Source organism: Methylotuvimicrobium sp. KM1 (genome assembly GCF_044788715.1).
Taxonomy (GTDB): Bacteria; Pseudomonadota; Gammaproteobacteria; order Methylococcales; family Methylomonadaceae; genus Methylotuvimicrobium.
Window position 1 is genome coordinate 2,709,837 of the sequence record NZ_CP173170.1, and the last position, 57,671, is coordinate 2,767,507.

General features: G+C 50.3%; 42 protein-coding genes and 1 riboswitch (2 of these 43 cut by a window edge). Of the genes, 18 read left to right on the plus strand and 24 right to left on the minus strand.

Annotation, left to right across the window (positions count from 1 at the left end):
- The 5 genes from ACINK7_RS11605 to ACINK7_RS11625 all read left to right on the plus strand — a co-directional run.
- Positions 1–1,432, plus strand: partial view of a 2-oxoglutarate dehydrogenase E1 component gene (locus ACINK7_RS11605; RefSeq protein WP_404355291.1) — the 3' portion only. The gene continues 1,394 nt to the left of window position 1, outside the view; the window shows 1,432 of its 2,826 coding nt (coding positions 1,395–2,826); its start codon lies off the left edge, out of view; its stop codon occupies positions 1,430–1,432.
- Between the two features lies 1 nt (position 1,433).
- On the plus strand, positions 1,434–2,681 hold the full coding sequence (gene odhB / locus ACINK7_RS11610; protein WP_404355293.1) for a 2-oxoglutarate dehydrogenase complex dihydrolipoyllysine-residue succinyltransferase: 1,248 nt from the start codon (positions 1,434–1,436) through the stop codon (positions 2,679–2,681).
- 13 nt (positions 2,682–2,694) lie between these two features.
- Positions 2,695–4,131 carry a dihydrolipoyl dehydrogenase gene (gene lpdA, locus ACINK7_RS11615; RefSeq protein ID WP_404355295.1) on the plus strand — a complete coding sequence of 479 codons (1,437 nt, stop codon included), beginning with the start codon at positions 2,695–2,697 and terminating at the stop codon, positions 4,129–4,131.
- Between the two features lie 160 nt (positions 4,132–4,291).
- Positions 4,292–4,681 (plus strand): hypothetical protein, encoded by a 390-nt coding sequence (locus ACINK7_RS11620; protein WP_125219367.1) that lies wholly within the window; start codon positions 4,292–4,294, stop codon positions 4,679–4,681.
- A 753-nt stretch (positions 4,682–5,434) separates the two neighbouring features.
- Positions 5,435–6,799, plus strand: coding sequence for an NAD-dependent succinate-semialdehyde dehydrogenase (locus ACINK7_RS11625; RefSeq protein ID WP_404355297.1), 1,365 nt, complete (start codon positions 5,435–5,437; stop codon positions 6,797–6,799).
- Positions 6,800–7,124: 325 nt separating this feature from the next.
- On the opposite strand, the gene ACINK7_RS11630 is transcribed toward ACINK7_RS11625, so the two are convergent.
- A complete protein-coding gene (locus ACINK7_RS11630) occupies positions 7,125–7,685 on the minus strand; it encodes an IMPACT family protein (protein ID WP_404355299.1) in 561 nt (186 codons plus the stop codon).
- A 104-nt stretch (positions 7,686–7,789) separates the two neighbouring features.
- Between ACINK7_RS11630 and ACINK7_RS11635 the strand changes: the two genes are divergently transcribed.
- Entirely contained in the window at positions 7,790–8,497 is a 708-nt protein-coding gene (locus tag ACINK7_RS11635) for a DUF6655 family protein (protein WP_404355301.1), read from the plus strand.
- A 782-nt stretch (positions 8,498–9,279) separates the two neighbouring features.
- Here the strand turns inward: ACINK7_RS11635 and ylqF are convergent.
- From ylqF to prmB, 20 genes are all read right to left on the minus strand, one after another.
- Positions 9,280–10,200, minus strand: coding sequence for a ribosome biogenesis GTPase YlqF (gene ylqF, locus ACINK7_RS11640; RefSeq protein WP_404355303.1), 921 nt, complete (start codon positions 10,198–10,200; stop codon positions 9,280–9,282).
- 249 nt (positions 10,201–10,449) lie between these two features.
- A complete protein-coding gene (locus ACINK7_RS11645) occupies positions 10,450–11,220 on the minus strand; it encodes a DUF2272 domain-containing protein (protein ID WP_404355305.1) in 771 nt (256 codons plus the stop codon).
- A 246-nt stretch (positions 11,221–11,466) separates the two neighbouring features.
- Positions 11,467–12,426 carry a tRNA (adenosine(37)-N6)-dimethylallyltransferase MiaA gene (gene miaA / locus ACINK7_RS11650; protein ID WP_404355307.1) on the minus strand — a complete coding sequence of 320 codons (960 nt, stop codon included), beginning with the start codon at positions 12,424–12,426 and terminating at the stop codon, positions 11,467–11,469.
- Positions 12,427–12,695: 269 nt separating this feature from the next.
- Positions 12,696–14,513 (minus strand): DNA mismatch repair endonuclease MutL, encoded by a 1,818-nt coding sequence (gene mutL, locus ACINK7_RS11655; protein ID WP_404355309.1) that lies wholly within the window; start codon positions 14,511–14,513, stop codon positions 12,696–12,698.
- A 127-nt stretch (positions 14,514–14,640) separates the two neighbouring features.
- A complete protein-coding gene (locus ACINK7_RS11660) occupies positions 14,641–16,059 on the minus strand; it encodes an N-acetylmuramoyl-L-alanine amidase (RefSeq protein ID WP_404355311.1) in 1,419 nt (472 codons plus the stop codon).
- A gap of 303 nt (positions 16,060–16,362) precedes the next feature.
- Positions 16,363–16,836 (minus strand): tRNA (adenosine(37)-N6)-threonylcarbamoyltransferase complex ATPase subunit type 1 TsaE, encoded by a 474-nt coding sequence (tsaE, locus tag ACINK7_RS11665; protein WP_404355313.1) that lies wholly within the window; start codon positions 16,834–16,836, stop codon positions 16,363–16,365.
- A complete protein-coding gene (locus ACINK7_RS11670; RefSeq protein WP_404355315.1) occupies positions 16,836–18,305 on the minus strand; it encodes an NAD(P)H-hydrate dehydratase in 1,470 nt (489 codons plus the stop codon). Before ACINK7_RS11670 ends, tsaE begins: the two co-directional genes overlap by 1 nt.
- 34 nt (positions 18,306–18,339) lie before the next feature.
- The gene (locus tag ACINK7_RS11675; RefSeq protein WP_404355317.1) at positions 18,340–19,500 is read right to left on the minus strand and encodes an HD-GYP domain-containing protein; all 1,161 of its coding nucleotides are present in this window, start codon (positions 19,498–19,500) and stop codon (positions 18,340–18,342) included.
- A 797-nt stretch (positions 19,501–20,297) separates the two neighbouring features.
- A complete protein-coding gene (recJ, locus tag ACINK7_RS11680; RefSeq protein ID WP_404355319.1) occupies positions 20,298–22,043 on the minus strand; it encodes a single-stranded-DNA-specific exonuclease RecJ in 1,746 nt (581 codons plus the stop codon).
- A 680-nt stretch (positions 22,044–22,723) separates the two neighbouring features.
- Positions 22,724–23,818: a threonine synthase gene (gene thrC, locus ACINK7_RS11685; protein WP_404355320.1), complete on the minus strand. Its 1,095-nt coding sequence runs from the start codon at positions 23,816–23,818 to the stop codon at positions 22,724–22,726.
- Between the two features lie 6 nt (positions 23,819–23,824).
- The gene (locus ACINK7_RS11690) at positions 23,825–25,135 is read right to left on the minus strand and encodes a homoserine dehydrogenase (RefSeq protein ID WP_404355322.1); all 1,311 of its coding nucleotides are present in this window, start codon (positions 25,133–25,135) and stop codon (positions 23,825–23,827) included.
- A gap of 43 nt (positions 25,136–25,178) precedes the next feature.
- Positions 25,179–26,363: an alanine transaminase gene (gene alaC, locus ACINK7_RS11695; RefSeq protein WP_404355324.1), complete on the minus strand. Its 1,185-nt coding sequence runs from the start codon at positions 26,361–26,363 to the stop codon at positions 25,179–25,181.
- A 445-nt stretch (positions 26,364–26,808) separates the two neighbouring features.
- Positions 26,809–27,594 (minus strand): 3-deoxy-manno-octulosonate cytidylyltransferase, encoded by a 786-nt coding sequence (kdsB, locus tag ACINK7_RS11700; protein WP_404355326.1) that lies wholly within the window; start codon positions 27,592–27,594, stop codon positions 26,809–26,811.
- Positions 27,591–27,782, minus strand: coding sequence for a Trm112 family protein (locus ACINK7_RS11705; RefSeq protein ID WP_125220805.1), 192 nt, complete (start codon positions 27,780–27,782; stop codon positions 27,591–27,593). Before ACINK7_RS11705 ends, kdsB begins: the two co-directional genes overlap by 4 nt.
- Complete coding sequence (gene lpxK / locus ACINK7_RS11710; RefSeq protein WP_404355328.1) at positions 27,763–28,758, minus strand: tetraacyldisaccharide 4'-kinase; 996 nt, start codon at positions 28,756–28,758, stop codon at positions 27,763–27,765. The genes ACINK7_RS11705 and lpxK overlap by 20 nt, the downstream gene beginning before the upstream one ends.
- A complete protein-coding gene (locus ACINK7_RS11715) occupies positions 28,759–29,193 on the minus strand; it encodes a biopolymer transporter ExbD (RefSeq protein WP_125219346.1) in 435 nt (144 codons plus the stop codon).
- Positions 29,193–29,807, minus strand: a complete 615-nt coding sequence (locus ACINK7_RS11720) for a MotA/TolQ/ExbB proton channel family protein (protein WP_125219345.1) — start codon at positions 29,805–29,807, stop codon at positions 29,193–29,195. The genes ACINK7_RS11715 and ACINK7_RS11720 overlap by 1 nt, the downstream gene beginning before the upstream one ends.
- Positions 29,808–30,193: 386 nt before the next feature.
- Positions 30,194–31,354: an MFS transporter gene (locus tag ACINK7_RS11725; RefSeq protein WP_404355331.1), complete on the minus strand. Its 1,161-nt coding sequence runs from the start codon at positions 31,352–31,354 to the stop codon at positions 30,194–30,196.
- Positions 31,355–31,362: 8 nt separating this feature from the next.
- Positions 31,363–32,451 carry a chorismate synthase gene (gene aroC, locus ACINK7_RS11730; protein ID WP_404355333.1) on the minus strand — a complete coding sequence of 363 codons (1,089 nt, stop codon included), beginning with the start codon at positions 32,449–32,451 and terminating at the stop codon, positions 31,363–31,365.
- Position 32,452: 1 nt separating this feature from the next.
- On the minus strand, positions 32,453–33,385 hold the full coding sequence (prmB, locus tag ACINK7_RS11735; protein ID WP_404355335.1) for a 50S ribosomal protein L3 N(5)-glutamine methyltransferase: 933 nt from the start codon (positions 33,383–33,385) through the stop codon (positions 32,453–32,455).
- A gap of 77 nt (positions 33,386–33,462) precedes the next feature.
- On the opposite strand from prmB, the gene ACINK7_RS11740 reads away from it, so the two are divergent.
- A complete protein-coding gene (locus ACINK7_RS11740) occupies positions 33,463–34,344 on the plus strand; it encodes an HDOD domain-containing protein (RefSeq protein WP_404355337.1) in 882 nt (293 codons plus the stop codon).
- A gap of 9 nt (positions 34,345–34,353) precedes the next feature.
- On the opposite strand, the gene ACINK7_RS11745 is transcribed toward ACINK7_RS11740, so the two are convergent.
- Positions 34,354–35,523: an MFS transporter gene (locus ACINK7_RS11745; RefSeq protein WP_404355339.1), complete on the minus strand. Its 1,170-nt coding sequence runs from the start codon at positions 35,521–35,523 to the stop codon at positions 34,354–34,356.
- Between the two features lie 216 nt (positions 35,524–35,739).
- Between ACINK7_RS11745 and ACINK7_RS11750 the strand changes: the two genes are divergently transcribed.
- From ACINK7_RS11750 to ACINK7_RS11790, 9 genes are all read left to right on the plus strand, one after another.
- Positions 35,740–36,168, plus strand: coding sequence for a transposase family protein (locus tag ACINK7_RS11750; RefSeq protein WP_404361443.1), 429 nt, complete (start codon positions 35,740–35,742; stop codon positions 36,166–36,168).
- Entirely contained in the window at positions 36,146–36,883 is a 738-nt protein-coding gene (locus ACINK7_RS11755) for an ISAs1 family transposase (RefSeq protein ID WP_404355340.1), read from the plus strand. Before ACINK7_RS11750 ends, ACINK7_RS11755 begins: the two co-directional genes overlap by 23 nt.
- A gap of 271 nt (positions 36,884–37,154) precedes the next feature.
- The gene (locus ACINK7_RS11760) at positions 37,155–37,460 is read left to right on the plus strand and encodes an RHS repeat domain-containing protein (protein WP_404355342.1); all 306 of its coding nucleotides are present in this window, start codon (positions 37,155–37,157) and stop codon (positions 37,458–37,460) included.
- A 142-nt stretch (positions 37,461–37,602) separates the two neighbouring features.
- Positions 37,603–43,320: an RHS repeat-associated core domain-containing protein gene (locus tag ACINK7_RS11765; protein ID WP_404355344.1), complete on the plus strand. Its 5,718-nt coding sequence runs from the start codon at positions 37,603–37,605 to the stop codon at positions 43,318–43,320.
- Positions 43,301–43,765 carry a hypothetical protein gene (locus tag ACINK7_RS11770; RefSeq protein ID WP_404355345.1) on the plus strand — a complete coding sequence of 155 codons (465 nt, stop codon included), beginning with the start codon at positions 43,301–43,303 and terminating at the stop codon, positions 43,763–43,765. Before ACINK7_RS11765 ends, ACINK7_RS11770 begins: the two co-directional genes overlap by 20 nt.
- Before the next feature lie 44 nt (positions 43,766–43,809).
- Positions 43,810–43,962: a hypothetical protein gene (locus ACINK7_RS11775; RefSeq protein ID WP_404355347.1), complete on the plus strand. Its 153-nt coding sequence runs from the start codon at positions 43,810–43,812 to the stop codon at positions 43,960–43,962.
- Between the two features lie 196 nt (positions 43,963–44,158).
- Complete coding sequence (locus ACINK7_RS11780) at positions 44,159–44,410, plus strand: hypothetical protein (protein ID WP_404361444.1); 252 nt, start codon at positions 44,159–44,161, stop codon at positions 44,408–44,410.
- 104 nt (positions 44,411–44,514) lie between these two features.
- Positions 44,515–44,645, plus strand: a riboswitch (cobalamin riboswitch).
- Between the two features lie 184 nt (positions 44,646–44,829).
- On the plus strand, positions 44,830–46,131 hold the full coding sequence (locus ACINK7_RS11785) for a cobyrinate a,c-diamide synthase (RefSeq protein ID WP_404355349.1): 1,302 nt from the start codon (positions 44,830–44,832) through the stop codon (positions 46,129–46,131).
- Between the two features lie 146 nt (positions 46,132–46,277).
- On the plus strand, positions 46,278–46,412 hold the full coding sequence (locus tag ACINK7_RS11790; RefSeq protein WP_404355351.1) for a hypothetical protein: 135 nt from the start codon (positions 46,278–46,280) through the stop codon (positions 46,410–46,412).
- Between the two features lie 168 nt (positions 46,413–46,580).
- On the opposite strand, the gene ACINK7_RS11795 is transcribed toward ACINK7_RS11790, so the two are convergent.
- On the minus strand, positions 46,581–50,126 hold the full coding sequence (locus tag ACINK7_RS11795; protein WP_404355353.1) for a response regulator: 3,546 nt from the start codon (positions 50,124–50,126) through the stop codon (positions 46,581–46,583).
- 1,205 nt (positions 50,127–51,331) lie between these two features.
- Here ACINK7_RS11795 and ACINK7_RS11800 point away from each other — a divergent pair.
- On the plus strand, positions 51,332–52,873 hold the full coding sequence (locus tag ACINK7_RS11800; protein WP_404355355.1) for an alpha-isopropylmalate synthase regulatory domain-containing protein: 1,542 nt from the start codon (positions 51,332–51,334) through the stop codon (positions 52,871–52,873).
- Positions 52,874–53,004: 131 nt separating this feature from the next.
- Positions 53,005–54,111, plus strand: coding sequence for a 3-isopropylmalate dehydrogenase (gene leuB, locus ACINK7_RS11805; protein WP_404355357.1), 1,107 nt, complete (start codon positions 53,005–53,007; stop codon positions 54,109–54,111).
- Between the two features lie 1,649 nt (positions 54,112–55,760).
- Here the strand turns inward: leuB and ACINK7_RS11810 are convergent.
- Positions 55,761–57,671 carry the 3' portion of an alpha-amylase family glycosyl hydrolase gene (locus ACINK7_RS11810; protein ID WP_404355359.1) on the minus strand. Its footprint extends 276 nt past the window's final position, so 1,911 of the gene's 2,187 nt are visible here — the last part of the coding sequence; its start codon lies beyond the right edge, outside the window; it ends in the stop codon at positions 55,761–55,763.

A 57,671-nucleotide genomic window follows, 5' to 3' on the forward strand; every position in this document is an offset into this window, starting at 1 on the left:
GGATGAACCGGCAACGACCCAGCCATTGATGTATCAAAAAATTCGCAAACATCCGACCACACGCCAAATCTATACCCAAAAACTTATATCCGAAGCATTGATCACACAGGAAGAGGATCAAAATATCGAAAACGACTACGTTTCGATGCTGGAAGCCGGGATGGTAGTCTCCAGGCCGGTTCTCAGTAACAAGGTGTATTCCTACTCGGCGCTATGGGAAAAATACCATCACGCTAAGTGGACGGCTTCTTGTAAAACCTCGGTATCGCTCGATGTACTCCGGTTCTGTAATAAAAGGTCACAGTGCCTGCCGACCGGTTTCGAATTACACCCCAGGGTTGCCAAAATCATGGACAGCCGAAATAAAATGGCCGCCGGCGCTCAACCGCTGGACTGGGGATTTGCCGAAAACATGGCTTATGCAACCTTGCTGCTGGAAAAACGCAATGTCCGCTTGACCGGGCAAGATGTGGGGCGCGGTACTTTTTTTCACAGACATGCCGTTTTACATAACCAGATTGACGGCAAAACCTACCTGCCGATCAATCACCTGGATTCCGAACAAGGCCGAGCTTACATTTACGACTCGTTACTTTCCGAAGCAGGCGTATTGGGTTTTGAATACGGCTACAGTACTACCGCCCCTGAAACTCTGGTAATTTGGGAAGCACAGTTCGGCGATTTCGCCAATGGAGCCCAAGTGGTTATCGATCAATTTATTAGTTCCGGCGAAACCAAATGGGGGCGTTTGAGCGGTCTCGTGATGCTGCTGCCCCACGGTTACGAAGGACAAGGCCCCGAGCATTCCTCCGCCCGACTGGAGCGCTATCTTCAGCTTTGTGCCGAACAAAACATCCAGGTTTGCGTCCCGACGACTCCGGCACAAATCTTTCATCTACTTCGCCGGCAATTACTCCGCCCTTATCGTAAACCGTTAATCGTCATGACTCCAAAAAGCTTATTGCGTCATAAGCTCGCCGTGTCGACACTGGAATGCCTCACTAAAGGGCGATTTCAAACGGTTATCAGCGAAATAGACCTGATTAAACCGGATAAAGTAACCCGTCTGATATTATGTTCAGGCAAAGTATATTATGATCTTTTGGAAGCCAGACGGGAGCACGAACTCGACCATGTTGCCATTGTCAGGATAGAACAGCTGTATCCGTTTCCAAATAATCGGTTTAAACAAGAAATCGATCGTTTCCCGAATTTGGAACATTTGATTTGGTGTCAAGAAGAGCCCAAAAATCAAGGTGCTTGGTATCAGATCCGACACCATTTCGTCGATACGTTGGCAACCGAAATCAATCTGCAATATGCCGGACGCCCGGCATCCGCAGCGCCCGCCGTAGGCAATTTCAAGAAGCATCTTGAACAACAGCAACAAGTTGTTAACACCGCTTTATTTGGAAAACACACAGGAAAATAACATGAGCATTGAAGTCCTCGTTCCTAATCTGCCTGAATCCGTTTCCGATGCCACACTCATTAACTGGCAAAAAAAACCCGGGGATAGAGTCACAAAAAACGAAAATCTAGTCGATCTCGAAACCGATAAAGTCGTGCTCGAAGTGCCTGCGCCCGAATCAGGCGTTTTAACGAAAATCCTGAAAAACGACGGCGACATTGTTGTCGGCAGCGAAGTACTGGCTATCATCGACCCGCAAGCGGCCGCGACTGAAGAAACCGCCGCTACGCCAGCAAGCGATACCGACAATGAACCGCAACAGACCGCCGAAAAAGAACCGGAAGCCGCATCGGCCAACATTCCTTTGAGCCCCGCAGTCCGAAGGCTCGTTGTTGAAAAAAATCTCGACCCCTCGGCCATTAGCGGCTCGGGAAAACATGGCCGTATTACCAAAAACGATATTCTCGAATATTTGCAGGACGAACCGGTTCTCGAAACCTCGTCCCGTACAAAAACACCGCCGGAATCCGTACAAACGGATTCGAAACCGGCCACGATTCCGGCTGCATTGAGACCCGAACAACGAGTCCCAATGACTCGACTTAGAGCAAAGATTGCCGAACGCTTGCTGCAAGCGCAACAAAACGCCGCGATGCTGACGACTTTCAACGAAGTCGACATGCATCATGTGATTGATTTACGAAACCAATATAAAAACCGCTTCGAGCAAACGCACAATATCAAATTGGGCTTCATGTCTTTTTTCGTCAAAGCATCGATCGAGGCCTTGAAAAAATTCCCGACTATTAATGCCTCAATTGACGGTAACGACATTATTTATCACGGCTACTACGATATCGGCATTGCGGTCAGTACACCGCGCGGCTTGATTGTGCCGGTTCTTCGCGATGCCGATCAATTAGACTTTGCCGGCATCGAAAAAAATATCGCCGATTTCGGCAAAAAAGCCAAAGAAGGCAACATTAGTTTTGAAGACCTGACCGGCGGTACGTTTACAATAACCAATGGCGGCATTTTCGGCTCAATGCTATCGACTCCGATTTTAAATCCGCCGCAATGCGCGATCTTAGGCATGCATGCAATCAAGGATCGACCCGTCGTTGAAAATGGACAAATAGTCGTTAGACCAATCATGTATCTTGCTTTATCTTACGATCATCGCTTAGTCGACGGCCGCGAGGCGGTTCAATTTTTGGTCACCATCAAAGAGTGCCTGGAATCTCCAGCGCACTTATTGCTAAACATATAAACGGTTCACTGTCATGTCAAAACCCGAATCAACTTATGATGTTATTGTCGTCGGTGCCGGCCCTGCCGGCTATGTCGCCGCGATCCGCGCCGCCCAATTAGGATTGAAAACAGCCTGTGTTGATCATTGGACCAATATTAATGGCGATCCAAGTCTGGGCGGGACTTATATCAACGCCGGTTGCGTTTCCTCGATGGCGCTGCTCGAGTCGGCCAAGATCTACGATTTAATGCGGCATGGGCTTGCCGATCATGGCATATCGGTCGAGAACATAAAACTGGACTTGCCGAAGATGATAGGCCGCAAAAATGAAAAGATAGCGCGATTAAGCCGGCAGATCCTCAATGTTTTCGCCGAAAAAAAAATTAACTATTATCATGGGCAAGGAAAGCTGCTCAACGCTGACCAAGTCAGCGTGACACCCGCCGACGGTGCCAAACCAATTAAACTCAATGCCCCCAATATAATACTAGCGACCGGCTCCACCTCCATCGATCTACCGTGCGCGCCGATCGACAACGAGTTTATCGTCGATACGACTTATGCGCTGAATATGACCAGCATCCCCAAAAGACTGGGAATCATCGGGTCGGGCGTCATCGGCCTAGAGCTTGCTGGAATATGGAATCGCTTGGGTTCCGAAGTAATTTTGTTAGAAGCGCAAGAATCTTTTTTACCGATCGTCGATCACCAAATTGCTGCGGAAGCCTATAAAATCTATTCCGTTCAAGGACTTGACTTGCGTCTGGGAGCTCGCGTCACCTCGGCTAAAAAAACTAATAACAAAGTCGTCGTCGACTATCAAAACCCGGAAGGCAGCCATACTTTACGACTCGACAAACTGATCGTGGCTACGGGTAGAAAGCCTAATTCGGAAAATATCGCAGCCCCCGAAGCCGAACTGCTTTTGGATGAAAACGGATATATCCATGTCGACGAAAACTGCTGCACGACGGTTCCCGGCGTTTATGCGATCGGCGATTTGACCTTACTCGGGCCGATGCTGGCGCATAAGGGCCTAGAGGAAGGCGTATTCGTCGCCGAGCACATCGCCAACCGACACAATCCGATCAACTATAACATCATGCCGAGCGTCATCTATACAGACCCTGAAATCGCCTGGGTCGGACAAACCGAACAAGCGCTGCAAGCCATTGGACAAAAATATCGGACCGGTACATTCACATTGAAATCCAATGGCCGCGCCGAATCGATCGACAAAACCGAAGGGTTGGTCAAAATCATCACGCATGCGGAAACCGATTTGATTCTAGGCATCCACATCATCGGAGCCAATGCTTCGGAATTAATTGCCGAAGCGGTTCTAGCGATGGAATTCTCGGCGAGTGGCGAAGACCTAGCCAGAACTATACATGCCCACCCGACCATCTCGGAAGTCTTACATGAGGCGGCACTAGCAATAGAGAACAGGTCCTTGCATCTTCCTTGATATGGACTTTTAGCAAAACAATCTAAAAACCGCGAACAAACAGGTAGGTCGCGCTTCTTTAGCTAATCTTTACCAACCCATACCCGCGAAACAGAAGCCGGCCGGATAGCTTCGGCTTCAAAATTGAATTTAACTTAACTTAAAACTAAAGAGCAATAATATGGAAATATTACTTATCGGAGCCGTGTTGATGATTTTCGCGGTATTGGCCTCGGCATGGCTTATGACCTTTGCCAAATGGTTTCCTATCGAAGGCATAGACGGCGGTTTTCTAAAAGACTATAAAACCATGATCAGAGCCCATGTCGATTTTGTCCTGATGGCACTGTTCTGTTTGGCTTTTTATGCGGTAAAAATTCCGCTGCCGGTTTTGGCCTGCTGGCTCGTCGTCATCGGCGGCATGACCAATCCCGGCGTTTTCGTTATCGCAGCTTTCGACCCCAATTTTTGGGATAAAGCTATTTGGAAAGCTTATACGATTGTCAGTTTTGCGATAACAACGATCGGTTTCGTATGGGTCGGACTGACTCTTTTGAATTTCGCCTTGTAATGTTTCGTTTTCCCACGACTCTTAGACTTTGAAAGTATTGGCGAATACATCATAAGATATTTTTTTACCATGAAGAACAAGCGCGCCAAGATTTTTCGCGAAAGCTGAAATGGGGTCCGTCCGATTTCAGCAGCGAAAAATTGCTTGGCGATTATTGCCTTCGGCGGCCCCGATTCGCCCTGCGTCCGTGCCACTACGCCACATCATCGTATACTCGATGCGGCTCCGTAGCACTCCCACAAATGGCTTTACGCCGTGTCGCGATGCCTTGTATTTTGCCTCCACCTGCGCTACTCGCGCAGACTCCGGCAAAACACCCGGCGCTACGGCTATCGGGGACTAAAAATCATCACTTCGCTGACGCTCCGTTTCCATGATTTTCAGCGAATGAAGAAAAGGCTATAAAATCGACGATCTAATTCTTCGTGTCGCGTTAGGATTTGGTCGTAAATAACTTCCCTATTTTACGGAGGGTTCGGTTGCTCGATTGGCAGGTGTCGGCGGCAGGGCAGATTTTTGCTCGTGCAAAATCTGCATTCATGCCATCCTTGGCAATCAGTCACCGTCGTCAAGCCTACACGCACGTATTCACGGCGTCCTGCAAAGCGAGTTACCGACCCCTCAACAAAGCGCATAGTTCCAGGACGTTATTCATCACGAAATCCTTACTCTTCATGGTTATTTCGTAATATTGAATCCAAGTCTATTTAATAATGCAGCATAGCAAACTTTTATTGACTCAGGGAGCAACCAATGGCCTTTCATGCAATCAACCCCGTTGACGGTAGCACTATACTGACCTTGGACAGCTGGGGGGCGTCCCGGTTGTCCAAGGCAATGGATGTTGCCGAACTGGCAGTCGGGACGTGGGCCGACACGCCGATCAAAAAACGTTGTGAGCTGATGTATAAGACAGCGGAGGTCTTGCGGGCACGTCAGGAAGAGTTAGCCACGATCATCACCCAGGAAATGGGTAAGCTGATCAAGGAATCGCGCGGTGAGATCGAGAAGTGTGCTTGGGTATGTGAGTACTATGCCGAACACGGGCCGGGTTTCCTCGAAGATGAATATATCGAAACCGACGCCGCCAAGAGTCTGGTCACTTATCAGCCGTTGGGGATCATCCTAGCGGTGATGCCATGGAACTTCCCATTCTGGCAGGTCTTTCGCTTTGCGGCTCCGGCACTGGTGGCGGGTAATACCGGGTTGTTGAAACACGCCTCGAATGTCCCGCAGTGTGCGCAGGCAATTGAATCTGTGTTTGAGGAGGCCGGCTTTCCCGAGGGGGTCTTCACGACACTGATGATCGGATCAGTTCAGGTACGTGGTGTGATCGATGATCCACGAGTCAAGGCTGTGACCTTGACCGGCAGTGAGCCGGCCGGAAAATCGGTGGCAGAGGCAGCCGGTGCGAATATTAAAAAATCCGTTCTGGAACTGGGCGGGGCGGATGCCTTTATCGTGCTGGACGACGCCGACCTGGAACTGGCGGTAAAGCAGGGTGTGACCTCGCGTTATATGAATGGTGGCCAGAGTTGTATCGCGGCCAAGCGGTTTATCGTGGTGGATGCGATTGCCGATGCCTTTCTGGAAAAATTCAAAGCCGCTGTGGAAGATCTGCGTACGGGTGATCCAATGAGTGTAGATACCACCCTGTCACCGATGGCCCGCCATGACCTGCGCGATGAATTACATAAGCAGGTGATTGAAAGTATCGAGGCGGGCGCGAAGGTTGTCACCGGTTGTGCGCCGGAAGCCGGCAGTGGTGCTTATTACCAAGCCTCCATTATTGATCATGTTAAACCCGGCATGCGTGCCTGGCACGAAGAACTGTTCGGGCCGGTCGCAATCGTGATTCGCGCCAAGAATGAAGATGATGCAGTGTCTATTGCCAACAGCAGCGACTTCGGCCTAGGCGGCAGTGTCTGGACGCAAAGCAACGCGCGCGGTGAACGCGTGGCGCGACAGCTGCAATGCGGTGCGGCGTTTGTGAACGGCTTGGTAAAAAGCGATCCGCGGATGCCGTTTGGTGGTATCAAACGTTCCGGTTATGGGCGTGAATTATCGCATCATGGTATTCGCGAGTTTGTGAATGCCAAGACGATCTGGATTAAATGATTGCTACTGTCATTTCGAGGAGCCTTGGAAAGGCGACGCAAAACGGTACCGGGACTTGCAATCAAGCATCTATACTCAAACTAACAGGCAGCTATCCCGAAACCTTACGCCGGCCGGCGCTTTGTTCCACTTTACCCATTGGCTATGATTAACTATCTAGCATAATTTAGGTGTTGGGTGAACGGCGGTCCTCGATAGACACACCCCATTCCTTTTATTTTTAGACGGTTTTTCAATCAAAAGTACTATTGCCCATTCTCGCGCGAATCCTTACGGTCAATCTATGCCACGCAAAAGCGGTAACTGAGGAAAAAAGCAAACCTAGTCAAGCTAAAAACTTGAACAAAGCCTCTTGATTGGCTGCGGGTAATTCAATCAGCAAATCGATCTTCTCGGAAAAATCCTGCTGTATAATTCGCCCTTCCAACTTTTTGAGTTGATACTCGAACTGCTGCATTTGAGGATAGGCGAGCGTTAATCTGACTCTTGTCAGTTCCACATAATCTATGATTTCCGCCGACTCGATGACATGCTTCGCGGCGTTGCCGTAAGCCCGCGTCAACCCGCCGGCGCCGAGTTTCACGCCACCGAAATAACGAATCACCGCAACTAACACATTGATGAGATCCTTACCCTCCAAGTGCTGAAAAATCGGTTTTCCGGCTGTACCGGACGGCTCGCCGGCATCATGAAAACGGCAAATGAATGCTTGCTCCGTCCGAATTCGATAAGCGAAGGCGATATGACTGGCATCCGGATATTCGACCGCCAACTGCCTGAGATTTTGCAAAGCTTCCTGCTCATCGGCAACCGGTATAATGACTCCGATAAAACGCGATTTTTTGATGATGTCTTCAATCGTATGACGCGACTTGATGAACTGCATTTTTACTTTCAATTTTTAGTGTAATTGTTCAACATGAGTTATGTACAAAAACAAGCTGCCTACATACTCATACTGAATAATTACGATTTATTTAGGATTTAATAATGAATCGCCAGCTGGCAATCAACTATTATTTAATTATGACTAACCCTTTTAATCATTATCTACGCTTTTATTGCATTATCATCGGTATTTTTGCCTTAATTTTAACAGGCTGTTCAACGGTAAAGGAATCGTTGCCGGCGCGAACCGCGACCGAACAACTGTTACTCTCCACCGCGGCCGATCACGCCGCGCAAAAAATGGCGATTAATTTACCGAAACAACATAAAGTTTTCCTGGATGCTAAATATTTCGATACTGAAAGCACCGATGCTAAATATGCCATCGGTGCGATCAAGAACCAATTATTGACTCTTGGATACCCCGTTGTAAGGGATAGAAAAGATGCTGACTTCATCGTCGAAATTCGTTTGGGCGCTTTATCGATCAATCAACACAAAAGCCGCTGGTTAGGACTTCCGCACCTGAACGTCCCCATTCCACTAACGGGGACCCTTGAAATACCTGAAATTATTTTGCTGGGCAACAATAAACTGGAGGGCATCGCGAAAATAGGCTTGTCTGTTTATGATGCTAATGAAGGTAAGCTGGAAAGTGTTATTGAGCCAAGCTATGGTTTTTCCCGATTCGTTGAATGGACGGTGTTATTAATCAGTTGGACCGATTCAGATTTAATACCGAAAAATGCCCGCAACGAACATGAAAGTCCCAGGCTCCATGAACGTTTGTTGATCAATGGCGAATTTTAGACCTTAAGATAGTCAAGGCTTGCTTTAACCTATCAAAAGTATTTTGTCCACGGAACACACAAAAATCACTAAAATATTTAAATAGTTACCTGATTAGCAAGTTTCTTCAGCTAAAGCCCAAAGATCAGCATATCCTTAGCAGGACAGGGTTCGCAAGCCATGCGCGTCAAGCTAAAACGGCCACCCCACATCACGCTCTTTCCCAAGCTCCAGCTTGGGAAAGCCCCCCCCGGAAGCTCCAGCTTCCTGAGACCGACACAACCTCCGCACATTCTCAATCAACCCCGGCTCGCTCGTTCAATCTTTCTTGATTGTCGGGAAGCTAGAGCTTCCTGAACAGGTTACCCAAGCTGGAGCTTGGGTAACAGCATATTTTAGTTTTTGCGACTACGACTAGCCCCTGCTCGGACACTTGGCTTCGGCAAGCTGAAGCATCTTGCTAATCAGGAATAGTTATGCTTTCCAAGTTACTCACCCAAAGGGGTATTTATACCTTTCGCACTTCAAATTTCGGCATTGTCGGAGGAGGCCTTGGGGGGTGCTCGGTAAAGGCTTTGCCAGCATGGAGCTGGCATAGAGCCTACATGGACGTATTTACCCAGCACCTAAATTCCATAACCCATTGGCCATGGTTATTTGTCTTGGTTAATTTAGGTGCTGGGTTTACGGCGTCCTTTGACGGGTACCCCAAGGCCGAATTTTCATCTACGATGGGTATAAGAGATTTCTGTAACCGAATGAATAATTACGTGTATTTCGTGAACTGACTGCGGAATTTAAGTTTAAAGAGCACCTTTACGTTTTTGCTTTCGTGCCAGCTTTTTCGCAGCCTTCTGCTCCCTGATCACGGCCAGCTCGGCCAATTCTTGCTCCATCATCGCCGGCGTTTCCAGCGTGAGTCTGCCCAATATTCCCGAACGAAGTTCCGATAACAAGATCTTCGCAGTCTTGTCGATATCAACCAGGCCGCCTGAGCGCAAACAGCCTCGACTTTTTCCGATGGCAAGCATCAAGTCGTGCTCGTTGTTAGGAAGAGGATCTATTTTGAATCGATCAACTAGACAATCCGGATAAAGTTTAAGCAGAAATTCGGCGGCAAAATACGCAATGTCGTCATGCTTGATCGCAGTATCCTTGATCGCGCCGGTCACCGCGAGCCGGTAGCCGGTGTTTTTATTTTCCAAATTCGGCCAGAGCATGCCTGGCGTATCCAGCAGAATAATATTGTTTCCGATCGAGATGCGCTGTTGGGCTTTAGTAACGGCCGGCTCATTGCCGGTCTTAGCGATGACCCGTCCGGCCAATGCATTGATTAATGTGGATTTTCCGACATTCGGAATCCCCATGATCAACGCATGAATCAAGCGATTATCCGACTCATCGACAGCCAGCAATTTACGGCATAATTCTGTCAACTGCCTGATTTTTTCCGGCTGTTCGATACTCAGCGCGAGCGTTTTCACGCCTTGTTCACGCTCCAAATAACCTTGCCATTGCCGTGTTGCTTCAGGGTCGGCCAAATCGCTTTTATTCAATACCTTGATGCAAGGCTTAGAACCCCGAAGTTGCGCCAATAGCGGATTTTCACTGCTGAACGGAATGCGCGCATCAAGAATTTCAATGAACAAATCGACCTGAGGCGCGATCTCCCTGATTTCCTTCCCTGCCTTGTGCATGTGCCCCGGATACCATTGTATATGCATAATAAATTGTCAAATCCCAATAAAAATCATAAACCAAGCCCACCTTTTACCTTTCAAGCGCCGAACGAAGGGTATAAAACCGTTCGCAAAGTTACTGGACGTTGGAGTGTGGAAACGAGTAATGTCGCGGTACATGCGATGATACACACATAGCCCCCTTCATGCCTCTATATCGCGAAGCTAGAGCTTCGAGTATGGCTTTCCCAAGCAAGGAGCTTGGGAAACAGCGGATCTTTCCCCTTTTCCCTTTCACCTTTTCAAGTCCCTCTGCTCCAAAACAATCAACCAAGGGCGGTCTTTAGTCGGCTTCACGATACCGTTGTCATCCAATGTCACGCGCGTCATCGACACGGCATCGAGCACATTGCCGCCGATCACGTCGAGTGCATCGTTTTTTTTGGCAACGACCAAATCGCAATGATAAGGCCCTCGGCGTAATTGTCTGAATGCCTGGACTTGTTGCGTAAAAATTTCGCTACGCGGCGCGCATAATAAATCGCCGGGGTTAGGACTGAAAAAGTGTGCGTCGCGGGCGATAAACCGAGCATTTTTTCCGGCGAACATCGAATGTTCGATATAGTCCCAATGCAGCACGGTCGAAGGCAAATCCTGTTCCGGCACACCGGCGCTCCGCGCCAACCAAACGATAAAGGCGGCCGACCACGGCCGGACTTCGCCATCGTGATTCAGTAACGGCAAATGCGTCGCGTTGTACCAATAAAGAATGACGCGCGAGAAATAAGGCGCTTGGGTTTCGTGCGTCGGCTCCTTGTCTTCCGGATAGATCAATTCGGATTCCCCGACGCTATAGTCGGCTATGGGGCGTCCGAATAGTGTCCATTCCTGTTGCGCCAAATAAATCATGCGCTCCCGAACCGAAGGAATCATGAAAGCCGGAGCGATACCGCTTTGATGCATGACCCGAAACGTCCCGTCCTTGACCGGTGCGGTGCAAGCGGTTACCGACAATATCGGCACCCAAAATAGCGAGCGTAGAAAAAAAACCGCGCTGTCTTTCATAATTAAGGAACGAGCGCGAAATAACTTTTTCAGATGTCGTAAGAGGGTTCGGTGACTCGATTGACAGGTGTCGGCGTCAGGGAAAGCCGCCGTAAAGTCTACACGGACGTATTTACGGCGTCCTGTCAAGCGAGTTACCGAACCTCCACAAAGCGAATTTATTTTGCGCATATTCCTAACCCTTGCAGCGCAATGCGAATCCTACAGGCTATCGATAGTCTACACATGGCTCTTCCGACAAAAGGCTCAATCCGACTCGGCAATATACCGCAACGCTCGGTCCAACGCTTTAGGATCGCCGCTGATCAAAGCTTGTGCCTCGGTTTCACGACGCAACCAAGTGAACTGCCGCTTCGCCAATTGCCTCGTAGCGACAATGGCTTTTTCGATCATCGCGGCATGACCGTATTCGCCTTGCAAATATGACCACACTTGCCGGTAGCCGACCGCACGTATCGACGGCATTTTTTCCGACAAATCGCCGCGCCGATAAAGTTTTTCCACCTCTTCGATCAAGCCTTGTTCCAACATCTGATGAAACCGTCTTGCGATGATTTCGTGCAGTAGTTTTCGGTCTTGCGGCGCGATGATCAATTTGACCGCGCGAAAAGGAAGCGGCTGCGTCTCGGCTTCGCTGAACAATTCGGTCAAGGTTTTGCCGGTCAATCGATACACCTCGAGCGCCCGTTGCATACGTTGCGGATCGTTCGGATGAATACGCGCGGCGGAGTCCGGATCAATTTGCGCCAATCGCCGATGCATCGCTTCCTTGCCGATGTGTTCGAGCTCTTTATCCAGCTCGGCCCTAAGCGCCGCGTCGGCGGACGGCAATTGTGCCAAGCCGTGATTGAGCGCATTGAAATACAGCATCGTGCCGCCGGTCAGCAACGGCAGTTTACCTCGAGCGGCAATATCCGCGATCAATTTCAGCGCTCGGGATCGAAATTGTCCGGTCGAAAAGACTTCACTCGGATCGAGAATATCGATCAAATGATGCACAATGCCGCCTCTTTCAGCCTCCGTGGGTTTGGCTGTGCCGATATCCATGCCGCGATAGACGAGCGCCGAATCGACACTGATAATCTCGGCATCGAGCGCTTCGGCCAGTTGCACCGATAAAGCAGTCTTGCCGGAAGCGGTCGGCCCCATCAAAAACACTGCCGTGGGCTTGGTTGATTGGGGCACGATACACTTAGGAACGAGCATGAAATAACTTCGACAAATGCTGAAAGGAGGTTCGGTGGATCGATTGACAGGCGTCGGCGGCAGGGCAGATTTTTGCTCCTCGGCAATTGCTCCTGCATTGCCCTAATACACGCCATCCATGGCGTAATGCAAAATCTGCATTCATGCCATCCATGGCAATCTGATAGCCGCGGTCGAGCCTACATGGATGTATTCACGGAGCCCTGTCAAGCGAGTCGCCGAACCACCACGATGCCTAAAACTTGTAGAAGTAAATTTGTGCATATTCCTTACCGTCCGCGCAGGAAAAATTTATCTAACTCTTGAGTCGACAGTTCGACCCAGGTCGGGCGTCCGTGATTACATTGCCCGATGCGTTCGGTCCGCTCCATGTCGCGCAGCAAAGCGTTCATCTCGTCAATCGACAAACGGCGGCGCGCTCGGACCGAGCCATGACAAGCGACCGTCGCGAGAACTTCGTTGGCTTTTTCCTGAATCCGCGTACTCAAGCCGTGCTCGATGATATCGGCCAACACGTCCCGAATCAACGCTTCGCTATCGCCGCCGGCCAACAATACCGGCACCGAACGCAGAACAATCGTTTCGGGCCCCGAACGGTTTAATTCGAATCCGAGCGCATTGAAAAATTCCTGGTGCTGTTCGGCCAAGTCGGCTTCACTATCGCTGACTACGATCTTAATCGGCAACAGCAACGGCTGGCTAGGCACGCTACCGTTGTTGAATTGTTGCTTCAAGCGCTCATAAGTGACGCGTTCATGGGCGGCATGCGTATCGACCAGAATGATGCCTTTCGGTGTTTCGGCAAGAATATAGATATTATGCAGATGCGCGACAGCATACCCCAATGGATAATACGGCTCTTCGCTGGTCGGCCCAGGCTCGGGTCTTTGGCTTTCAGGTTCCGGCTCGGCCACCGGATACAATGATGCGTAAGCGCGAATATCCTCCTCGACATGCAGCGGCAGCGTATTTTGCTTCGGCTTGGCTTGAAATTGGACTTGTGGCTTGAGGGATGGCTGCTCCGGAGATTGCGGCGGCATCGGAACGAATTCTTCGATCGGAACGGACCGTTGTTCTTGACTCCCCGGCCGTAAATCGGCCAACGAACGATGCAGCGCCCGATACAGAAAATCATGGACTAGACGACCTTCCCTGAAACGGACCTCGAGTTTAGCCGGATGCGCGTTGACATCGACCAAGGCCGGATCGAGATTCAAATACAGCACGAATACCGGATGGCGGCCGTGATAAAGCACATCCTGATAAGCCTGTTTAACCGCATGCGAAACCAACTTGTCCTTGATCAAGCGACCGTTGACATAAAAAAACTGCATGTCCTGCTGGCTTCGCGAGAAAGTGGGTAAACCGACCCACCCGGTCAATTGCAAACCCGAAGCCTCGAAATCGATTTTGACCGAATTGTCAATAAACTCCGAACCGCAAATACCGGCGATGCGATGTTCGCGCTGCTCCTCGGTCGTGACCGGTTTCAGATTCAACACTTCGCGTTGATTATGCGTCAAGACAAATCCAATATCGAAACGGCTCAATGCCATGCGTTTAATCAACGTTTCGATATGACCGAATTCGGTTTTTTCGGTTTTGAGAAATTTTCGACGTGCCGGCGTATTATAAAACAAATCGCGCACATCGACTGTCGTGCCTTGAGGATGCGGGTCCGGTTGTGGATCGAAATTTTGCTCGGAACCGTCCGCATCGACTAGCCAGGCGCAATCGGCGCCCTCGGTTCTGGAAATCAACGTCAGCCGGGCGACCGAGCTGATGCTGGGCAAGGCTTCGCCGCGAAAACCCATTGTCGAAACATGCTCTAAATCATCAAGCGTTGCGATTTTGCTGGTGGCATGGCGAGACAAGGCCAGCGGCAAATCATCCTTGTCGATACCGCAGCCGTCGTCTCGGATTTTGATCCGGCGCATGCCGCCCTGCTCGATCTCGATGGCAACAGACGTAGCCCCGGCATCGAAGCAATTTTCGACCAACTCTTTAACGACCGAAGAAGGCCTTTCGACAACCTCGCCTGCGGCGATCTGATTGACGAGTTGAGTCGGAAGAGAATGAATACGCATGGAACAGCCTAAAATCAAATCGGCTATTTTAGCCGATCAGTCAAAGCCATGTCAGTTTGAATTGCACCCGGTTAATAGCGATGGCGGAACTCCATTCATCTTTCATCTTTCATCTTTCCCCTAACCATCACCCATCAACAGGAATACTTAAAACTTGACCGATCCTCACCTGATTATTATTCATTGCATTAGTCGTTTTAATTTTTTGCATGCTGATTCCATATTGCTGCGCTATACCTGACAGAGTCTCGCCACGGCTGATGACGTGTTGTCGACCTTGTTCGGCGATATAAGTTCCGGCTGGAGCCGCCTGCTGAAAGTAACTGTCGATACCATTGAAAATAGCTCGGGCCATTTTGCTCTGATGAGCAACACTGCGCAGTTTACTTTCTTCGTCCGGGTTCGAAATAAACGCGGTTTCGACCAAAATTGCCGGTACATCGGGCGATTTAAGCACCAAAAAACCAGCTTTTTGCACCGACCGAGAATGTAAATGACCAACTTGCTTAAGGCTTCCGAGTATCTTTGACGCTGCATTTTGACTGGCTTCTTGAGTGGCGGTCATCGATAGATCGAGTAGCACGGACGCCAATACATCGTCTTTATCGACTAAGCTGACGCCTCCAACCAGGTCAGCGGAATTTTCATGATTGGCCAACCATCGCGCCATTTCGGTCGTTGCGCCTTTGTTAGATAAGGTAAATACCGACGCACCTTTGACACTTGGGTTATCGTACGCATCGGCATGAATCGATACAAATAAATCGGCTTTTGCTTTCCTGGCAATTTTCATGCGTTTTTTCAGATCAATAAAATAATCGCCCTGCCGAACCAAAACGGCTTTCATTCCGGGCTTTTTATCGATTAAGGCCGCCAGCTTTTTCGCGATCGCAAAAGTCACATCTTTTTCATGAGTGCCATGCGGGCCTTTTGCACCGGGGTCTTGGCCACCATGTCCGGCATCGATCGCTATTACAACGTCTTTGCTGCGTTGCGGCGCTTTTTTCACCAATTTATTATGTGATACAGCTAACGCTTCGGGCCTTGCGGAAGGCCTTTTGGTCCGATTAGGCGAAGGGTTTCGCTTCGAAAGCAATGGATGCGATGCAACCGACCGTGTAACGGGCGGCTTGGCAGCAAGACCATCCTGTTTGGCAAACAAATCAATCATCAATTGATAGCCACCGGATTGATTAGCCGGAATCGTCAAACTCTTAGCTATTCCGTTCTTTTTCAAATCGACGACAACTCGCAAATCTTTATCGTTACGAACCGCACTTCGAATTTTTTTAAACAACGGATGATTGGAAGACGGTTGGTCAAGTTTTCCGTTTAAGCGAGCATCACTGATGTCGATAACTAAACGCGGGGGATTATCCAGTTGAAATACTTTGTGTGAAAATTGCGCCGACAGATCGAAAATCAACCGGGAGTGATCGGAAGAAATTTGATGCTTCAAGGAATTGACCGCCGTTTGTTGCGCAAACACCGATCCTGCCCAGAATTGCAACATCGCAATGAATAAGATATTAATAAAACTACGCATGACCCAACCCAAGCTTGCTATTTTACCGACGGTAAATCCCCGTCATTGAATGTTTGCCGCTAAATTTATGCGCTTAACTTCGATAAGTATCAAGTTCAATTAAAATTAGCGGACAATATCATTTTTAACTTTTCTATAACTTTAAGACTTGAACACCGAAATTAGACGTTAAGGAACGGGCATGTTATATCTTTCGCAACCAACAGGTTTTGTCATCCTTTCCTAAACGATTGAAAATACAAGCACTTCGATGAATCGCTTAGTCGTCTCTGAATCTTAAAAGCATTCAAGTTATAAATTTGTTTAAAGTATAGCAGTATGTCTTTGTTTTATCACGCTAGATAAAAAATTTTTTACGCTTAAATTGCTGGTCTCCACTTTTAGGTTTCGCTCTTGCCCGACAACGCTTAAGGTCAAGACTAAATCAGGCTCCGGCAGAAACCCTTCGCCCATTTCCGGCCACTCGATTAAACAAACCGCATCTTGATCCAAATAATCATTAATCCCGATCCACTCCAATTCTTCCGGGTCGGAGAGGCGATACAAATCAAAATGAATAACTGCTCGACCACTCGATATATACTCCTCAACGAGTGTATAAGTCGGACTTTTTACCGCTCCCTGATGACCCAACGCTCTCAACAAGCCCCGAACCAGTGTAGTTTTTCCGGCACCTAATTGGCCTTTTAAAAAGATCAAGCATTTATGTGGCAACTGCCTCGACAACTCGGCACCGAAGGCTTCGGTAGCCTCGGTATTTCTCAGTTTTATTTGCATTAATTTACCAAGCGCCTCAAATAGGGCATCAAATCGGTCGCTAAAAGTCCCCGCTCACCGCCATCGGCAGCGGCCGCATCGGCAGCCAAACCATGAATATAAACACCTTGTTCGGCGCTTTCCCAATTACCGAATCCCTGAGCCAACAGCCCGGCAATCACCCCAGTCAGAACATCCCCCATGCCTCCGGTTGCCATGCCTGGATTACCGACATCGGCAACTGCGACATGATGGTGACTAGCAATCAATGTACCCGCCCCTTTCAGTACACAAATACCGCCATATTGCCGCCTGATCAAATTTACTGCCGCGAAGCGATCATGTTCGACTTCGGATACTGAGCATTTCAACAAACGCGAAGCCTCGCCCGGATGCGGCGTCAATATGAAATTGTCACCGTATTGGCCCGAATCCGCCAGCCAGTTCAAGCCGTCAGCATCGATCACCATCGGCTTAGCAGCTCGGATCGTGGCATCGAATAAACCTTTCGACCAATCGCTTCGTCCCAAGCCGGGTCCTAATACAAGAACATCTGCACTATCAATGATCGTCTCTATGCACTCCGGTTCGATGTCACCTCGACACATCAATTCCGGCCGCAAGTTATTGATCAATATGGCATGCTCAGGACGGGTCAACACGGTAACGAGCCCTGCACCAACCCGTAACGCGGCTTCGCCTGCCATACGAATCGCTCCCGAATAACCGAGATCACCGCCGATAACTATGACATGTCCATTATGACCTTTGTGCGCACAGCGACTTCTTTGGGGTAGTTGCAAATAACGAATGCGTTGCGCTGCACAATCGACCTTGTCAAAAACCGCGTTAGGAATATCGAGCGATGCATAATAAATTTTTCCGCAATAATCCGGCGCATCTCCGGTAAACAAGCCTTTTTTCAACCCTATAAAAGACACGGTCAAATCCGCTTTAACCGCACAGCCCATGATTTTTCCGGTATCTGCATTCAATCCGCTTGGAATATCGACCGCAATGACGAAAGCCCGACTGGCATTGATGGCCGCTATAGCATCGGCATATAAACCTTCGACTTCACGATCCAAGCCGGTACCTAGCAGTGCATCGATGATCACTTCTTCGCCAAGTAAAGCTTTCGTATCATAGGCCGCAACTTTACAGCCGCTATCGATGCAATCTCGATATGCCTTGAGCGCATCGCCCTTAAGCCTAGAAACTTCGACAACAGAATAAATCGTTGCCTCCATTCCAGCAGCGATCGCTAAACGCGCTATCACATAGCCATCTCCGGCATTATTACCGCCGCCACAAAAAATCGCGCAACTTGTCGCCTCCGGACAGAACGCCTTGACCCGCTCAAAGACTGATTGACCTGCCCTGCACATTAATTCATAACCTGGAATGCAAAATTCATCGATTGCCGTTAGGTCCAGTTCTCTTACTTGATCGGCGGAATATAGTTCGAGTGGAAGATCTTGCCTGCTCATTGCTTCATCGAAAATCATTGGTTTTAACTTCAGTTTAATAGCCCCAAAACTTATTGGCTTGATCAACGTTAAATCCCTTTGGCGCCGAACAAGGCTTGCTAATTTTATACAGCGCAATGCCGCAATCGCGTTTTTGAGGCTCTCGATAAAAGGCACCCCGCGGGCTTATTAGAGCGAGCGCGTAAGGCCCCGATGTTTTACTATTTTTAACTGTAGCTCGCTTAGTAATCAAAGCAATTTCGCCATTTTGTAAACCGACGAATGTACCGGGGGGATAGATACCGATTTCTCGGATGAATTGATTGGCCAATTGCTCATCGATTTCATTGCCGCGTTTCGCAAACAGCGATTTGATCGCATCATGCGCCAAAACCGGAGCTCGATATTTGCGGCCGGTGATCAACGATGTATAGATATCAGCCAGAGAGATGACTTTAGCCCCTTCGCTGATAGCATCTCCACTGAGCTTATTGGGGTAACCGCTACCATCGTATTTTTCATGATGATGCAAAACCATTGCCAGCCAATCTCTAGATTCTATACCGGCTTTTTTCAATAACATAACGCTGTGTTTAGGGTGTTCTATAACTTGCTGGCGCTGCTCACTCGTCAGAGGGGACTCTTGCTGATAAAGCCGATCTTGTAATTTCAGCATGCCTAAATTCATCGTCAGCGCCGCGCAAACGATGAATTCGTTATCCTCATCGGACAACTGCTTGCGTCGGCCAAGCAAACCGGACAATACAGCAGTATATATCGAATGAATGACGGCATAATTATTAGCGCAGCCTAGTAAATGAATCGCGCCTAATGCGGCATTAGGATCGAATACGGTAATAATCCGTAAAAGCTCGGCAATTTTCGCTATTCGCGGTTGCGCTTCCTCGGCTTTATGAGCCGCTATATCTTGCAGCAATGGAAATAATTTTTGGTTGCAATAAGCGATAGCGGTAAATGGATTGGTTTGTAGTTTTTTTTGATCCGACTCTTGCTTTAAAGCCACGCGTAACTCGATCTCTTGTTCCGTAAGATTCCTATAAACACCCTTTTCAAGCAACACGTTAAGTTGCTTTTCAGTGGTAACAATCGTATTTTTCTTCAATAACAACGATTGCTCAAAGGTAAAAATGGAAAATGGCAGCGGCGTATTTAATTCGATATCGCTTGGCTGTACTTTGACTAACTCTATTTCCATGACACACCTAAAGCTTAGGAATTTTTCGTAACATTCAGTATAGCTTGAAGACTACAAATTTTGCGAAAAGCTGAACTTTAACGTTTCAGCCTATCTTTCACGCTTACTCCCTTTACTGTGAAAGTATGCGAACCGAAGCGGGTGCGGTTGCTCGACTGACAGGCGTCGGCGGCAGGGCAGATTTTTGCTCCTCGGCAACTGCTCCTGCGTTGCTCTACCTCCTGCATCCTTGCAGTCGTCGGCAATTGCTGAGTTACATGGATGTAATGAATGCAGAAAATGCAGGAGCATTTTTCTGCCCTGCATCGCCTAAAGCGCCTACTGTTGGTGCCCTAATACACGCCATCCATGGCGTAAATGCAAAATCTGCATTCACGGCGTCCTGTCGGGCGAGTGACCGCACCCTCTCAACCTGAGAACTTTCATTTGCCGAGACGATGGCTAGACCTTCATGAACGTTACTCCCTTTATACTCAAAAAATGGCTAATTTTATGAAGGTATGGGGTGTGGCTAGCGAGGATGTCGGCAGCAGGGATTGCTGCCGTCAAGCCCCCATGGATGGGTTCACCCAGCACCTAAATTATCCAGGATAGTTAACCATAGACAATGAATTATGGAATTTAGGTGCTGGGTGAACGGCGGTCCTCGATAGACACATCCCATACCTTTTATTCTTCGACGGTTTTTCGATCAAAAGGGAGTATATTCAAAAAATGGCTACCATTATGAAGGGAACAGTAATGCTCCTGATGGATCAGCACTGATCGGAAAAATCAGCCACGTTCGTATTCAGCCTTTAATTCAGCTTTTCCAAATACTGAATCAAAAATTGTAGAGTTCGATTGCCTCGGTATTCGTTGATATCCAACTTGTAAGCAGCATGGATCGTTCGAACTCCCAGCCATTGTTCGGGTTTTTCGATAAAGAAAGCAATCGCGTCGATCAACTGTTTATTTTCTGCCTGACGCAGCACCAATTTTAAATGATGCTGCCCGACGATACGGGCCTGAATTACTTCGAATACACCATCGAAAACCGGCTCCGGAAACTCCTGTCCCCAAGTGCCTGAACGTTGCAACAACTCGGCGAATTCCAATGTCAACTCGTTTTCCGACAATTCCCCGTCGGAATACACCTTCTGTTCCAGATCCATATTCGCTATACGCCGACCGACCATCTCATCGAAGGCCAATGCAAAGGGCGGATAATCATGCATCTGTATGCTCATTCCGGCAGCCATCGCATGACCGCCGAACTTGTTGAGAATATTGGGATGAGCCGCGGCAATGTCGCTCAGAACGTCGCGAATATGCACACCGGGAATCGAACGCGCTGAGCCTTTGATTTCGCCGTTACCGGCCGGCGCAAAAGCTATGACCGGGCGATGCAGTCTATCCTTGATTCTTGACGCCAAAATGCCGATCACGCCTTGATGCCAATTTTCATCGAACAGGCAAACGCCGGCCGGCAGATGTTTTTCATCTAGGGCTTTCATTTCGTTCAATAGACTCATCGCCTCGATCTTCATCTGGCCTTCGATGTCCCGGCGGTCCTTATTCATTTCATCAAGCTGCTGTGCGATATCCTTGGCCAAAGAAACATCATCGGTTAGCAGGCATTGAATGCCCAGCGCCATATCGTCCATGCGCCCGGCAGCGTTGAGCCTTGGTCCCAACGCAAAGCCTAGGTCGGATGAGGATAGATACCGATGATTCCGCCCCGATACTTCGACCAAGGCCAATATTCCCGGATGACAACGACCCGAACGAATTCGCTGCAAGCCTTGATGGATCAAGATTCGATTGGTCTGATCGAGCGGCACGACATCTGCGACCGAGCCCAAGGCAACCAAATCCAGTAATTGCGCTAGATTCGGTTCGGATATGGCTTGTTGTTGAAACCAATCGATTTCCCGAAGACGACTTCTTAATGCAGTCAGGACATAAAACATCACACCGACACCAGCCAATGCTCGGCTAGGAAAAGGTTGGTCCGGTAAATTAGGATTGACGATTGCATCGGCCTCAGGCAGTGACTCGCCGGGCAAATGGTGATCGGTAACCAAAACTTTAATACCCAGCGCCTTAGCCGCGTCAACACCGGCTATGCTCGATATGCCGTTATCGACGGTGATAATTAAATCGGGCTTTTGACGTTTGACCAACTCGACAATCTCCGGCGTCAACCCGTATCCGTATTCAAAACGATTCGGCACGATGAAGTCGACATTGACTGCACCGAACATGCGTAAGCCTCTGATAGCAAGAGCGCAACTGGTTGCCCCGTCGGCATCGAAATCGGCCACAATAGTGATTCGCTGCTGCTTGCTTAGCGCTTCGATCAAATGAGCGATCATGCCCTTCATCCCTGACAACAGCCACGGAGAAGGCAATCCGGCCAACGAACGGTCTAATTCATCCGCGGATTTAATACCTCGGCTTAGAAATATGCGCTGCAAAACCGGATGCATATCACCCAAATCCAGTTTTTTCTTACCCGGAGGACGGGGAATAATTGTTTTTTTAACGCCTTGGGAATACATGGGTAAGGTGCAAGGAGAAAGGGGCAAGGGACAAGGGTCGAGTGGAAATTGCCCAACCCAGTTTCGTTGATAGAACCGTCAGCTACATGACTGTCTTACCAGATAGCACGACATTATAGCCCTCAAACTCTCGTTTTTTCGCACTACCGGTCTATTGGTGCTTATGGATGACGGCGATCGCGGAGAATGGGAATCATAAAATCCTCACCATTTATTGTGTCACATAACACTCGCGAATTACCTAACGCTAGGTGATCTGCGTAGGGTACGCTGTGCGTACCCTGGTAACCCCGCGATGTTCATGTGCCAACCGAACCGCCAAGGCACGGCTTTGGTACGCGCAGCGTACCCTGTCATAAGAAAGTCAAAAATTACTGTTTTGCAATCTTAGCTAATGAGGCTTCGATACCATTTTTTGTCGCCCAACGTTCCCGACTTTCCCTCACCTAGCGCTAGGTGAGGGACGATCTGGGGATCGCTCCCACAGAGCATCCGCCCCCCTTGTGGGAGCAACGCCTTCGTCGCGATTTCGAAGCCACTGATGTTCAATATCCGCAGATTTATCAAACAGCACCGGTTCCAGGTATACGATAACCTCTGTTTAGCAAGTTTACCGATACTTGTGTATAACGGCGAGCGCTAGAGCGTGGGAACGATAAGGGGGATCTGAATAATTACGTTTATAGACTATCGAGTATCGCTTTCTTGACTGCATCTAAATCGGCTTCAATCGTAACCGGATGCGCGTCTTGGCATTGCTTGATCGCGATATCGGGATCCTTGATGCCGTTGCCGGTCAATGTGCAAACGATCGTGCTGCCTTCGGGAATATTGCCCAACTCGATGTCATGCAAAGCGCCGGCCAGCGATGCTGCCGAAGCCGGCTCGCAAAAAACACCTTCGTTCGAACTCAACAATTTTTGCGCGGCCAAAATTTGCTCGTCGGTCATCGCGGCAAACCAACCTTCCGATTCTCGCTGCGCGGTCCAAGCCAAATCCCAGGATTGCGGGCGTCCGATGCGTATCGCGGTTGCTACCGTTTCGGGATGATCGATCATTTCCCTGGCGATGAAAGGCGCGGCGCCGGCCGCTTGATAACCGCACATCACGGGACGCTTATTCGTCACGGCTTTCAGCGAGCCGATATCGGTCGAATATTCCTTATAGCCTTTCCAATAGGCCGAAATATTACCGGCATTACCGACCGGCAAACAATGATAGTCAGGCGCGGTACCTAGTTCATCAATGATTTCGAAAGCAGCGGTTTTCTGTCCTTCGAGACGGAACGGATTGATCGAATTGACGATCGAAACCGGCGCATGATCGACGATTTCCTTAACCAAAGCCATGCCTTGATCGAAGTTACCGTTGATTTGAATGATCTTGGCTCCATACATCAAAGTTTGCGCCAATTTACCCAGCGCGATCTTGCCCTCCGGAATCAGCACGAAGGCTTTGATGCCGGCGCGTACCGCATAGGCCGCTGCGGAAGCCGAAGTATTGCCGGTCGATGCACAGATAATGGCTTGACTACCTTCATCGACGGCTTTGGTCACAGCCATTGTCATGCCGCGATCCTTAAACGAGCCGGTCGGATTCAAACCCTCGAATTTAACATAAATATCGACGTCCTTGCCGATCAATCTTGGAATATTTTGCAACTGTATCAAAGGTGTATTGCCTTCGCCCAAACTGATCAAGCGAGTGCCATCAGCGACCGGTAGGCGATCTCTATAAGTTTCGATTAAACCTGTATAGCGTTTACGAATTGTCATTATGTTTTATCCCAGAGTTTCCAGACGAATGCGACACACTTTGCCGGTTACGGTCGTCAATTGTTCGATCACGGTAATCGCTGCATTCATTTCCGATTCCAATGTATTTTGAGTCAACATGATAATCGGCACCGATTTTTCGTTTTCATGCGGTTCTTTTTGAATAATCGCTTCGATACTAATGTCGTGCAAAGCCAAGATGCGAGTGATGTCGGCCAACACACCCGGCCTATCTTCGGCATTCAGCCGTAAATAATAAGCCGTATGAATTTGCTCGGCTGAAAGCATCGGAATATCGGCCAGCGCGTTCGGTTGAAAGGCCAAGTGCGGCACGCGGTTTTCGGGGTCGCTCGTTAATGCGCGAACGACATCGATCACATCGGCAACGACTGATGAAGCCGTAGGCTCGGCGCCTGCACCTGCGCCATAATATAGCGTCGGCCCGACCGCATCGCCTTTAACCAATACCGCATTCATCACACCATCGACGTTGGCGATCAATCGACGGGAGGGAATCAAAGTTGGATGCACGCGCAGCTCGATGCCTTCGGAGGTTTTTCGCGCGATTCCCAGATGCTTGATACGATAACCCAAGGTATCGGCATAATCGACATCGTCGCGCGTGATTTGCGTAATGCCTTCGGTATAGACCTTATCGAATTGCAAGGGGATACCGAATGCGATTGAAGCCAAAATCGTTAATTTATGTGCCGCATCGATCCCTTCAACGTCGAAAGTCGGATCGGCCTCGGCATAACCTAAAGCCTGAGCTTCGGCCAAGACATCGGCGAAATCGCGGCCTTTGTCACGCATTTCTGTCAAAATGAAATTGCCGGTACCATTGATAATTCCCGCCACCCACTCGATTTGATTGCCGCTCAAGCCTTCACGAATCGCCTTGATAATAGGAATTCCGCCGGCAACAGCGGCTTCGAACGCAACCATGACACCTTTGCCGCCGGCTTTCGCAAAAATTTCATTCCCATGTAGCGCAATCAAGGCTTTATTCGCGGTCACAACATGCTTACCGTTTTCAATCGCTTTAAGCACTAAGTCTTTCGCAATTGTTTCACCGCCGATCAACTCCACAACGATTTCAATCTCGGGATCGTTGACGATCTCATAAGGATCAGTCGTCAACGCGATGCCTTGCGTATCGCAAATACGGCTTCGCTCAAGATCGCGAGCACTGGCGCGCGTTACGATAATTTCACGCCCTGCCCGACGCGCAATTTCGGCGGCGTTGCGTTTCAAGACATTGACGGTGCCACCGCCGACGGTACCTAGCCCTAAGACTCCTACTTTGACCGGCTTCAAATTCGACTCCTGCTAATTTCCCATAACCCGAACAAATCGAACATTATACAACTTTGTCTTTCTTGAGCATATGTCGAATGCCGCGAATCGCTTGTCGGGTTCTGTGTTCGTTTTCGATCAACCCGAATCGAACGTGATCGTCTCCGTATTGCCCGAAACCGATACCCGGCGACACGGCTACTTTCGCATCGGCGAGCAATTTTTTCGAAAACTCGAGCGAGCCCATTTCTTTATAAGGTTCAGGAATCGGCGCCCAAACGAACATCGTCGCTTTCGGCTTAGGCACCGGCCAACCGGCGGCCGTCAAACCTTCGCATAATACGTCGCGTCTTTTCCGGTACATCTCGGCAATTTCGGCCACACAATCCTGAGGGCCTTCTAAAGCACTAATCGCGGCAATCTGAATCGGTGTAAACGTACCGTAATCAAGATAAGATTTGATCCTCGCCAATGCCGCAACAAGTTCTTTATTGCCGCACATGAAACCGACCCGCCAACCGGGCATGTTGTAACTTTTCGATAGCGAAAAAAATTCGACCGCAATATCGGTCGCACCCTTGACCTGAAGAATCGACGGTGCTTTGTAACCGTCGAACACGATATCGGCGTAAGCGACATCCTGAACAACCCAAATATTATGCTCTTTGGCCATTTCGACGATTTTTTCGAAAAATTCCAGATCGACGCATTGGGTGGTCGGGTTACCCGGAAAATTGAGAATTAACATTTTCGGCTTCGGCCATGAATCGACAATGGCCTTATGCAGTTCCTCGAAAAAATCCACGCCGGCAACCATTGCCACATGACGAATATCGGCACCGGCGATCACGACACCGTAAGGATGGATAGGATAGGCCGGATTCGGAACCAACACGACATCGCCCGGCCCCAACGTAGCTAAAGCCAAATGCGCAAGCCCCTCCTTAGAGCCGATTGTAACGATCGCCTCAGTATCCGGATCCAAATCTACGTCGTAGCGATTTTTATACCAAGTGCAGATTGCTCTTCGTAAACGAGGGATACCCTTGGAAACGGAATAACGGTGAGTGTCCTCTCGCTGAGCTGCCTCGACCAGCTTTTTGACGATATGATCGGGTGTCGGCTGATCGGGATTACCCATCCCGAAGTCGATGATATCTTCCCCGGCCGCTCGGGCTTTCGCTTTTAGCTCGTTGACAATATTGAAAACATAGGGAGGTAAGCGACTGATTCGATGAAATTGTTCCATTTGCGGCTCTGAAGAAGGATTTATTAGTCAGTAAGTTTAAAAAACCGTCTAAATTACTGTTAATCAAAGGCTCTGTCAATTATACATCAGAGGAAAGATGAAAGAAGAAAGAGGAAAGATGTAGGCTGTCGAAATAAAATATTAATCATTATAATTCAATTGTTTATTATTTTTTTGAGGTGAAAAACAGACAGTCAACCTACTTTTATTTGCTTCCTAGAGCCAAAAATCAACGACTTAGCAGGAGGCATCAAAATGAAAATTGAACTTATTAAAGAATTTATCAATACTTTTTTACCGGGTTATCGCCGGAACTGAAGGGTATGTTGCGCGTACCAAAGCCGTACCCGCCAATATTTAGCCAAAGCCCTTAGGATTTAACCTGGGTTAGGTACGCGCAGCGTACCCAATCCTCTTTCCTCTTTCCTCTTTCCTCTTTCCTCTTTCATCTTTCCTCTTTCACCTTTCCCCCTAAAACCCCTTCCACGCGTTTTAAATCGTCCTCGGTATCGACACCGGCTTCCGGAGTTTTGGCGACGGTGTTAACGAGAATCGACTCGCCGTGCCAGAGTATTCGAAGCTGCTCCAATGACTCGACCGCCTCAAGCGGTGAAGCTTCCCAACCGCAATAACGCCGCAAGAAATCGAGGCGGTACGCATACATGCCGATATGACGCAAATAATCGATTTTTCCGGAAAAGCCCCTGCTGCCCTGCCGACTGAAATGATCTCGGTCCCACGGAATCGGCGCACGACTGAAATAAAGCGCATAACCGTCTTTGTTCAGCACCGTTTTGACGGAGTTAGGATTGAAGACTTCTTCCGGATCGGTAATGCGTGCCGCCAGCGTTGCGATACCTGCACGATGCTGACCCGCTAATGCTTCCGCGGCATCCCGGATATAATCCGGCGGAATCAACGGTTCGTCGCCTTGCAGATTGACGATAATCGTATCATCGCTCCATCCGCATAACTCCGCAACTTCCGCAATACGCTCGGTCCCGCTTTGATGATCGTCGCGAGTCATCACGGCTTGAATACCGAGCTCCAACACTTTATCCAAAATCCGCGCATCGTCGGTTGCCACGACGATTTCTTCGGCATCGGCTTCCCTTGCTCGTTCGCAGACATGCGCGATCATCGGTTTTCCAGCGATGGTCAGCAACGGCTTACCCGGCAGCCGAGTCGATCCATAGCGGGCCGGAATCACGACTTTGAACGGAATACTCATTTGCGCAGGGCTTCGGCTTCTTCTTGACTCAATTCGCGGGCTTCGTCTTCGAGCATGACCGGTATGCCATCGCGTATCGGGAACGCCAAGCGATCGGCAATAGAAATCAACTCCTGTTTGTCTTTGTCGTAAATCAATGGCCCTTTACTGACCGGACTGACCAGAATTTCAAGTAATTTTGTATCCATCATATTTTTCTCTCAATAAGGTTAAAAATCGATTCTTAAAAGCCGGCTCCAGTTGGGCCATCACCGGCACATACCAATGCGTATCGTTAGCAAAATCGAAGCATTTGACCGCGTCTTTTTCGGTCATCAATACCGGACACTCTCCGAATTCAATATCGTCGGCGCGATACGAATAATGATCCGGGAACTTATGATTGATGCAATGCAGGCCGGCGGCGTTCAACTTGTTGAAAAAGCGGTAGGGATTGCCGATTCCGGCCAGCGCATGACAACTCAAACCGATAAAGTCTTGCAACGGCTTGGCAGAACCGGTCGTAAGATTGACAGCCATATCGCCGTTAAGTGTCATCGAAAAACGTTCGTCTTCGGTTTTTGTTCCATTCTCGATGATAAAGTCGACTTCTGACAAGCGCTCGACCGGTTCTCTCAACGGGCCGGCCGGCAGACAAAAACCATTACCGAACTGTCTTTCGCTGTCGACGACAGCAATTTCGATATCGCGGGCCAATTTGTAATGCTGCAAACCGTCGTCCGATAAAATGACATCGCAGCCGTCTTGCTCCCACAATAAACGTCCTGCTTCAAAACGATTGGCGCCGACCGCGACAGGGCAATCGGAGTGCTTGGACAATAACAAAGGCTCATCGCCAACAATCGCGGCATTGCCGGAAGGATCGACTTTGACCGGTGCGCCCCGGACTTTACCCCCGTAACCGCGGCTAATGACGCCAGGTTTATAACCCTTCTCTTTCAAAAGCTTGGTCAACGCGATAATTAACGGCGTTTTCCCGGTACCACCGACGCTGATATTTCCGACGATGATGACCGGAACCGGCAGACGCCTGATTTTGATCCATCCTGCACGATAAAAAAACCGCCTGAGCTCGACGACTCCTCGGAAAACCCAACTAAGCGGTAATAAAAACTTAGCGGCAAATCGGCCTTGATACCAAACGGCCTCGAAGTATACGTTCATTTATCCGCCATTGGGCTTTATTGCTGCAAAGGTAATATGTTTAAAACCGATTTGCCCGGCAATATCCAAAGCCATTACGACCGATTTATGCGGTGTTTCCCCGTCCGCATTGATGACGAAAGGGATAGATCGCGACGAACCTGCCAATTTGAGTAGCTCTTGTTTGAGCGTTTCTTTTTCTTGATTAACCAATTGACGAGGCAAACCGTCTTCTCCAGTCAAATAATAGACGCCGTCCGAATCGATACTCAACTCGATCTGTCTCAGTTTTCTTTCAGGCTCGCTGCCTTCGGCTTCGGGCAAATCGATGTTCAATACGGTTTCCCGATTAAAGGTCGTCGTCACCATGAAGAAAATCAACAATAAAAAGACCACATCGATCATCGGCGTAATGCTGATTTCGAGCTTTTCTCGTTTTTTACGATGAAAATCCATCAGGCTTCCTCACGTTCTCCATGCAACACATCGATCAAGCGTAGCGCTTCCTCTTCCATATTCAAAACATATTCATCGATCAAGCGCTCGAAATAACGATGAAAAATCAAGCTTGGAATTGCAACGCTCAAGCCGGCCGCGGTCGTAATCAATGCCTCGGAAATGCCCCCGGCCAATATCGTGGGATCGCCGACGCCATGCATCATGATAGCCGTGAATACTTTGATCATGCCAACCACGGTTCCTAAAAGACCCAACAACGGCGTGATCGAGGCAATCGTACCCAAAGTATTCAGAAATTTTTCCAACTCATGAACGATTTGCCGTCCCACCTCTTCGATGCTGGTGCGCATGATATCCCGGCCGTGACGACTATTGGCAAGCCCTGCCGCCAAAACCGCGCCCAACGGCGAACTCATTTTAAGGCTGCGCAACGCTGAAGCATCAAGTTTACCCTCGCGGGATAATTTCCAAATCTGAGGGACGAGATCAGGCGGCAAAATTTTATTTTTGCGTAGCGTCCAAAAACGCTCGCCAATGATCGCCATCGCACCGATGGAGCATAAAATAATCGGCAACATTAACCAGCCGCCGCTTTTAATCAAATCGAACACTATTTTTACCTATGTTTATAAAACTTAAGACAAAATATACCGCTTCAGCCAATTCAGCGGGAATGACGTTTTCGATAACCCATGAGATTGGCCAAGGATTTCGTGACAAATATCTTCCTACTCCCTTTTGATTGAAAAACCGTCTAAGAATAAAAGGTATGGGATGTGTCTATCGAGGACCGCCGTTCACCCAGCACCTAAATTATCCTAGATAGCTAATCATAGCCAATGAACTATGGAATTTAGGTGCTGGGTAAACCCATCCATGGGGGCTTGACGGCAGCAATCCCTGCTGCTGACATCCTCGCTAGCCACACCCCATACCTTCACAAAGATAACTAATTTTTGAGTATAAAGGGAATAGAACAATGAGATTTGTAGCCAATTTAAACGAATCCCGCTTGCTTGGCATTATCACGGCCCACCCAAACATAGGCAATCAATAACGCCATGCAGCAACAAACCGCTGCAATGCTATACACGAACGGGGCACCTTGCGAATCCCAAAAATAACCGCTGTATAGACTACCTAGCACTCCGCCTAGGCCGAAACTGACGCTGCTATAAAGCGCCTGCCCCTTGCCTTGGTGTCGGTGGCCGAAATAATGATCGACCAGATGAATCGCCGTCACATGCGTGGCGCCGAAAGTTGCGGCATGAAGCACTTGAGCAAAAACCAGCAAGGCAAGATTATCCGCATACCAACCAATCAACAGCCAACGAACGATACTCAATAAGATACTGACCAATAAAATATGTCTTAACGAGTACTTTAACAATACCCTCCGCATCAATACAAACAGCACAATTTCGGCAACAACACCCAACGACCACAAAATCCCTGTCGTCGCTCCCGAATAATCGTGTTGATTCAAAAAAATCGAATAAAACACATAATAGGGGCCGTGTGCGACTTGCAAAAGCATATAGACGAAAAAAAACGCCCAGACTTCGACTTTCTTTAAAATTCGGCCGATGGCGATACCGTCAATACCTTGCTGGGATGCATAAGCTTCGGGCGTCAATAACGCCATAAGCCAAATCGACCCTAAGAGTCCGGTAATAATTTCCGGCATGAACGCCAAACCTTGCCAATCGAGCAAGCGGCCGATACCGGTAACGGTAACAATAAAACCTATCGACCCCCATAGCCGAATTTGGCTATAGCGCTGCGGTTCTTGCTTTAAATGAAACAAAGTTGCCGCCTCGAATTGCGGCAGCGCGGCATTCCAGAAAAAACTAAACGCCACCGTCAATAAGGCAAATGCTAGATAACCTTCAACGAACAAAAAACCGCTGAATAAAATAGCCGCAAAAAAACACGCAATGCGGATAATCCTTAAACTTCGCCCGCTTCGATCGGCAATCCAGCCCCAAATATTCGGCGCTATGATTTTCGTACCGACCAACAATGCCGAAAGCTCGCCGATTTCAATCGCATTGAAATCGACGCTTTCCAGATACAAGCTCCAGTAGGGTAAAAAACCTCCTAGGGTAGCAAAATAACAAAAATAAAATCCCGACAGTCGCCAATAAGGTACGGACATACCGCGGCTTATCTAAGAATCGGCAAGCCGGAATCGACCTCGAAATTTTGGGCGCGGTGCCGTAAGAGATGGTCCATTAGCACGAGTGCGGTCATCGCTTCGGCGATCGGCGTCGCGCGGATGCCGACGCAGGGGTCGTGACGGCCCAGGGTGACCACTTCAATCGGTTCGCCCATGACATCGATGCTTCTGCCGGGCAATCTCAGGCTCGAAGTCGGCTTCAGCGCGATGCTGGCCCGAATATTTTGCCCGGTACTGATGCCGCCTAAAATACCGCCGGCATGATTGCTCAAGAAACCTTCCGGCGTGATTTCATCGCGAAATGCGGTGCCCTTGGTATCGATACAGGCAAAACCGTCGCCGATTTCGACACCCTTCACCGCATTGATGCTCATTAGGGCATAGGCCAGTTCGGCATCGAGCCGGTCGAAAATCGGCTCGCCTAAACCGGGCAGTACATTCGACGCGATGACTTCGATTCTGGCGCCGATCGATTCGCCTTCTTTGCGCAAAGCATCCATGTATTGCTCCATCTCCGCGACTTTATCGACATCGGGACAGAAAAAAGGATTCGTTTCGACCACGGACCAATCGAATTTTTCGATCTTGATCGGGCCTAATTGCGACAGAAACCCGCGAATTTCAATGCCGACCGATTCCTTTAAATACTTTTTCGCGATTGCCCCGGCCGCCACGCGCATCGCGGTCTCGCGCGCCGATGAACGCCCGCCCCCGCGGTAATCGCGAAAACCGTATTTATGCTGATAGCTGTAATCGGCATGGCCGGGCCTGAAACTTTCAGCGATTTTCGAATAATCTTTCGAGCGCTGATCGGTATTTTCGATCAACAAACCGATCGGCGTTCCGGTGGTCTTGCCTTCGAAAACCCCGGATAGAATCCTGACCTGATCGGCTTCGCGGCGCTGCGTGGTGTGTCTCGAGGTACCCGGCTTGCGACGGTCGAGATCGATTTGAATATCGTCTTCCGACAACGCCATGCCGGGAGGGCAACCATCGACGATACAACCTAATGCGGGTCCGTGACTTTCGCCGAACGAAGTCACGGTGAACAACTTACCTATCGTATTTCCGGACATATTAATTTAATGCTTCGATGAATAAAGAATGAAATTGATCGACTTGTTCGGCGGTCAACAAAAACACGCCGTCGCCTCCTCGCTGAAAGTCCAACCAATAAAAAGGGATTTCGGGAAACCGGTTTTGCAGCGTTTCGGCGCTGCTGCCGACTTCGACGATCAAAACGCCGTGTTTCGACAAATAATGCTTGGCGCTCGCCAAAATTTGCAGCACGATGTCGAGGCCCGACTCGCCGCCCTTAAAGCCTATCGCCGGTTCGGCATGATATTCGGGAGGCAGATTTAGCCATTCTTCGACGGCGACGTAGGGAGGGTTACTGACAATGATGTCGTAACGTTCGTGCGGTAATTGCGAAAACAAATCGGATTGAAAAAGCGTGATTTGTTCAACTCTGTCATGTTTTTCGACATTGATCGCGGCCACGGCCAGCGCATCTTCGGATAAGTCGACCGCGTCGACCGGAACGTCCGGAAAAGCATAGGCGCAGGCGATCGCGATGCAGCCGCTGCCGGTACACAAATCCAGAATTCGGTTGACCGAATCGGGATCGACCCAAGGGTTGAATTGATCCTCGATCAGTTCGGCGATCGGCGAGCGCGGTATCAATACGCGTTCATCGACAAAAAACGATAAACCGGCAAAAATCGCTTCATGGGTCAAATAGGCCGATGGCTTACGTTCATTGATCCGCCTCTCGAACATCGCAAGAATCGACTCGCGCTCCGGCATCGTCAAAGTACTGTCTAAATAAACAGGCGATAGATCGTAGGGCTGATGCAAGGTATGCAAAACGATAGCCGCGGCTTCATCGATCGCCGACACGGTGCCGTGCCCGAAAAACACGCCGGCATCACGAAACCGACTGGCGCCGTAGCGAATATAATCGCGAATGGTCGTTAATGTGGCGGATATATCGGAAAAATTGTCTGACATGGTTAATAACGGAAATCTCGACTCAACGGGCAATTTTAAACTAAACTCTTTTTGCTTGCCCGAATATTAAACAGAACATGAGCACATCACCGGATACTACCGCTATTGCTTCGAGCCTTGCCAAAAATCAACTGTACCTCGATTGTTATAAGTCGATGCAGAAGGATAAACTGCAACTACCGACGATACCCGATGTCGCCTTCAAAATTCGACGCGCGATCAACGACCAGACGGCCAACAATGCCAAAATCGCCAGAGTCGTTCAGATCGACCCAGCCATTACCGCCCGTTTGATCAGAATTGCGAACAGCCCGCTTTACCGGGGCCGAAGAAAAATTGAAAGCTGTCCGGAAGCCTTAACCCGCGTCGGTTTAAAAGCGGCTCAGGACATCATCACATCATTCGCGATGAAAGCGGTTTTTCAAGCCAAAACGCCGGTGATTCGCAAAAAAATGACCGATCTCTGGGCGCACAGCAGCTATGTTGCCGCTATCAGCGCGGTATTGGCTCACAAAACCCCGGGGTTCGACCCGGACAAGGCGATGCTGGCCGGCCTCATCCACGACATCGGCGTCGTCCCGATATTGACGCATGCCGACAAACGCCCGGAAATTATCGACAATCCTAAAGACCTGGTCGAAACAGTACGAAAACTGCGTATCGATATCGGCCTGCAAATTCTGCGTAAATGGGATTTTCCGCAAGACTTCGAGGACGTCATTATCAACGCCGAGAACTGGTATCGCGACAACGACGGCCCACCGGATTACGCCGACATCGTTATGATTTCGCAACTTCATAGTTTCATCGGCAAGATCGACATCAAAAAAATGCCCAAAATAGATCAACTCCCCGCTTTTAGAAAACTGGCTTCGGGAGGGCTAACGATCGATGCCAGCATCGGAATCTTGGACATGGCCAAGGAAGAAATCGAACAAATCCGGCTGATGCTGCATTGATGCTCCAAATCAATAGCGCTTCATTAACATCAGCAAGGTTAACGAAGCAAACAGCGCTCCGCAATAGAAGGTAAATTCGGCGCCGTAACGGTCCCACAGCCAACCGGCCAACACGCTGGCCAACAGCATGAAGACACCACTCACAAAATTAAAAAAACCGTAGGCCGTGCCTTTCCAATGAGCCGGTGTGGTGTCCGCGACCATCGCCGCCAAAATGCCTTGACTGAAACCCATGTGCAAACCCCACAACACCAAACCCACAAACAACATCGGCAAGGTCTCGGCTGTTGCCAAAATCAAATCGGCCAGAAGCAGAAACGCCATAGCCAAGGCCAGCAAGCCTCTTTTCTCGACCCGGTCGGACCAAAGCCCCGCAGGATAAGCCGACACCGCATAAGCCATACTCATCAACACCATAGCCAACGGTATCCAGGTCACCGCCAAGCCGATTTGCGCGGCGCGCAACACCAAAAAAGCCTCGCTGAAGCGAGCCATCGTAAACAAGGCACCCAACGCGACAACCCAGCGATAGCGCCCGGAAAACTCATTCAGTATCTTGAAGTTTAACGGCGAACGTATTGGGTTACGCTTTGGCAGTGCCATCGGTTCTTCGATGCCGATGACGATCAACAACACGGCGAGCAAAGCCGGAACGACCGCAACCCACAACACCAACTCGATATCGCCCTGATAAAGAAACAATAACAACACCGCCAGAAAAGGCCCCAAAAATGCGCCGACCGTATCCATCGACTGTCTCAAGCCGAAACACGCGCCGCGAATTTCCGGCGGCGACACATCGGCGATCAAGGCATCACGCGGCGCGCCGCGAATGCCCTTGCCTATCCGATCGAGAAAACGCGCGGTAAACACCGTTTCGACGTTACCGGCCATCGGAAACAAGGGTTTCGACAATGCCGCCATGCCATAGCCGATAAAAATGAGGAATTTGCGCTTGCCGAAAAAGTCGCTGATCGTTCCGGAAAAGACTCTGACCATCAAGGCCGCCGCCTCAGCCACGCCTTCGATCAAACCGACCGTCAATGCCGAGGCGCCGAGCGTCGTCACTAAGAAAACCGGCAACAAGCTGTGTATTAATTCCGACGACAAATCCATGAATAAACTAACGAACCCGAGCGTCCAGATTGTTTTGGGTATGGGTATTTTAGCGGTCTTCATTACGTCCCTCCCTCTCGTTTTCCGGATTGTAGGCACAATCTCACTCACTTAACAACACGGAGGAACAGTTCTCTATAATTTTACATTACGAATCAATGAAATATAACTAATCCTGAACAAACTTTCATTTTTCCGATATAAATCATCCTGACATTCTATCTTGATATTCCTGACCCGCGGCGTAAGCAGGGGCAGCGTCATTCTCTGCCGTGTATTCTGGCTCTTGCCACCGCTGCCGTGCTCTGTGGAATGGAAGGCTATAAAGCGATTGGCAGCTGGGCGGATGACTTAGGCCAAAAAGCACGAGCCCGTTTTGGCTGTCGCAAACGCAATGGGCGTTATCAGGTACCCAGTCGCACCACCTTCAGAGAAACCTTAATTAGCGTCGATCCCGCACAACTCGATCTTGCACTGCAAGGCTGGAACGAACAATTCGCCGAAGCAGACGAAGGCATGGCCGTCGACGGTAAAACTCTGCGTAACGCGATCGATGAAGAAGGCGGATTTTTGCTCCCGGCAAAATCCGCATTCCCACCATCCCTGGCGGTTGTCGTCAAACGCATATCCTGGGCGTCGTCGGGCATCAGACTGGACGCTGCCACACTCAAAAAAAGTCGGTGCTTTGCCCGTAGAGGGGAGCGATGAACTCAAACAGACCCACGAAATTGGGATGTTCATCCCTGTTATTGATACCTTGGCGGATATTGCCGATAAAACGATCACTGGCGACGCCCTTTTAACACAGCGTAAACTGGCGCACTATCTGGTCGAAGACCGGCAGGCCCATTATGTATTTACCGCCAAAGACAACCAACCCACAGTCGCCCAGGATATTCGCCTGGCCTTTGAAAATCGCCAAGCACCTGACTATAGCGAGCCCTACACCTTAACGCATGGTCGTATTGAGTCACGCTCTATTTGGACGTCTACGTTCCTGAACAACTACCTTGATTTCCCTTTCGTCGGGCAAATATTTGCCATACAACGCCACACCATCGACAAAAAAAGCGGCCAAGAAACCTTTGAGATGGCTTACGGCCTGACCAGTCATTCGCCGATGAGCGCTAACGCCGAACAAGTGCTCAAGTTCAATAGAGATCATTGGGGCGTTGAGAGTCATCATTACCTACTGGATTGGAATTGGAATGAAGATCGTTGCAGGATAAGCAAAGGCCATGGACCTGAAAACATAACCTGTCTGCGCAGATTTGCCGCAGGGTTGATTAAGTCCATGAGTAAAGACAGTGTGGCAGCCACTATCGAAAAGCTGGCGCGTAATGTACGACGGGTATTCGATTACCTGCGCATGACAGAGAATTCGAGAAAGGTTATATTGCAACACCAAAGTCAAGAAGTTTAGAACGGTTTCGCCGTGCACTTAACACATTCCATCTTGCAATTGTCAAAAAAAGTATGATACTGTTGCCAACAGTATGCTGATCGGTTGACTACATTTGTTCGCCGTGTCGATAAAGACCGCGAGGCAAAACGAAGCCCCTTGATTGGCGACCGCCTTTTTTCGTCAGTACCGGCTGGAGGATAAATAATAAGGACCGTATTGTGTGTCTGCCGGGCGATCGAAACAACGAATCAATAAACAAGCGAAAAGTAAAGTCACGAGATGAAAGAACATGAAAATTGATTGCAAGGCTATCATAAGCCGCTTAGGTAGGGCGTTGCTAAGCGGCCTACTTATTCACAACGCTGCCGTTTCAGCGCAGCCTGTTGAAATCGTTTATCAGTATGACGACTTGAACCGTCTCGAGCGGGTCGAGCGCGGGGATGGGCCGGTAGTTGCCTATGGCTACGATGCCGCCGGCAACATCCTCACGCAGACCGTGAGCGGAAGCCCTGACACGGATGGTGACGGCATCGCCGATTTTGCCGATCCCGATATCGACGGCGACGGTTTACCCATCTTCTGGAATAACAATTAGAGACGAATCCTTTACAAGCCAACGGATCGGATCAACAGACCGCCCATCAAGTCCCGTTCGTGCCGGCATGGTGATTACCGCTGCCGGCCTGGGCCCAGGGTCTGATTCGACTCTACCGCTCCCAACGGACAGGAAAACGCACATGAAAACGCTGAATACCGTAATCAATATCGCATCGGTCTTGCCGGCCGGATACTCACAAACCGACCGCCAAGCGGCGAACCGAAGCAACTGCCCGCTAAATGCCGCCGTCCGGATGATCTTGAACGTCCTCTTGCTGATCATCGTGCCGCTGAGCGCGGCGCAGGCCGAGCCCGGCTGGATCGAACAACAAGCCGAACCGGTATCCCCTGAAGCCCATGCGCTATATCTGGAACAACGCACGGAGGAGCTGGCCGAACGAAGTCCTGCGGTTCAACCGTTCGAATCGCGGGCGATGCAGCGGACTTCCGGAACCGAAGGCCTTACCGAATCGGGCGCCGTTGCATCCGCCATGACGGTCGCCGACATCTATACGCAGACGGCCGAAGCCTTGGCCAACGACCCGCTACGAATCTATCAATTCGTACGCAATCATTTTAAATACGAACCCTATTACGGTGCACTGAAAGGCCCCTATCTGACCTTACTGGATCGCAGCGGCAACGACTTCGACCAGGCGGCCCTGTTAGTCGAATTGCTCCGGGCGGCCGGCATCGCGGCGAATTACCAATACGGCAGAATGACGATTCCGCATGCTTCGGCCATTGGCATGGATACCGCGCACTGGTTGGGTGCCGAAGCTAATGCCGGTGTCATCGGCAATATTATTGCCAGCGGAGGCATCCCGATCGCCAACAACTACACCGACCGCATTGTATTGGACCACATTTGGGTGGTCACCACGATCAACGGTACGGCCTACGCCCTCGATCCCGCCTTCAAACCGAGCGAAAAAACTGCCGGCATCGATTTGGCCGCCGCAATGGGCTATAACCCGACCAACCTACTTAATGCGGCCGGCGGCACGCTGGGGACGAACAGCATCGAAAACCTGAATCAAAACGAAGTAGAGAGCGAGCTCGACGACTTAACAGAACAGCTGCTGACGACACTCAAACAAAGCCATCCGAATGCCAAAGTCAGCGAAATTCTCGGCGGCATGACCATCATTGCGGATACTAGTACAACCTTGCCGGCGGCATTACCGTTCAGCGCGACGCCGACCGAACCGCAATGGACCGAAATACCGGCCGTTTACCTTCATACCGTGCGCCTGCAACACGGCGGCATCGATGTCACACTCGATATTCCCGAAATTGCCGGCAAAAAGCTGAGTATCGCCTATACCGGCGATACAATGCCGATCGATCCGCCGCCGGCCGAGGCTACCGATTTAGGTACTGTAAGTAGCAGCCAGACAGCTGAAAGAGTCTGGAACTATACCAATTCGAATAATGTAACGGTGACCTACACGGCCAGTTTGAGCGGGAGTAATGCATTTAGTTTTGTTCAAGGACAAGGCACCCAAAATGTCGCGCCCGGTAGCTCCACACAAACACGAATCCGCTTTTCTGCGGCAGGGCAGACACGAGGACGCAAGAATGCGACGTTAACGATTATCCAATCGGCGCCTGGATTTACCCCTTTTACACAAAACATCGTGCTGACCGGTATCGTCGAAACCACGCCGACCGCTCAAATCTATCTCGACGACCAATTGCTGTTCGATGAAGGCACGCCCACGGGCGACTTGAATGCCCTAATCTTGTCGGTGGATCATCCTTATGCCGCCAACAACGGCAAATATCAAGATCAAGACAACGTCAAATTTCCGGTCAAACGCTCCGGCACCTATGTTCTGGCCTCGGGTTTCGGCGGCGACCGGCACAGCACCCTATCGGCCGAACGCCAACGACGCTTGGACCGCCTGTTGCTCGACGGGGCGGCCGAGGACTCGCGCGAAGTCATCACCGAAACCCTCAATATCATCGGTCAAAGCTGGTACAAACAAACCCAGCTCGATGCCGAAATGCTCGCCGCGATCGGCGGCAAACGCCTGATTCGGCATCACCGTTTCGGCATCGTCGGCCAGGAAGCGGGATACTTCGTCGACATCAAGGCTCAGGTACAATCGACTCCGGCGTCGACTCTAGCCTCCGGCAGCGACGGTTCGTTCGCGGCCGGCAATTTCATCGCCAGCGCGATGGAACACAGCGTTCTGGAGCAACTCCAAGGCGACGACAATCCGGCGATGTCCACGATCAAGATATTCCATCTGCACAACCAAACCGGCGGCAAGTTCTACTTGGCAACGCCCGGAAACTATACCGCCATCAAAGGGCAATTGACCGGCTACGATACGAACACGCTCAACGATATCCAAGCGGCAATCAACAATCAAGCCCGGGTGATCCTGCCGCAAAGCGGTCAGGTGGCGTTGAACGACTGGACCGGGGCCGGCTATGTCGACTACCGGGTTTCGGGAACGCAGCGGAGCATCGGCATGATCATTGGCGGCGGCCTGCACGGCGGCTTCGCCAGCCTGGAAGGGAACGTCAACGCCATCACGCAAAGCAGCCTGTCCCGGCCGGCCTACACGCCGTCGGCTAACATTGCCACGCCCAAAGGCGTGGATCCTGTCGATCTTGGCAGCGGCGCCTATCTCAACGCCGGTACCGACTTGGCCCTGGGCGGCAACGGCCCGCGCGGCTTGCGCTTCGGACGCAGCTACAACAGCCGGCAAGTCAACGCCAATCGCGCCTTCATGGCGCCGGGCTGGAGCCACAGCTACGCCATCGAACTCAAACGCTTCAGCGACAACGACGCCGCCTTGGGACTGCGCACCCCGCAAGACGCGGCCGCCCTGATCGTCGCCGCCTACGTTGCCCGCGATCTTTTGACCGACACGCAACCCGATTTGGAGAACTGGATAACCGCCGCCTTGGTCGCGCAATGGGCCACCGACCAATTGCTGGACAACGCGGTCGCGGTCAATCTGGGCGACCGGGTGTTGAGCTACCGGCAACAACCGGACGGCAGTTACACGCCGCCGCCGAGCGTGACCACCGAATTAATCCAAAACCCGAACGGCACCTTCAAACTGGAAGAGCGCTTCGGCACGGTACTGACCTTCAACACCGACAACCGCATCCAAAGCCTGACCGACATTGACGGCAACGCCCTGAGTTTTGCCTATACCAACGGTAAACTCAGTCAAGTCGAAGACGCCTATCACCGCACGCTGACCCTGACCTATACCGACGACCGGCTGACCCAAGTCAGCGACAATCAAGGCCGAAGCGTTCATTACGATTATACCGGTGACAACCTGACCGGCTACCGCGACGCCGAAAACAAGCTTTGGCAATACGGCTACGACGACCATCACCAAATCCTGACCGTCACCGACCCGGTTGGCGTTACCATCGTCGACAACGTCTACGACGCAAGCGGCAAAGTCATCCGGCAAACCGCCCCTCGCGACAACAATACGACAGCCGTCTACACACTCCACTACACCGGCCTCTCATCCAGCGAAGAAGATCCGCTCGGCCACCGAACGACCTACCATTACGACTTCGCCGGGCGGACCGTCGCCGTCGAAAACGCCCTGGGCGAGAAAAGTGCGGTCGACTACGACGGCCAAGGCCAGATCATCCAACAAACCGACCCGCTCGGCCGCATCAGCCAGTACAGCTACGACGGCCGCAACAATCTCCGATTCAGCTGGAATCCGCTGGATGAAGCGACCGAATTCCGCTACGACGGCCAACACCGGCTGACCCGCGTCATTGACGCGCTGGGCCACGGCGCCGAGATCGACTACGATGCCAGACATCGTCCGATCCGCTTCCGCAACGGCGAAACCGATGCAAACACCGGCCGGCGGCTCCAAACCATGCAAGTTTATTATGCCAATGGCTTGCTGCAACTCGAAACCGACGCCCGGTATACCCGGACCGATTATGTCTACGACGCTTACGGTTGGCTCGACACGCAAAAAACCGGCGCGCACCCGGTCGTCGATACCGATTACAACGCCATTGGCCAACTGACCCGGCTGGCCGATCAAAACGGCACCGTGACCACCTTCGATCATTACGACCAACGCGGCTTATTGACCGAGCAGACCGACCCGCTAGGCAAAAAACGCTTCACGACTTATGACGATGCGGGACGGGTCCAAAGCCAAACCGACCGTAACGGCAACGTCACCAGTCTGGCTTACACGCCGACCAGTCAACTCAAACGCATCACTTACCAGAATGGTCGTCAGGTCGAGTTTAACTATGACAGTCGCGATAATCTCGAAACGATGACCGACCCAAGCGGGACGACGACCAACAGTTTCGACGAGTTAAACCGACTGACCGGCCACACCGACCCGAACGGCTTTAGCGTCGGCTACCAATACGACCCAGCCGGCAACCTCCAAACCCTCGCCTATCCGGGCACGAACCGCACCGTAACCTACGGCTACGACGACGCAGGCCGCCTGACCAGCGTGACTGTCGACTGGCTCAGCGGCACGCCGGCCACGACCTACCACTACGATGCCGCTGGTCGGATGGAACAGGCCGATCTTTTCAACGGCAGCGTCACCAATTACACCCTGGACAAAGCCGACCGGTTGACCGGCATTCAACACAGCGCCGACGGCCAAATCCTGGCCGACTATCAATACACCCTCGACAACAACGGCAACCGGATCAAAGCCCTCGCTCAAGAACCGCAAAAACCGGAAGCACTGATCAACCGGAGCCAAGGCTATACTTACAATGCGCAAAAGAACCGGCTGCTGACAACCCAACTGAACGGCACGGATCAGACGACCTTCAGCTACGACCACGAAGGCCGCCTATTCCGCACTCATCTACAAGGCGAAAGACCCACGTCTTTCAGCTACGACCACGCCCACCGGCTGATTCGACACGGCAACGAGCAGTATGTCTATGACGGCGTCGGCAACCGCATCCGAGCGACACGTAGCGGCACCACCACAAAATACATCGTTGATGCCGCCGGCAACTTGCTCGCCGAAGCCAATAACAGCAACCAAATCACACGGTACTATATTTACGGCCAAGGCCTGCTTGGTTTTGTCGACGCCAGTACCAACCAGCTGTACACCTACCATTTCGACGGCACCGGCCATACCATCGCCATTACCAACCAAAGCCAACAAACCGTCAACACCTATGCCTACGATCCCTATGGCAGGCTCATGGGCCAGACCGAAACGATACCGCAACCGTTCAAGTATGTCGGTCAATTTGGTGTGTTCTCCGAAGAAAACAACCTTTACTACATGCGGGCGCGGTATTATGATGCCGACATCGGAAGGTTTATCTCCGAAGACCCGATCGGATTCGAGGGTGGGTTGAATCTGTATGCGTATGCCGGAGGGAATCCGGTGATGTTTGTGGATCCGAGTGGACAATTCGCATGTGGAGGTATTTGTGTAGCAGCAATTGGAGTTGGTGTAGGCTTTATTTTCGATTATTCCGTTGAAGCCATACGAGGATCAAATAACTCGACAGCTACAACGTCAGGCAATGTTGTAGCAGGAACAGCCGTTGCCGTTACATCAAGCACCCAGTCAAAACCAAGGACGGGAATAGCTGGTGGAGGTCCATCCGGTTCTGGTACATCTGTCGCTAGTCAGTTAAATCACAATGCTGCCAAGAAGGGAATGTATTCTATTGGAACTAGAAACGCTATTAGCTCAGTCTTGCGTAAAACTCCCTATGTAGGATATGCATATGGTTCATATCAGATTGGTGAAGCGATTTATGATAGATATAACAGCTTTAGCTTAAATCAGACAGATGCTGTTGCTAATGGAGTGAATGTCAATTATGGCTCATCTAGAAAGTGATTCTATAGATAGGAAAGCCCGAGATAAGCTCGCCGAGCTTGTTAGGTGGCTTATTTCTGGTCAAATTAGTAACTTTAAATTTGAGAAAGAAACACCAAATACGGACGACCCCGGAGTTTTAGCAATTATTCATTCCTTGTGGTGCTTTTATGATGATTTTAAAGAACACAAGCTGTCCGGTGATAAGACTCTCCCGGAAACCACAAAAAATGAATTAAAGCGATGGATTGTTTTTCTGTACTCAGATGAAAAATATTTATGGCCAGAAATATCCTATCCGGGTGTTAGGCCTATTGAGCAAAATTTTGTATCAAAATTATTTAATGGTTCTGAAAAAGAAAAAAAATTCATGGAAGCTGGTGACTACTCATTATGGCCATTCTTTGATAAAGAAATGTATGATCGCGCAATGAGAAATCCTAAGTTGCTAGCATCGAAAAAATAAACCTATAATCCATGTTTCAACAAACTTAAACTCTTGAAAAGTGGGTGTTTTTAAAACGGCCCGACTTATTCAACGGCAGCGTCACCCACTACACCCTGGACAAGGCCGACCGGCTGAAAGGCATCCACCACAGCGTAGGCGGCCAAACCCTGGCCGATTACCAATACACCCTCGATAATAACGGCAACCGGATCTAAGCCCTCGCCGAAGAACCGGCTGCTGACAACTCAACTGAACGGCACGACGTAGGCCACCTTCAGCTACGACCACGAAGGCCGCCTATTCCGCACTCATCTACAAGGCGAAAGACCCACGTCTTTCACCTTCGACCACGCCCACCGGCTGGTTCGACGCGGCAACGAGCAGTATGTCTATGACGGCGTCGGCAACCGCATCCAAGCCACAAGAAACGGCCAAGTCACCAAGTACATCTACGATGCCGCCGGCAACCTGCTCGCCGAAGCCAATAACAGCAACCAAATCACACGGTACTATATTTACGGCCAAGGCCTGATCGGCTTTGTCGACGCCCAAACCAACCAACTCTCCACCTACCACTTCGACGGCACCGGGCACACCGTCGCGATCACCGATCAAAACCTCAAATCGTCAACAGCTACGCCTACGATCCGTACGGCAGGCTGATGGCACAAACCGAAATTATCGCTCAGCCGTTCAAGTATGCCGGGCATTTCGTCGTACAAGCCGAAGCTGATAACCATTTGCGCAGCTTTAACGAGTAACCTATAATCCGCAGCTTGTTTTACGGTTCCCGCACTGGGCGGGTGAAACTGGAAGCCGGTTAAAGACCGGCGCTGCCCCCGCAACGGTAGGTGATTTTTCACAAGCCCGGAGACAGGCCCTAAAACATACAGAACAGTATTGCGGTGGGCGATCTGTCAAATCTTTTTCGGTTTGTCTTCCCCTTCGTTTTTCCGTCAATCAGACTTGGAAAGGACAATCACGATGAAAACACTCGCCGGCTCTTCCGTCGTTTACTCCGCTAAATTTCTCCCGAGCTTGAGCGCCATCGTATTGGACTTGACCAAACTCAAACTCTGATCATGAACAGCACCCCATCCGTCCGTCACTGTCCGACCATGCTGATCAGCGCGCCCGCCTCCGGCCAAGGCAAGACAACCGTGACCGCCGCGCTGGCAGCCTATCACCGAAGCCGAAACCGCAAGGTCAGCGTATTCAAAACCGGCCCGGATTTCATCGATCCGCAGATTTTGGCTCATGCCTCGGGCCGACCGGTCTATCAGCTGGATTTGTGGATGATGGGCGAGGCGCATTGCCGCGACTTGCTCTATCGCGCCGCCGCCGAAGCCGATGTCATCCTGATCGAAGGCGTGATGGGTCTCTACGACGGCGACAGCAGCAGCGCCGATCTGGCGCAAGCGCTGTCGGTACCGGTCGCCGCCGTGATCGACGCGCAAGGCATGGCGCAAACTTTTGCCGCCGTCGCCTACGGTTTGGCTCATTACCGGCCGAACCTAAGGTTTGCCGGCGTGATCGCCAACAAGGTCGGCAGTCCAGGCCATGCCGGATTACTGCAAGAAGCGCTGCCCGACGACATGCCTTTGCTGGCGGCCCTATCCAAAGAAGCGGACATCGCCTTGCCATCGCGGCATTTAGGTTTACTGCAAGCGGACGAGATCGGCGACTTGAACCGAAGACTGGCGCGAGCCGCCGAATTATTGACCGAATCCGCGCCATGCCGCTTACCTGAACCGGTTGCCTTTGCCCCGGCGGCAATGACGCCGACGCCGTGCCTTCTTGCCGGCAAGCGCATCGGCATCGCCCGCGACGCGGCCTTTTCATTCATCTACCAGGCCAACCTCGATTGCTTGCAGGCCATGGGCGCCGAGCTGCGTTTCTTCTCGCCGTTGACCGACACCGAAATACCGGATGTCGATAGTCTTTATCTGCCGGGCGGATATCCGGAACTGCATCTAGCGGCACTCGCCGATAATCGCGCGATGAAACAGGCCTTGCATGACTATCACCGCGCCGGCAAACCGATTTACGCCGAATGCGGCGGTTTTTTATACCTATTGGAAACGCTGACCGACAAACAGGGGCAATCGGCCGCGATGGCTGGCCTGTTGCCGGGTCGCGCGACAATGCAGAACCGGCTGGTCAATCTGGGCATGCACAGCTTGCAGCTGGAGCACGGAGAGATACGCGGCCATAGTTTTCATCATTCGCTTCTGGAAACCGATAAGGAAGCCTCGACCGTATCGATTCCGCAACGCAATCGTAGCCAAGGCGAAAAGTTTTTCCGCGTGGGATCGTTGCAAGCCTCTTATCTGCATACTTATTTTCCGTTCAACCCGCAACAAGCCGCAGGATTTTTTCAATAACCGGATTATCGAAAGTCTGGATTGTCGGTGCCGGCGATCCTAAACAGCGTAGCCCGGATGAAGCGTAGCGCAATCCGGGATGTTCGGTGCCACGCCAATCCCGTATTCCGCTACGCTACATACGGGCTACATGCTAAGGAACGAGCATGAAACAATTTAGACAACTGTTGGAAGGGGGTTCGGTGGCTCGATTGGCAGGTGTCGGGGGCTGGGATAGCCGCCGTCAAGCCTACACGGACGTATTCACCCAGCAGCTAAATTCCATAGTTCATTGGCTATAATTAATTATCTAGGATAATTTAGGTGCTGGGTGAACGGCGGTCCTCGATAGACAAAGCCAAGGCGGTTTTTCAATCAAAAGGGAGTAATTCCTGAATGGGTCTCAGCATCTTGCCGAGGCAAAGTTTTTTCAAGCTCGAGGAATACCGGTTCGGCAGCATCGTATCATTTTATTTATCTTTACCATTCAGACGACCGATTTCGCGCAACGTATCGTTCAATACAGGCTGTAACTGTTGAATCGACTCATCTATCGTAGCTCCTTCTTCTAAAAGCTTAGACTCGATCTGTTCAGCCAACTTCCATACTTGTATCAGCGCCAAGTTTCCTGCCGTCCCTTTCAATTTATGCGCCAAGGCAAGAGCACTTTCCCGCTCTCCTTGAGCAATCATTTTGGCGATTTCGTCTCCGTCATGTCCATGCGATTCGGCAAACTTTTGTAAGTATTTATAATAAGTTGCGGCATCACCCCAATTGCTTAGACCTCTGTCTCTATCTATCATGGGAAGCTTTGAATCGTCTGCCGTAGCTGAAGCGATCGGCTCATTCTTTGAATCAGCCGTTACTTGTAATCCGGTAATGTATTGTTGCAGATAAGCGATTAATTCCTCGACATCGAACGGTTTGGCAATGAATCCATTCATCCCGGCATTGAGCGCCGCAGCCTGTTGATTCTTGAATGCACCGGCAGTCAGTGCCACGATAGGTAACTGAGTCAAGTCAAGGACTTCACGAATTTGCCGGGTCGCTTCATAACCATCCATGAGCGGCATTTGTATATCCATCAATACCACGTCGACCAAATCCGGGTTCAGTCTTAACCATTGCAAGGCCGCATGACCGTCCTCTGCCAAATAAACGGCAGCTCCTTCGGCTTCCAAAATACGCCTTGCCATATCGCGATTGATCTCACTATCATCGACCAGTAGTAGACTTAAACCGTTGAGTCGTTTCTCGGATGGCTTTGTATTATTATGATGTATAGACTTTTCGCCTTGACGACGCTGCTTGGCATCGGATACGGCATTATAGAGTGAAGAAGCGGTAATCGGTTTATGCAAGACGGCATCGGCTATTGCCACATCAGGTTCGCGTAGCAATGCATCGCGGTCATGAGCTGTGGCAATAACGATGATCGGAACATCGGCAATATCGCCAAGCTCTTGTCTTATGCGTATACCGGCTTCGAGTCCATTGACGCCGGGCATACACCAATCCAATAATAAAATATCGGGGAGTTTATTATTCCGTGCCCGTTCGATAACACGTTCTACGGCCTCTTCGCCCGACTCGACGACCTCGGGTGTCCAGCCTAAACTGCGCACCGTTGCAGCCAACATCTCCCTGGCCACGGGATGATCGTCGGCGATCAATACGTTTTGAAACGCGATGGTCGGATGCACATATTCTTGCGGCTCAACCAGTTCTATCGGTAGCATCAACCAAAACTCGCTACCTTGCCCGAGTTCGCTGTTGACGCCGAGTTCTCCGCCCATCATTTGCACCAAATGCCGGCATATCGTTAAACCTAACCCTGTTCCGCCGAAACGACGTGTCGTCGAAGTGTCTTCCTGAGAAAATGCATTAAAAATTTCGGCTTGTTTTTCAATAGGAATACCAATGCCGGTATCCCGGACGCTGAAACGCAGATAATCCTGTCCATCCTTGGACGGCAATTTAATGACGGTGATCGTAACGCTTCCCCGCTGTGTGAATTTAAGCGCATTACTGGTTAAATTGACCAATATTTGTTCTAGCCGAAGCGCATCGCCGCGCAGAAACTCAATGCCTTCAGGTGCCGGCCCCATAATCAATTCGACATTATTACTGTATTCAATAGCCGACATCAGTGCGGCTACGTTGTCTAGCACGTCGCTCAGCCGGAATGGCGCATGCTCGATTTCAAGACGCCCCGATTCTATTTTGGAAAAATCCAGAATATCGTTGATGATTCCGAGCAAGGACCGCCCGGCGATGCGAATTTTTTTCACCAAATTAAACTCATCAGTACTCAGATCAGCCTTTTCCAATAAATAGGCCAACCCTAGTATCGCGTTCAATGGCGTACGTATTTCATGGCTCATGTTGGCCAAAAAATTGCCTTTAACACTGGCAAGCCGCTCGGCCTCCTGTTTTGCCGCTTGTAATTCCGCCGTACGCTCGGCCACGTTTCGCTCCAAGGTTTCATTCATTTGCAGCAAAGCATCTTGGATCCGCTTGCGTTCGGAGATATCGACAATGGTCGCCACGACAAAAACTTGGTTATCACTCCGGTAGGGGCTCAAGCCGATTTCTATCGGAAATATAGAGCCGTTCTTGCGTGTCCCGTATAAGTCTCTCCCCGCCCCCATCGCCCGAGTCGTTGGGTTTTGTAAATAATCTTTACGCTGCCGAGCATGGCGTGAACGAAATTTTTCGGGAAGCAATATTTCCACGGGTCGGTTGACCACTTCCGATACTTGATAGCCGAATAGGTTCTCGAAGGCAGGGTTAGCCATGACTATTTTTCCTTCGGCATCGACGACCAACAAGCCGCTGGCATTCGCTTCAAATAACATTCGAAAACACGCTTGAGCCTCTTGTAAACGCATCGCTGATTCCGCTTCGCCCCGTGCCAGAGCCGCCTCCTTCTCGGCCAGGGCGCGCGCCGATTTTGCCTGAATTAGACGCCCTATGCCTATCGCAAACAATAACAAGATTACCGAAGCACTCGCGATCTTAGCCGACCAAACGTTATTTTCCATCGTCGATAATTTTTCCATTGGTAACCGGCTAACCACTGTCCATTGTATGCTGTGCGATAATTGGACATTTTGTTTGGGCGCTAGCGAAACAAAACTCCATGTCCAAAGACCGTCGTCAAGTCTGATTTGGCCTTTATTCTGCCGGGTAATCGCTTCCCATACTCGAGGATGCCGTGTAGCCAGAGTCGCTTCCCGTTGAAACATGAAACCCCATTCATCCTGTGCATTGGGGCTTTTTAGCCAATAGCCCTCGTCATTGACCAACATCAACCTGTCAATGGCGGGGCCGGCGCTGTGGACGAAAGCATCCAGCATTGAATTTGCCATGATGTTAATGATGAGAATGCCTCGAGGCTTACCTAATTCATCAAACACTGGGCTTGAGACCCTTATCGTCGGCTTGTAAGGAATCTCGATTCGGCCGTCGTCCATATTCAAATCGAGCGGAGAAATATAAATCTCCCCTTGCTTCAGCAGCATGGTATCGGTAAAAAAATAACGGTCGTCTTTAGCCTGCAATTCGTTTTGAGGAACGACGACCGGAAGCCCCCTTCTGTGATTGACTCGTACTTGCTCCACGCCCTGTTCGTCGATCCAGCGTACTTTGTCGTAAATCGGGTTACGCGACATCAACGAAAAAAATGCTTCTTGCATCGAGCTCGCGTCCGAGCCATTCGGGGCCTGATAAACCCTGCGAACCGGGTTTTCATTGATTAAACTCATCAAATGACCTATCGGAACGGCCAGCTCTTGATCCAAGCGCCCTTGTCCCAGCTCAACAAAAATTGTTTCGTCGGCCTTCAGCATAGATAACTCAGCATCAATGCGCGATTCGCCCAACAACAAAGTACCTGCCACGACTAAAATGCTCACGGGCAAAAATAGCAGCGTAAACTCCTTAAAAAATCGGCCTCGACCTAACGTCGTTTGATAAGGATCGTGCTTGCTTGAACGATTGAGTAGTGTATTCAAAACGGCTGTTGTCCTCTAAATTACAAATAAACGACTTTACCAAGGCGGTTACTGGTTTAATGAAAGCCTAACAAAGGCCCATTCAGCTTAGGCCAAAAGCTAGCTTTACTCCCTTTATACTCAAAAATTAGTTAACTTTATGAAGGTATGGGGTGTGGCTAGCGAGGATGTCGGCAGCAGGGATTGCTGCCGTCAAGCCCCCATGGATGGGTTTACGGCGGTCCTCGATAGACACATCCCATACCTTTTATTCTTAGACGGTTTTTCAACCAAAAGGGAGTAAAAGTAAGTTTTTATTATTTTGATTTAATAACAACTCTCTGTTATTTAAATAATTTACTTGATGAATTAATAATTTCCCATATAGTGTAGACTAGATTTTGTACTCTAGCGGCTAAAATATGCAACCCGACACAACGCAGTCAAGCTTATTGATCCAACTTGATAGTATTGAGGCTACTAATACCTAGTTCGTAACCTGAGTGAACAACGCTTAAACCTAAAAAAAGCATGTCACTATGAAGAATAAGAAGTTGATTCATTATGTATAGAGCTTTCGTTGACCCAAGAGGTTAGAGGGAATATTTAGGTACTCTATTGAAATACCCCATGAACTTCATGTGTTTCATGTTTATACCGATGAATTTACATTAAAAAGAAAGGCACCAGGATCCTGCAAATCTGAAAAAAACAATAACGTTCATGAAGACCTAGCCATCGTCCCGGCAAATGAAAGTCCGAAGGACGGCTGGGTGCGGTGACTCGCCCGACAGGTCGCCGTGAATACGTCCATGTAGGCTCGACGCCGGCTCCCTGCCGCCGACGCCTGTCGATCGAGCAACCGCACCCGCTTCGGTTCGCATACTTTCACAGTAAAGAGAGCGTGAACTCTATAGTGTTAGCACATCAAATTTCGGCATTATACTCCCTCGCCTACACTAGGAGAGGGCTGGGGGGAGGGTTTTAAAAAACCGAAATTTGATGTGCGATAGGTATAATTATTCCGTTGCACTCCATTTCATACGTCGATTCACAATTGCAAAATGAAGTGCTTTTAGGGGAAAATAGGCGGTTTCGTGTAGCTTGTGCTTTTCGTTCGACTTTATTGATGGCATGTCTGCCTGTCGAAGAATATAAACGAAGGCACCGGCTTTGGCCTTCATCATTCCACCCATTAACTCGCATCGAAACCACAGGCGAAAATCATGTCAATAGAGTCAAGACACATTCAGTTGATGGACACTACCCTGCGTGACGGCGAGCAAACGCAAGGTGTCGCCTTCACGCCGACGGAAAAAGTGAGCATCGCCAAAGCCTTATTGCAGTTTTTGCGCGTCGACCGAATCGAAGTCGCTTCGGCTCGAGTGTCGGAAGGTGAAAAAGAGGCCGTCAGCCAAATCAACCAATGGGCCCGGCAAGAAGGCTTCGCCGACCGCGTCGAAGTATTGGGTTTTGTCGATCATACTCGCAGTGTCGATTGGATTCGATCTACGGGCGGATCGGTCATCAACTTGCTGGCCAAAGGCAGCGAAAAACACTGCCGCGAACAACTCGGCAAGACGCTCGAACAACACAGCGCTGAAGTATTAAAAACCATCGACTATGCTCACGAACAAGGCCTAAAAATCAACATTTATCTGGAAGACTGGTCGAACGGCTACAAAGACAGTCCCGCTTATGTCTATGGGCTCGTGGACCGCTTACGGAATAGCCCGGTTAGTCACTTCATGCTGCCGGATACCTTGGGCGTTATGTCCCCGGACGAAGTTTTCAACAGCTTCAGCGATATGTGCGGGCGCTATCCGGGGTTATTGTTCGATTTTCATCCGCACAACGATTACGGTTTGGCGACAGCCAATGTCATGGCCGCAGTTAGGGCCGGCATCAGCGCCGTACATTGCACCATCAATTGCTTGGGCGAACGCGCCGGAAACGCTTCGTTAGCCGAAGTCGCCGTGGTCCTCCGCGATAAAATGAACATGCATTTGTCGATCGACGAAAGTCATTTGGTACGCATCAGCAACATGGTGGAAAATTTTTCCGGCAAGCGTGTTGCCGCAAATGCCCCGATCGTGGGTGCCGATGTCTTTACACAGACCGCAGGCATCCATGCCGACGGCGACCAAAAAGGCGGTCTATACAAAACCCGGCTGGGACCCGAACGCTTTTCCCGCACCCATAGTTATGCCTTAGGCAAAATGAGCGGCAAGGCTTCGCTGAAAAAAAATCTCGAACGGCTCGAACTCGAACTTTCCGAAGAAGACCAGAAGAAAGTTCTTGCACGCATCGTTAGCCTAGGCGACTCCAAACAAACCATCACGACCGATGATCTGCCGTTCATCATCGCCGATGTTCTCGAAAGCAAGAGCTATCAACATATTAAATTGCTGAATTGTTCCTTGAATAGCGGCTTGGACCTCCAGTCCACGGTCAGCCTTCGCGTTGAAATCCAAGGCGAAAACCACCAAGCTACCGGCGCCGGTAGCGGCGGCTTTGATGCCTTCATCGACGCCATCAGTAAGGTGCTTAAAAAATACGACTACCGATTACCCGAACTGGCTGACTATGAAGTCCGCATACCGAAGGGCGGCCATGCCAATGCACTGACCGAATGTGTAATAACCTGGAATTGCGGCAATGAATTACGCAAAACTCGAGGCGTCCACGTTAATCAAGTATTTTCCGGAATCATGGCCACGATTAAACTGATCAACATTCAGTTGCATGAAATGAAGAGCACCACTTAAATCGCGGCTTTGACGCTGAGCAGAGGCTGATTTCGCGAACTCAACCAACCAGCAAAAGTGCCATTCACAATCAGGCGTGGACACGAAGTATATTAAGTTTTAACTATTCCATTCACTTAAAAACATAAAAAATGAAGCATTATAAAATCGCAGTATTGGCCGGCGACGGCATCGGCCCCGAAATCACCCATGAAGCTCTCAAGGTTCTCAAAGTCATCGAAGAACGTAACGATGTTACTTTCGAATTGATGCCCGCCTCGTTCGGAGCTTGCGCCTATTTCGAAACCGGCGACGCCTTCCCGCAAGCGACCATCGATATATGCGACCAGGCCGATGCGATTCTGAAAGGCCCGATCGGCTTGAGCCATGAAGAAGCAAAAAAAATCCCGATCGACAAACAACCCGAACGCGGTGCGTTACTGCCGATGCGCCGTCGCTACAATACCTACGCCAACTTTCGCCCGGTTTCTCTTCCGAAATCTCTGGCGCATTTTTCACCGCTCAAGCCGGAAATCATCGGCGAAGGGATCGATCTGATCATCGTACGCGAACTGGTCGGCGGTTTGTATTTCGGCGAAAAAGAAATGGGCGTCAACGACAAAGGCCTGCGTTATGTTCGTGAAACTCTGGAATACGATGAGGAACAAATTCGCCGTATCATGCACGAAGCCTTCAAATTGGCCAGTAAACGCCGGAAGTTATTGCACAATATTCACAAAAGCAACGTACTGAAATCCAGCGTGTTATGGAACGAAGTCATGGAAGAAGTGGCCAAGGAATATCCGGACGTCAAGGTTGTCAATTTTCTGGTCGACGCCGCGGCAACGGCTTTATGCCTGAACCCAACCCAGTTCGATGTCATGGTCATGGAAAACATGTTCGGCGATATTCTCAGCGACCAAGGCGGAGGCATCCTAGGTTCGCTGGGCTTGATGCCTTCGGCCTGCATCGGACCCGATAAAGCCTATTACGAACCATCGCACGGTTCAGCACCGGATATCGCCGGTAAAAACATCGCGAATCCTTATTCTATGATCGGTTCGGTCGCAATGATGCTGGAAAATAGCTTCGACATGACGGCTGAAGCTAAAAATGTTTGGGATGCGATGCAAGGCGTTTTCGGCGACGGTTACTCCACCGCCGATCTGTCGAAACCCGGTAGTGGCGTAAAGATGATCAGTACCGAACAGTTTGGCGACAAAGTCGTGGAAAAATTACGGAATATGCCCAAAGCTTAATCCTATAAAAAGCCTTTTGTCCACGAAACACACGAAAATATTCAAACGCTGAAAATCTTGGAAACGGAGCGCTAGCGAAGTGAAGATTTTTAGTCCCCGATAGCCGTAGCGCCGGGTGTTTTGCCGGAGTCTGCGCGAATAGCGCAGGCGGAGGCAAAATACAAGGCATCGCGACACGGCGTAAAGCCATTTGTGGGAGTGCTACGGAGCCGCATCGAGTTGACGATGATGTGGCGTAGTGGCACGGACGCAGGGCGAATCGGGGCCGCCGAAGGCAATAATCGCCAAGTCATTTTTCGCTGCTGAAATCGGACGGACCCCATTTCAGCTTTCGCGAAAAATCTTGGCGCGCTTGTAGTTATGATTTACACTCATCACACATGAAATTTCGGCATTATACCCCCCTCGCCCGCATTGGGAGAGGTGTGGGGTGAGGGTTTTAAAAAACCGAAATTTGAAGTGCTAAAGGTATACAAGTTGCTCACCCAAAAAGTGATTTAAGAGGTTTATGTAACCGTATGATTACTTTCGTGGATTGTTGACGGCCGAACTTAGGATCAAGCTAAAAACGACCAACCTACGCTGAAAATCTTGGAAACGGAGCGCTAGCGAAGTGAAGATTTTTAGTCCCCGATAGCCGTAGCGCCGGGTGTTTTGCCGGAGTCTGCGCGAATAGCGCAGGCGGAGGCAAAATACAAGGCATCGCGACACGGCGTAAAGCCATTTGTGGGAGTGCTACGGAGCCGCATCGAGTTGACGATGATGTGGCGTAGTGGCACGGACGCAGGGCGAATCGGGGCCGCCGAAGGCAATAATCGCCAAGTCATTTTTCGCTGCTGAAATCGGACGGACCCCATTTCAGCTTTCGCGAAAAATCTTGGCGCGCTTGATCCCCTCTACGCTCTTTCCCAAGCTCCAGCGCTCATCGTTATGCATAAGTCAAAAATTACCGTTTTGCAATCTTAGCTAATGAGGCCTCGATACCATTGATTGTCGCTTAACACATTAGGCTTCGAAATCGCGATCTGGGGATCGCTCCCACAAAGTATCCGACCCCTTGTGGGAGCGACGCCTTCGTCGCGATTTCGAAGCCACTGATGTTCAATATCCGCAGATTTATCACACAGCACCGTTTCCAGGAATACGATGACCTCTGTTTAACAAGTTTACCGATACTTGTGTATAACGGCGAGAGCTCCAGCTTGGGAAAGACACCTTGGAAGCTCCCCCTTCGACAAGGCTCTCCTGAGCGCAGCCGAAGGGCTCCGGGCAAGAGCTTTCCTGTGACTGACACAACCTCCGCGCGTTCTCAATCAACCCCGACTTGCTCGTTCAATCTTCCTTGATTGTCGGGAAGCTAGAGCTTCCTGAACAGATTACCCAAGCTGGAGCTTGGGTAACAGCATATTTAAGTATTTGTGACCTCGATACTATTTATTGTAACTTGGTATACTCGGCCTCAACATCGCGATCTGGGGATCGCTCCCACAGTGTATACACCACCCTCTGTGGGAGCAACACCTTCGTCGCCCCTCACCTAGCGTTAGGTGAGGGGCCAGCATGGAGCTGGCATAGAGCCTACAGGGATGTATTTACGGTGTCCTTTGACGGACACCCCGGTGCCGAATTTTGATCTGCGATGTGCATACTTAGCGAAGATAAACCCCGTCCGAACCAATCTTCCCGGCCCCGTTCAACACGAAGATACCTGCCGAATTGGCTGGCACATGAAAACCAAGGCAGCCGTTACTGACTGATATTTCCTTTCCGGTGATTGCGTCGCGATAAACTCCGTTACGGATATTTTCAACCGCTATGTCCTGATCACTTCCGATAGCTAATCCGACAACGGCATAGCTTGTTCCGTCACGATAGTCCCGAACGAATCGCATGCCGCTTCCCCACTCATGGATTTGGCTCATTTCGCCCTTTTGCAATGCAGGTATCGCTCGCCGAATCTGATTCAAGCGCTTGATGTGTTGATATAGCGGATGACCTTGGGTCTTACTAATGTTCTCGTCGGTCAGATAATCGCCGAAATAAGCCCTGCCGGTTTGATCGAGCGTGTCGTCGTTGCCGATAACATCCTGCGGTGCACCTTTCATGAACTCGATTTCCTCACCGTAGTACAAGCAAGGAATACCGCGCACCGTCCACAACAAATTATAAGCGGCCGCGGCCATCCACTGCTCGCCTTTAAAGCGGAAACGGAAGTCGTTGTCAGGCCCGACATCGTGATTCTGTAGAAAGGTTACCAGCGTCGAAGCATTACCGTAGATCCAATCCATTTCCAGCACCCTAGCCACACCTTCGAAGCTGCCCCGACTCAGATTATCGCGAAAGGTCGAGAACAATCCGAAATCGAGTTGAGGAAAACCGGAATCACCGCCGGAATGCGGATTACGCGGATCGTGACCAAGGCGCGTGTACCACCACGGACGAATAAACGAAGGCCCGTTGTCGCCGCCGCCGAGATCGCCCCAACCGTAGCCCTTGACCAAATTTTCGCCGAACACGAACAGCCCCGGCTTGTGCGCCTTCCAGGCATTGACGTATTCCAATAGATTGTCGCGCGGCACATGCTTGACGGTGTCGATGCGTAGCGCGTCGACGCCCATGTCGAGATAACAGTTGACCGCGCCGATCAGATAATCCTTTACGTTTTGAAGGTCGGTCGCGAGGTTGATGCAATCGCCGGCGATGTGTTTCTTTTGGACGGCCTCGCTTTCCCAATCGCCGCCACAGATAAAGCCGTGCTGCATGTACCATTCAGGGTCGAGAGTTTGCGCGTCGATACCGAAAAAACGACCGGGATCGTAACCGGGTTTCGGAATTGTTTCGCCGGTCTTGGGGTCTTGCAATGGCAGCATGCCTTCCGGATCGCTATGATGCCTTTCACGATACCAGTCAGGAGCCAACGGGTTGTCGATGTCGTCACGGTTCGACCAAGTGTAATTGCCAAGGTGGCCTTGATACGGGCCATGATCGACCCGGCCTTGCTCCGAACCTTGCGGTACATAATATTTGATCGGCAGATGATCGATGTGCACCTTTCCGCGAATACCGTATTGGCAGGAATGATTGACGACGACATCCTGAATGATCTTGATGCCACGTTTATGAGCTTCGTCGATCAAATCCTGATAGGTTGCATCGGGCGATTCGAGCCGGGGATCGATACGAGTCCAATCGTAGGCGTGGTAACCGTGATAATCCAAACCGCTACGGTTTTCGACCGGCGGCGTGATCCAGATCGCGGTGAAGCCGAGATCGCGGATGTAGTCGAGACGTTTGATCAAACCTTTGAAATCGCCGCGCCAATGCGGGTCTTCCGGTTCTCCGGTTTCAGGATTGAACTTGATGCGGTCGCGGCAAAAAAAACTGATGCTCGGGTCGCCTTCATAGAAGCGGGCGGTCAATAAAAAATAGATTGTTTCCTCGCGAAAATCGCCCAATGGTCCGTTCGGATCAATCGGCGCATGAATGACGCTATCCGACAAAAAAGTTTGGCTTGAGCTTTGTCCTTCGAAATTCAAATTCGGGCCAGCCAAACGATGTGT

Bases quoted from the DNA above. Each gene is read 5' to 3' on its own strand.
- odhB (WP_404355293.1), top strand. From the start codon at position 1,434: ATGAGCATTGAAGTCCTCGTTCCTAATCTGCCTGAATCCGTTTCCGAT.
- lpdA (WP_404355295.1), top strand. From the start codon at position 2,695: ATGTCAAAACCCGAATCAACTTATGATGTTATTGTCGTCGGTGCCGGC.
- ACINK7_RS11620 (WP_125219367.1), top strand. From the start codon at position 4,292: ATGGAAATATTACTTATCGGAGCCGTGTTGATGATTTTCGCGGTATTG.
- ACINK7_RS11625 (WP_404355297.1), top strand. From the start codon at position 5,435: ATGGCCTTTCATGCAATCAACCCCGTTGACGGTAGCACTATACTGACC.
- ACINK7_RS11630 (WP_404355299.1), bottom strand. From the start codon at position 7,685: ATGCAGTTCATCAAGTCGCGTCATACGATTGAAGACATCATCAAAAAA.
- ACINK7_RS11635 (WP_404355301.1), top strand. From the start codon at position 7,790: ATGAATCGCCAGCTGGCAATCAACTATTATTTAATTATGACTAACCCT.
- ylqF (WP_404355303.1), bottom strand. From the start codon at position 10,200: ATGCATATACAATGGTATCCGGGGCACATGCACAAGGCAGGGAAGGAA.
- ACINK7_RS11645 (WP_404355305.1), bottom strand. From the start codon at position 11,220: ATGAAAGACAGCGCGGTTTTTTTTCTACGCTCGCTATTTTGGGTGCCG.
- miaA (WP_404355307.1), bottom strand. From the start codon at position 12,426: ATGCTCGTTCCTAAGTGTATCGTGCCCCAATCAACCAAGCCCACGGCA.
- mutL (WP_404355309.1), bottom strand. From the start codon at position 14,513: ATGCGTATTCATTCTCTTCCGACTCAACTCGTCAATCAGATCGCCGCA.
- ACINK7_RS11660 (WP_404355311.1), bottom strand. From the start codon at position 16,059: ATGCGTAGTTTTATTAATATCTTATTCATTGCGATGTTGCAATTCTGG.
- tsaE (WP_404355313.1), bottom strand. From the start codon at position 16,836: ATGCAAATAAAACTGAGAAATACCGAGGCTACCGAAGCCTTCGGTGCC.
- ACINK7_RS11670 (WP_404355315.1), bottom strand. From the start codon at position 18,305: ATGAGCAGGCAAGATCTTCCACTCGAACTATATTCCGCCGATCAAGTA.
- ACINK7_RS11675 (WP_404355317.1), bottom strand. From the start codon at position 19,500: ATGGAAATAGAGTTAGTCAAAGTACAGCCAAGCGATATCGAATTAAAT.
- recJ (WP_404355319.1), bottom strand. From the start codon at position 22,043: ATGTATTCCCAAGGCGTTAAAAAAACAATTATTCCCCGTCCTCCGGGT.
- thrC (WP_404355320.1), bottom strand. From the start codon at position 23,818: ATGACAATTCGTAAACGCTATACAGGTTTAATCGAAACTTATAGAGAT.
- alaC (WP_404355324.1), bottom strand. From the start codon at position 26,363: ATGGAACAATTTCATCGAATCAGTCGCTTACCTCCCTATGTTTTCAAT.
- kdsB (WP_404355326.1), bottom strand. From the start codon at position 27,594: ATGAGTATTCCGTTCAAAGTCGTGATTCCGGCCCGCTATGGATCGACT.
- ACINK7_RS11705 (WP_125220805.1), bottom strand. From the start codon at position 27,782: ATGGATACAAAATTACTTGAAATTCTGGTCAGTCCGGTCAGTAAAGGG.
- lpxK (WP_404355328.1), bottom strand. From the start codon at position 28,758: ATGAACGTATACTTCGAGGCCGTTTGGTATCAAGGCCGATTTGCCGCT.
- ACINK7_RS11715 (WP_125219346.1), bottom strand. From the start codon at position 29,193: ATGGATTTTCATCGTAAAAAACGAGAAAAGCTCGAAATCAGCATTACG.
- ACINK7_RS11725 (WP_404355331.1), bottom strand. From the start codon at position 31,354: ATGTCCGTACCTTATTGGCGACTGTCGGGATTTTATTTTTGTTATTTT.
- aroC (WP_404355333.1), bottom strand. From the start codon at position 32,451: ATGTCCGGAAATACGATAGGTAAGTTGTTCACCGTGACTTCGTTCGGC.
- prmB (WP_404355335.1), bottom strand. From the start codon at position 33,385: ATGTCAGACAATTTTTCCGATATATCCGCCACATTAACGACCATTCGC.
- ACINK7_RS11740 (WP_404355337.1), top strand. From the start codon at position 33,463: ATGAGCACATCACCGGATACTACCGCTATTGCTTCGAGCCTTGCCAAA.
- ACINK7_RS11745 (WP_404355339.1), bottom strand. From the start codon at position 35,523: ATGAAGACCGCTAAAATACCCATACCCAAAACAATCTGGACGCTCGGG.
- ACINK7_RS11760 (WP_404355342.1), top strand. From the start codon at position 37,155: ATGAAAATTGATTGCAAGGCTATCATAAGCCGCTTAGGTAGGGCGTTG.
- ACINK7_RS11765 (WP_404355344.1), top strand. From the start codon at position 37,603: ATGAAAACGCTGAATACCGTAATCAATATCGCATCGGTCTTGCCGGCC.
- ACINK7_RS11770 (WP_404355345.1), top strand. From the start codon at position 43,301: ATGGCTCATCTAGAAAGTGATTCTATAGATAGGAAAGCCCGAGATAAG.
- ACINK7_RS11785 (WP_404355349.1), top strand. From the start codon at position 44,830: ATGAACAGCACCCCATCCGTCCGTCACTGTCCGACCATGCTGATCAGC.
- ACINK7_RS11790 (WP_404355351.1), top strand. From the start codon at position 46,278: ATGAAACAATTTAGACAACTGTTGGAAGGGGGTTCGGTGGCTCGATTG.
- ACINK7_RS11800 (WP_404355355.1), top strand. From the start codon at position 51,332: ATGTCAATAGAGTCAAGACACATTCAGTTGATGGACACTACCCTGCGT.
- leuB (WP_404355357.1), top strand. From the start codon at position 53,005: ATGAAGCATTATAAAATCGCAGTATTGGCCGGCGACGGCATCGGCCCC.